The organism is Roseiarcus sp. (assembly GCF_049514155.1).
Lineage (GTDB): Bacteria > Pseudomonadota > Alphaproteobacteria > Rhizobiales > Beijerinckiaceae > Roseiarcus.
In genome coordinates this window covers 1-46,916 of sequence record NZ_JBEKVH010000025.1, presented here as the reverse complement: position 1 = coordinate 46,916, position 46,916 = coordinate 1, and the positions used below count along the sequence as shown (strand labels likewise).

General features: G+C 67.1%; 44 protein-coding genes and 2 tRNA genes. 25 read left to right on the top strand and 21 right to left on the bottom strand.

What is annotated here, in order from left to right; genetic code table 11:
* From ABSF49_RS05985 to ABSF49_RS05945, 9 genes are all read right to left on the bottom strand, one after another.
* Positions 1 to 288 (bottom strand): hypothetical protein (locus tag ABSF49_RS05985; RefSeq protein ID WP_424111718.1); only part of this gene is annotated, 288 nt, incomplete at its 3' end.
* 442 nt (positions 289 to 730) lie between these two features.
* Positions 731 to 1,819: a sugar ABC transporter substrate-binding protein gene (locus ABSF49_RS05980; protein WP_424111717.1), complete on the bottom strand. Its 1,089-nt coding sequence runs from the start codon at positions 1,817 to 1,819 to the stop codon at positions 731 to 733.
* 97 nt (positions 1,820 to 1,916) lie between these two features.
* Positions 1,917 to 3,023, bottom strand: a complete 1,107-nt coding sequence (locus tag ABSF49_RS05975) for an ABC transporter permease (protein ID WP_424111716.1) — start codon at positions 3,021 to 3,023, stop codon at positions 1,917 to 1,919.
* Positions 3,020 to 4,504, bottom strand: a complete 1,485-nt coding sequence (locus tag ABSF49_RS05970; RefSeq protein ID WP_424111715.1) for a sugar ABC transporter ATP-binding protein — start codon at positions 4,502 to 4,504, stop codon at positions 3,020 to 3,022. Before ABSF49_RS05970 ends, ABSF49_RS05975 begins: the two co-directional genes overlap by 4 nt.
* 38 nt (positions 4,505 to 4,542) lie before the next feature.
* On the bottom strand, positions 4,543 to 5,652 hold the full coding sequence (locus tag ABSF49_RS05965) for a Gfo/Idh/MocA family protein (protein ID WP_424111714.1): 1,110 nt from the start codon (positions 5,650 to 5,652) through the stop codon (positions 4,543 to 4,545).
* Positions 5,653 to 6,092: 440 nt separating this feature from the next.
* On the bottom strand, positions 6,093 to 7,274 hold the full coding sequence (locus ABSF49_RS05960) for an AraC family transcriptional regulator (protein ID WP_424111713.1): 1,182 nt from the start codon (positions 7,272 to 7,274) through the stop codon (positions 6,093 to 6,095).
* A 626-nt stretch (positions 7,275 to 7,900) separates the two neighbouring features.
* On the bottom strand, positions 7,901 to 8,749 hold the full coding sequence (locus tag ABSF49_RS05955; RefSeq protein WP_424111712.1) for a sugar phosphate isomerase/epimerase family protein: 849 nt from the start codon (positions 8,747 to 8,749) through the stop codon (positions 7,901 to 7,903).
* 256 nt (positions 8,750 to 9,005) lie between these two features.
* Complete coding sequence (locus tag ABSF49_RS05950) at positions 9,006 to 9,194, bottom strand: hypothetical protein (RefSeq protein ID WP_424111711.1); 189 nt, start codon at positions 9,192 to 9,194, stop codon at positions 9,006 to 9,008.
* A 332-nt stretch (positions 9,195 to 9,526) separates the two neighbouring features.
* Positions 9,527 to 9,600 (bottom strand) — tRNA-Gln (locus ABSF49_RS05945).
* Between the two features lie 146 nt (positions 9,601 to 9,746).
* On the opposite strand from ABSF49_RS05945, the gene dusB reads away from it, so the two are divergent.
* From dusB to ABSF49_RS05895, 10 genes are all read left to right on the top strand, one after another.
* Entirely contained in the window at positions 9,747 to 10,763 is a 1,017-nt protein-coding gene (gene dusB / locus ABSF49_RS05940; protein ID WP_424111710.1) for a tRNA dihydrouridine synthase DusB, read from the top strand.
* Complete coding sequence (locus ABSF49_RS05935; RefSeq protein WP_424111709.1) at positions 10,763 to 11,893, top strand: two-component system sensor histidine kinase NtrB; 1,131 nt, start codon at positions 10,763 to 10,765, stop codon at positions 11,891 to 11,893. Before dusB ends, ABSF49_RS05935 begins: the two co-directional genes overlap by 1 nt.
* A 78-nt stretch (positions 11,894 to 11,971) precedes the next feature.
* Positions 11,972 to 13,450: a nitrogen regulation protein NR(I) gene (gene ntrC / locus ABSF49_RS05930; RefSeq protein ID WP_424111708.1), complete on the top strand. Its 1,479-nt coding sequence runs from the start codon at positions 11,972 to 11,974 to the stop codon at positions 13,448 to 13,450.
* Between the two features lie 95 nt (positions 13,451 to 13,545).
* On the top strand, positions 13,546 to 13,890 hold the full coding sequence (locus ABSF49_RS05925; protein WP_424111707.1) for a hypothetical protein: 345 nt from the start codon (positions 13,546 to 13,548) through the stop codon (positions 13,888 to 13,890).
* Positions 13,887 to 15,788: a sensor histidine kinase gene (locus ABSF49_RS05920; RefSeq protein ID WP_424111706.1), complete on the top strand. Its 1,902-nt coding sequence runs from the start codon at positions 13,887 to 13,889 to the stop codon at positions 15,786 to 15,788. The genes ABSF49_RS05925 and ABSF49_RS05920 overlap by 4 nt, the downstream gene beginning before the upstream one ends.
* Entirely contained in the window at positions 15,788 to 17,155 is a 1,368-nt protein-coding gene (ntrX, locus tag ABSF49_RS05915; RefSeq protein WP_424111705.1) for a nitrogen assimilation response regulator NtrX, read from the top strand. The genes ABSF49_RS05920 and ntrX overlap by 1 nt, the downstream gene beginning before the upstream one ends.
* Before the next feature lie 17 nt (positions 17,156 to 17,172).
* Positions 17,173 to 18,030 carry a D-amino-acid transaminase gene (locus tag ABSF49_RS05910; protein WP_424111704.1) on the top strand — a complete coding sequence of 286 codons (858 nt, stop codon included), beginning with the start codon at positions 17,173 to 17,175 and terminating at the stop codon, positions 18,028 to 18,030.
* A 148-nt stretch (positions 18,031 to 18,178) separates the two neighbouring features.
* The gene (hfq, locus tag ABSF49_RS05905; RefSeq protein ID WP_424111703.1) at positions 18,179 to 18,433 is read left to right on the top strand and encodes an RNA chaperone Hfq; all 255 of its coding nucleotides are present in this window, start codon (positions 18,179 to 18,181) and stop codon (positions 18,431 to 18,433) included.
* The gene (hflX, locus tag ABSF49_RS05900) at positions 18,430 to 19,764 is read left to right on the top strand and encodes a GTPase HflX (RefSeq protein ID WP_424111702.1); all 1,335 of its coding nucleotides are present in this window, start codon (positions 18,430 to 18,432) and stop codon (positions 19,762 to 19,764) included. Before hfq ends, hflX begins: the two co-directional genes overlap by 4 nt.
* Positions 19,765 to 19,898: 134 nt before the next feature.
* Positions 19,899 to 20,192, top strand: coding sequence for a hypothetical protein (locus tag ABSF49_RS05895; RefSeq protein ID WP_424111701.1), 294 nt, complete (start codon positions 19,899 to 19,901; stop codon positions 20,190 to 20,192).
* A gap of 119 nt (positions 20,193 to 20,311) precedes the next feature.
* On the opposite strand, the gene mazG is transcribed toward ABSF49_RS05895, so the two are convergent.
* The 6 genes from mazG to ABSF49_RS05865 form a co-directional block, all read right to left on the bottom strand.
* On the bottom strand, positions 20,312 to 21,148 hold the full coding sequence (gene mazG, locus ABSF49_RS05890; RefSeq protein WP_424111700.1) for a nucleoside triphosphate pyrophosphohydrolase: 837 nt from the start codon (positions 21,146 to 21,148) through the stop codon (positions 20,312 to 20,314).
* Between the two features lie 121 nt (positions 21,149 to 21,269).
* A complete protein-coding gene (locus tag ABSF49_RS05885; RefSeq protein ID WP_424111699.1) occupies positions 21,270 to 21,950 on the bottom strand; it encodes a cold-shock protein in 681 nt (226 codons plus the stop codon).
* Between the two features lie 465 nt (positions 21,951 to 22,415).
* Positions 22,416 to 22,676, bottom strand: coding sequence for a hypothetical protein (locus tag ABSF49_RS05880; protein ID WP_424111698.1), 261 nt, complete (start codon positions 22,674 to 22,676; stop codon positions 22,416 to 22,418).
* Positions 22,677 to 22,776: 100 nt separating this feature from the next.
* Positions 22,777 to 24,807: a DNA topoisomerase IV subunit B gene (gene parE / locus ABSF49_RS05875; protein WP_424111697.1), complete on the bottom strand. Its 2,031-nt coding sequence runs from the start codon at positions 24,805 to 24,807 to the stop codon at positions 22,777 to 22,779.
* A gap of 82 nt (positions 24,808 to 24,889) precedes the next feature.
* Positions 24,890 to 26,068: a ribonuclease D gene (rnd, locus tag ABSF49_RS05870; protein WP_424111696.1), complete on the bottom strand. Its 1,179-nt coding sequence runs from the start codon at positions 26,066 to 26,068 to the stop codon at positions 24,890 to 24,892.
* An 11-nt stretch (positions 26,069 to 26,079) separates the two neighbouring features.
* Positions 26,080 to 26,784: an alpha/beta hydrolase gene (locus ABSF49_RS05865; protein ID WP_424111695.1), complete on the bottom strand. Its 705-nt coding sequence runs from the start codon at positions 26,782 to 26,784 to the stop codon at positions 26,080 to 26,082.
* A gap of 278 nt (positions 26,785 to 27,062) precedes the next feature.
* Here ABSF49_RS05865 and ABSF49_RS05860 point away from each other — a divergent pair, with 278 nt between their 5' ends.
* The 8 genes from ABSF49_RS05860 (at position 27,063) to ABSF49_RS05825 (ending at position 33,488) form a co-directional block, all read left to right on the top strand.
* Positions 27,063 to 28,238 carry a cysteine desulfurase family protein gene (locus ABSF49_RS05860; RefSeq protein ID WP_424111694.1) on the top strand — a complete coding sequence of 392 codons (1,176 nt, stop codon included), beginning with the start codon at positions 27,063 to 27,065 and terminating at the stop codon, positions 28,236 to 28,238.
* A 105-nt stretch (positions 28,239 to 28,343) separates the two neighbouring features.
* Positions 28,344 to 28,667: a hypothetical protein gene (locus ABSF49_RS05855; protein WP_424111693.1), complete on the top strand. Its 324-nt coding sequence runs from the start codon at positions 28,344 to 28,346 to the stop codon at positions 28,665 to 28,667.
* A gap of 132 nt (positions 28,668 to 28,799) precedes the next feature.
* Complete coding sequence (locus ABSF49_RS05850) at positions 28,800 to 29,723, top strand: bifunctional helix-turn-helix transcriptional regulator/GNAT family N-acetyltransferase (protein ID WP_424111692.1); 924 nt, start codon at positions 28,800 to 28,802, stop codon at positions 29,721 to 29,723.
* Between the two features lie 122 nt (positions 29,724 to 29,845).
* A complete protein-coding gene (gene rpoZ / locus ABSF49_RS05845; protein ID WP_424111691.1) occupies positions 29,846 to 30,241 on the top strand; it encodes a DNA-directed RNA polymerase subunit omega in 396 nt (131 codons plus the stop codon).
* A 260-nt stretch (positions 30,242 to 30,501) separates the two neighbouring features.
* Positions 30,502 to 31,092 (top strand): cold-shock protein, encoded by a 591-nt coding sequence (locus tag ABSF49_RS05840; protein ID WP_424111690.1) that lies wholly within the window; start codon positions 30,502 to 30,504, stop codon positions 31,090 to 31,092.
* Between the two features lie 31 nt (positions 31,093 to 31,123).
* Complete coding sequence (locus ABSF49_RS05835; protein WP_424111689.1) at positions 31,124 to 31,600, top strand: DUF192 domain-containing protein; 477 nt, start codon at positions 31,124 to 31,126, stop codon at positions 31,598 to 31,600.
* Between the two features lie 113 nt (positions 31,601 to 31,713).
* On the top strand, positions 31,714 to 32,790 hold the full coding sequence (locus tag ABSF49_RS05830) for a Ppx/GppA phosphatase family protein (protein ID WP_424111688.1): 1,077 nt from the start codon (positions 31,714 to 31,716) through the stop codon (positions 32,788 to 32,790).
* Positions 32,790 to 33,488 (top strand): RlmE family RNA methyltransferase, encoded by a 699-nt coding sequence (locus tag ABSF49_RS05825; RefSeq protein WP_424111687.1) that lies wholly within the window; start codon positions 32,790 to 32,792, stop codon positions 33,486 to 33,488. The genes ABSF49_RS05830 and ABSF49_RS05825 overlap by 1 nt, the downstream gene beginning before the upstream one ends.
* A 6-nt stretch (positions 33,489 to 33,494) precedes the next feature.
* Here ABSF49_RS05825 and ABSF49_RS05820 read toward each other — a convergent pair whose 3' ends face one another.
* Together ABSF49_RS05820 and ABSF49_RS05815 are read right to left on the bottom strand one after the other, a co-directional pair.
* Positions 33,495 to 34,907: a DHA2 family efflux MFS transporter permease subunit gene (locus ABSF49_RS05820; RefSeq protein ID WP_424111686.1), complete on the bottom strand. Its 1,413-nt coding sequence runs from the start codon at positions 34,905 to 34,907 to the stop codon at positions 33,495 to 33,497.
* 159 nt (positions 34,908 to 35,066) lie between these two features.
* Complete coding sequence (locus ABSF49_RS05815; protein WP_424111685.1) at positions 35,067 to 36,320, bottom strand: alpha/beta hydrolase; 1,254 nt, start codon at positions 36,318 to 36,320, stop codon at positions 35,067 to 35,069.
* A gap of 442 nt (positions 36,321 to 36,762) precedes the next feature.
* Here ABSF49_RS05815 and guaB point away from each other — a divergent pair, with 442 nt between their 5' ends.
* A complete protein-coding gene (guaB, locus tag ABSF49_RS05810; RefSeq protein WP_424111684.1) occupies positions 36,763 to 38,253 on the top strand; it encodes an IMP dehydrogenase in 1,491 nt (496 codons plus the stop codon).
* A 317-nt stretch (positions 38,254 to 38,570) separates the two neighbouring features.
* On the opposite strand, the gene ABSF49_RS05805 is transcribed toward guaB, so the two are convergent.
* The 4 genes from ABSF49_RS05805 to ABSF49_RS05790 all read right to left on the bottom strand — a co-directional run bounded on the left by ABSF49_RS05805 (position 38,571) and on the right by ABSF49_RS05790 (position 42,274).
* On the bottom strand, positions 38,571 to 38,771 hold the full coding sequence (locus ABSF49_RS05805; protein WP_424111683.1) for a hypothetical protein: 201 nt from the start codon (positions 38,769 to 38,771) through the stop codon (positions 38,571 to 38,573).
* Positions 38,772 to 38,924: 153 nt separating this feature from the next.
* Positions 38,925 to 40,349, bottom strand: coding sequence for a hypothetical protein (locus tag ABSF49_RS05800; protein ID WP_424111682.1), 1,425 nt, complete (start codon positions 40,347 to 40,349; stop codon positions 38,925 to 38,927).
* A gap of 586 nt (positions 40,350 to 40,935) precedes the next feature.
* Positions 40,936 to 41,094, bottom strand: a complete 159-nt coding sequence (locus ABSF49_RS05795) for a hypothetical protein (RefSeq protein WP_424111681.1) — start codon at positions 41,092 to 41,094, stop codon at positions 40,936 to 40,938.
* Positions 41,095 to 41,422: 328 nt separating this feature from the next.
* A complete protein-coding gene (locus ABSF49_RS05790) occupies positions 41,423 to 42,274 on the bottom strand; it encodes a protein-L-isoaspartate O-methyltransferase family protein (protein ID WP_424111680.1) in 852 nt (283 codons plus the stop codon).
* Between the two features lie 114 nt (positions 42,275 to 42,388).
* Here ABSF49_RS05790 and ABSF49_RS05785 point away from each other — a divergent pair, with 114 nt between their 5' ends.
* From ABSF49_RS05785 to ABSF49_RS05760, 6 genes are all read left to right on the top strand, one after another.
* Positions 42,389 to 43,684, top strand: a complete 1,296-nt coding sequence (locus tag ABSF49_RS05785; protein WP_424111679.1) for an RsmB/NOP family class I SAM-dependent RNA methyltransferase — start codon at positions 42,389 to 42,391, stop codon at positions 43,682 to 43,684.
* Between the two features lie 31 nt (positions 43,685 to 43,715).
* On the top strand, positions 43,716 to 43,994 hold the full coding sequence (locus ABSF49_RS05780) for a GlsB/YeaQ/YmgE family stress response membrane protein (RefSeq protein WP_424111678.1): 279 nt from the start codon (positions 43,716 to 43,718) through the stop codon (positions 43,992 to 43,994).
* A 37-nt stretch (positions 43,995 to 44,031) separates the two neighbouring features.
* Positions 44,032 to 45,009 carry a lipoyl synthase gene (gene lipA / locus ABSF49_RS05775; RefSeq protein WP_424111677.1) on the top strand — a complete coding sequence of 326 codons (978 nt, stop codon included), beginning with the start codon at positions 44,032 to 44,034 and terminating at the stop codon, positions 45,007 to 45,009.
* Between the two features lie 80 nt (positions 45,010 to 45,089).
* A tRNA-Lys gene (locus ABSF49_RS05770) sits at positions 45,090 to 45,165 on the top strand.
* A gap of 380 nt (positions 45,166 to 45,545) precedes the next feature.
* Positions 45,546 to 46,547 carry an ABC transporter ATP-binding protein gene (locus ABSF49_RS05765; protein WP_424111676.1) on the top strand — a complete coding sequence of 334 codons (1,002 nt, stop codon included), beginning with the start codon at positions 45,546 to 45,548 and terminating at the stop codon, positions 46,545 to 46,547.
* Between the two features lie 101 nt (positions 46,548 to 46,648).
* A partial coding sequence (locus ABSF49_RS05760; RefSeq protein ID WP_490363317.1) for a mannitol dehydrogenase family protein occupies positions 46,649 to 46,916 on the top strand: 268 nt, incomplete at its 3' end.

Below are 46,916 nucleotides of genomic sequence, written 5' to 3'. Positions count from 1 at the left end.
GCCTGCAATAACGCTAAAGCTCTGAATGACTTTGAGTCCAGTGACGCTCGTCGAGTCGACGGAACCCCCGAGATCGCCAACAGATTGTTTGAGGTCGAAGCCTGACACCGCGGTGGTGGCCTGGATTGTATGCGCCCCGGTAAGCAGGTAGGCGAGTTTCCGGTGACTCCGCCAAGCTTTTCCCCACTGCATGTTGACCCCGACCAGGTCGGCGGTCACTGTGATTTCGGCTTTGTGATCAGCGGCTTGAGAGCATTCTGGACCGGCGGCCAGAACCGTGGCGATCAAGCAGGAAAGAAGTTCAGGAGCGCGCCTCCGCCGGCCTGTGAATGCGACTTGCTTGTGGCTCGCCTTGTTTCGCCCCACAGCCGTTGATCACCGGAATATCCGAGGTTTGACGGGCGCTCGCAACGATATTTGCCGTCTTCCCATCTGTTTTCGATCCATGGGCGTTGATGGCTTGAGCGCTTGCCGACGTGATTGATCGAGCCGCCCGTCCGCACAGGCGCGACCGTTTGCCGGCGGCGTCGCCCTGCATCGGTCGAGCGATGCCAAGGGGGCGCAACGTGATGCGCATCGCCGCGGAAATCGAACGCGCCGCCGCGACGAGGGCGAAGATCCTCGAGGCAGCCGCGAAATGGGCTTGATCGAATGCCGTATCAACGGGGAGTCTCCCCGTTCGTAAAGCAAAGGAGGCTGCCGAAGCAGCCTCCTTCTCCGCCGTCCGGGATCAATAACCGGGGTTCGCGCGGAACGACGGATCGTTGATGTCGTAGATGAAGGCGCCTGCATCCCGCTTCTTCATGTAGTCGTCATGGAAGAAGGGAACCAGCTTGTCGACTTTGATATCGCTCTTCGTGAACGGAATCACGGAGACGAAGACGGCCTTCTTGTACGGCTTGCCCGCGAAGTTCGCCTTGATCTGCTGATAGGCGATGTCGGCTTCGAGCGTCGCCGTCTCGTTCACGTCCATCGTGGTGGTGCCGTCCTGCACCCACTTCCACGACTTCTCTTTGCCGTTGCTCGAGCCGAGCCAGTACTTGCTCGGGTCGAGACCGGCCTCCTGCATCGCCTGCAAGGCGCCGGCCATCATTTCATCGTTTTCAACATAGGCGCCGTCGAAGCCGTCCGGCCCCAGGCTGGTGATCGCGTCCTGCATCACCTTCTTGGCGGGATCCGCGAACCATCCGCCCGAACCCCAGAACACGACCTGAAGGTCCTTGCCGCCCGCGCCCTTGACGCCAACGCTCTGGGCGAGGTTGCCGATGTCCTTGCCGGCGTCCTTGTACGCCTTTAGGAAACCATCGGTCTGGCCCGATGCGGTGCCCTGACCAAGCTTGCCCTCGATCATGATCACCCGCTTCACATTGTGCTGAATCGCGGATTGGCCGGCGAGCACGCCGATGCTGACCCAGTCGTATCCGGCGAAACCGGCGAGACCTGGCTCGTTCGGCGGATTGTGCGTCAGATGGAACTCGGGAATGCCGGCGGCCTTGGCCAGCTTCAGGGTCTGCGAGGTGGTTTCCGGCGAGTTCTGAACGACGAGCAGCGCGTCCACGCCCTGGGTGATGAAGTTCTCAACCGCTGCGAGCTGTTCGGGCGCAGTCCCCTGTCCGACGACGTCTTGGACGGTCCAGCCTTCGCGCTGCGCCAGGGTCTTGAAGACCTCGAAGCCCGCTTTGTAGAAATCATCGGAGTTGTCCATGTAGTAGCCGATGACCTTGGGTCCTCCCTGGGCCGCCAACGCCTGGCCTGCGGTCGCAAGGGCCAAAGAGCCGATTGCGGCCAGAGCCATAAGTTTCAATGTCGATCTCTTCATTTTACCTACTCCCTTTCCTTCTTTCTTTCTTTTTGTGCTCGGTCCCGAGACTTCACACGGAAGAGTCCTGCCTATCTGCCTGCACGCTTCCCTGATGTTATGCGCCCCCCTTTTTCGCCGTCGCCGCCGCACTGCGCGCCTTCGCCTGCTCGCGTCTCAGGCCGCGGAATTCGGAGATCTGTGAGGACACGTCGCCTGCCGACACCGCGATGATGACGACGAGACCCTTGGCAAGAAATTGCACTTCGGACGGCAGCCGCAGCAGGTTCATCGCGTTGGCGATCGACCCGAGAAAGAACACTCCGATCAAGGTTCCGACGATGTTGCCCTTGCCGCCGCTGAGCGCCGTCCCGCCGATGACGACCATCGCGATCGTGTCGATCTCCAGGCCCTGACCGAGCGTTATGATTCCGGTGTTGATGCGCGCCAGCAGCATCGTCGCGCCGATCCCGACGAGCAGACCCTGGATCATGTAGACGGAAAGACGCATGTTGCGGACGTCGATCCCGGCGAGGAACGCGGCGCGAGCGTTGGTGCCGACCGCGTAGATTCGCCGCCCGTACTTCGTGTAGGTCAGCAGCAATCCGCCGATGAGCGCGATCACGAAGAAGGCGACAACGTACGGCGGCACCCGGAGGATGAGACCCGTGACCGGGTCTCTCGCCCCTTCGACGAGGTTCAACGTGAGAAAGTTGAGCTCTCCCTTCATCACGACCTCGCGCGAATTGGAGAGCAGCAACGCGATCCCTTGGAACGAGATCATGCCGCCGAGCGTGATGATGAACGGCTCGATGCGGGTTCTGGAAATGATGAACCCCATCGCCGTCTCGAGGACGACGGCCGACGCAACGCCGAGGAGGACCGACGGACCGACGCCGAGGCGCCACTGGGAAATCCCGAGCGCTACGATGATCGACACCAGCGAGGCGAGCATGCCGACCGAGAGATCGATGCCGCCCGACACCATCACCATGGTCATGCTGACGGCGACGATCCCCGGCACGGCGACCTGCTGAAGGATGTTCACGATGTTGACCGGACTGATGAAAGTCGGGAATCGCGACCCACCCGTCGAGATCAACTGAACGACGACGACGATCACGACGAAACTGGCGAAGATCGACAGCACGGTCAGGTTTTCGTATCGCCTGAACAGCGACTCCTTGACCTGCAATGTCGCGTTGGGCACTTCCGGCTTGCTCACTCTTGCCGATCTCCTATCGAAAGGGTGAGGATGGCTTCTTCGGTAATTTCCTCACCGGTCAGCTCGCCGGCGATCTGCCCTTGCTTGAAGACGATCACGCGATCGCTCATCGAGATCACCTCGGGCATGTCGGAGGAGACCATGAGGATGGCCTTGCCCTCCTTCAGCAGGTCGACCATGACCTTGTAGATTTCCTGTTTGGAGCCGACGTCGATTCCGAGCGACGGCTCGTCGAAGATGTAGATCTCGCCTCCGGTGTTGAACCATTTGCCCAGCACCACCTTCTGCTGGTTGCCGCCCGAGAGATTGACGACTCGGGTGCGCGCGCTCGGGGCCTTGATGTTCAGCAGCTTGACGAACTTCTCGCCTGTGCGGACCTCGTTCGCCGGCCGCACGACGAATTGGCGCGTGTTCACCATGTTCGCCACGGCGACGTTTTCGGCGATCGTCTTCGGCAGAAAGAGCCCGGTGGTCTGACGACTCTCGGTGATGAAGCACATCTTGTTGCGAATCGCGCTCTTCGGGCTCGAGTGCCTGACCGAACTGCCGTTGACGACGATCTCGCCGTAGACGAGCGGAGCGCTGCCGAACAGCACCTCCATGAGTTCCGATCGTCCCGATCCGACCATGCCGGCAAACCCGAGGACTTCGCCGCGATGGAGCTCGAACGAGACGTCCCGCACGCCGTTGCCGGTGACGTTCCTCACTTCCAGGACCGCCTCGCCGCGCTTGACGCGCTCGCGCTTGTAGAAAGTCGACGGGTCTCGTCCGACCATGTCCTTGATCAGCGTCGTCTTGGTGAGTCCAGCAATGGGGTACATGCTGACTTTGCGGCCGTCGCGCAGAACGGTGGCGCGGTCACCGATCTCAAAGACCTCGTCGAGGTGATGCGAGATGTAGATGACCCCGATCCCATCGCTCTTGACCGTCTTCACGATATTCAGAACCGTGTCGATCTCCCTCGATGAGAACGACGCCGTCGGCTCGTCGAGAATGATGACGTTGCTCTTCGACACGAGCGCCTTGGCGATCTCCACGATCTTCTGCTGACCGCTGGTCAAATCGGTCATTCGCATGTCCGGCGTGAGGTCGCTCTTCAGATACCTCAGGACGCTCTCGGTCTGCCGCCGCATCTCCTTGCGCTGCAGCAACCCCCGTCGGGCGATTTCCGAGCCGGCAAATATGTTCTCGGTGATGTTCAGAGCATTGAAGACGATGTGCTCCTGATAGATCGTATGAATTCCCATCCTCAGCGCCGTGTTCGGCGTCAGGGTCACGGCGGCGCCGTCGACGAAAATCTGTCCGTCCTCGTCGGGCTGAATTGCGCCGGAGAGGATCTTGATCAGCGTCGATTTCCCGGCCCCGTTTTCGCCGCACAGGCAATGCACCTCGCCGCGCATCAGGTCGAACGAGATGTCCTGCAGCGCTCTGACGCCGGGAAACGTTTTCGAAATGTGCGACAAGCGCAGAATCTCGTCCATGCTTCTACTCGCTCAGACGGACGACGATTCCGGATTGTTCAGCGCTTCGAGAAGTCGGGCACATTCACGATCTCCCCGCCTTTGAGCGTCGACTGATGGGCGCAGATCCCCACGGAGGTCCAGTTCGCCGACTGTTCCACGTTGGGGAATGGGTCGCGCTCTTCAAGCAGAGCGGACACGAACTCGTTGACGAGATGCGGATGCGAACCGCCGTGACCGCCGCCCTGGATGAACGAAAGATGGTCTTCGTCGGCGACGCCCCGCGTGAACTTGCGGATCGGCTCGGGCAGACGATGCGCGTAGTCCGGAACTTCGACGCGTTCGGCGATCTCCGGCTCCGGCTTCTTGGCGGTGTGGAGCACGGGGTTCTCGCCCGTGATGAGCTGCCACTCGAACGACTTCTTCGAACCGTAGACGTCGACGCTCTCGCGATACTGTCGCGCAGTGTCCCAGAGGAAGCGCCAAATGTGCGCGGCGAGATCCGAGTCTTTGATCTTGATGTGGCACGACTCGACGGCGAACTTCGAACCGGATCGGCGCGCGCACTCGTCGTTGATCGTCCCAGAGCCGAAGCAGCTGACGTACTCCGCCATGCCGTTGACCATCGCCATGAGGGGGCTTACGACATGCGTCGCATAGTGCATCGGCGCCATGTCTTTCCAGTAGTCGGGCCAGCCTTCCATGTCCTGCGGATGGGACGCCGCCAGGTACTGAATCTTGCCGAGTTCGCCGTTGTCGTAGAGCTCCTTGATGAACAGGTACTCGCGGCTGTACACGACGGTTTCGGCCATCATGTATTTCAATCCGGAGTCGCGGACCAATCCGACGATCTCTCTGGCCTCGTCCAAGGTCGTCGCCATCGGCACGGTGCACATGACGTGCTTGCCGGCCTTCAGCGCCGCGATCGTCTGCGGAGCGTGATCGGGGATCGGGCTGTTGATGTGGACGAAGTCCACGTTCGGATCGGTCAACACGTCGCGGAAATCGGTGTAGCGCGCGGCGATTTCAAACCGATCGCCGACTTCATCCAATCGGCTCTTCGTTCGCTGACAGATCGCCGCGACGTCCGCTTTCGGATGCGCCTGATAGATCGGGATGAACTCCGAACCGAAACCAAGTCCGATGAGTCCGACTCGCGCCTTCTCCATGATGTTTCCTCAATTTGGCTCTGAAGCCACTATTGAGGCGTTCACGGAATTTGAACATGAGCATTCACGCGAGATTATTGAGATTTTTTCCCGCGATCGGCGGCGCCGAGATCATCGCCAGACGCGGCGATTTTGCTTCACGCGCGCATGCGAGCGCTTGGCAAATCGACGCGCCGCCGTCGTGACGCTTCCAGCGTCGGCGAGCGGTCGAAGCGGCTGAACAAACTCGGCGATCGGTTGCATGAATCTGCGGCGGCGGCGAGCTTCGCGGCGTCGCGGACCGAATTGGAACAGACCCTCGCCGGTTCGAACCGCCGGCGCCGCGGACCGCCGTCGTTCAACGCGGCGGCGACGGTCGAAACCCCGGCGATCCTACGGGCGGACAATCTGTCCGACGACAACGGAGTTCGCGATCGACGAACCGTGCGGTCGACGCGTCGTCAGTCCGGGATCTGCAGAAAGGAGCGACCCCGCACCCGGTCTCGATACTCCCTCGGCGTCAGCCCGGTCTCCTTCTTGAAGAACACGCTCAGGTACTCGGGGTGCTCGATGCCGAGCGCTTCGCTGATCTCCGAGAGAGACATTTCCGTCTCCAGAAGGAGTTCCCGCACGGCGTTGGTTCGCACGCGCAGGATCTCCTGGTGCGGCGTGCGATTCAGCGCCCGCCGGAACCGCGCCTCGAGAACGCGCCGGGAGAGGGGAACCATGTTCAGGACGTCTTCGACGCCGATGTTTTCATGCGCCTTCTGCCGTATGAAGGCGACCGCTTTGGCGACGTGCGGATCGCTGACGGTCAGGACGTCGGTTGAAATGCGTTTGCGCACGCCGAGGGGTTCGATGGCGAATTTGCGCCCCGCAAGCTTTTCCCCGCCCATCATGCGGCCCAGAATCTCGGCCGCGTAGGCGCCGGTTCTGAAGGTGTTGGGAATGACGCTCGACATGCTGGGCGTCGCGAGTTCGCACAGAAGCTCGTCGTTGTCGACGCCGATGACGGCGATGTCCTCGGGAACCTTGAAGTCGAAGTACCGACAGATTTCCAGCAGTTGCTGACCGCATGCGTCGTAGCAGGCGAAGATGCCGACGGGCTTCGGCAGGCTCTCCAACCAGTCGCGGATCGCTTCGCGCTGCGTCCACCACCGGACCCGCGGTTCCTTCCGAACCGGAAGGTTGAAGATCCTCGATTGGATGATGTCGGGACGCCCCAGTACGCGCTCAAAGCATTGCTGGCGCCAAACCGACCAGTTGTAGAACGGGTCGCCGAAGTAGGCGAAGTTCTGCAGGCCGCAGTCGCGAAGGTGTTCGAGGGCGAGGCGCGTGATCGCTTCGTCGTCGGTCTCGACCCAGGGGATGCCGTCGATCAGGCGGGCGGCGCTGACGTCGACCGTCGGCACGCCCATGTCCGTGATGATCCGCGCCATGCGATCGGTTTCGATTCGCGCGATGGCCCCGTCGAACTTCCAGTCGCAGGCGAACGACTGGTCGAATTCGTGTCGACCGTGCTCGGTGAGGTAGAGGGTCCAGCCGTGGCGAGTCCGGGCATATTCGTGAATCCCGCGCAGAACGCCGCGGGCGTAGCTATTGGACGTCTCGACGATGACCGCGACGTTTCTCTCGTCTAACATTGGCCTGGCTCTGCTCGTCGGAGCCGGCGGCGGAAGAGGATCGTCGAGGCCTGCCGCCCGAATTCGTCGATGAAGCAGAGCATGCCGAACGTCCTCCCGTCATGGGTCCGGTCCTCGACGAAGTCATGAGGCCGGACATCGTTCGGCGGCGCGGCGCGCAGGCGAACGCGCGATCCGTCGGCTACGGCCCACGACATGCGTTCAGCCGTGGCTCAAGTCGCGGTTGAGATTGGCGCATCGCCGCCCGCGGAGCAATGGGCGATCGGCGGCGTTGGTCGGACCGTTCAATGACGCCGATCACGCGCACGGCTTCTCGTCACGGCGTCGCCGCGGCGGTTAGCGCTGCGTCGAGCGACGCCGGCCCAGCAGGCTGCGCGGACCCGCCGTCCAGAGGGCTTCGGCGCCAACCCGATCTCGCCGGCGCCGCGGCGAGCCGAGCCTTGCAGGTTTCCGCTTGCCGCCTCGGTCAGAAGCGGCTTGCCCGGCGGCGAGTCCGAAGCCGCTTCGCGCGACGGCGCGTTCTCGCTCTCGAACTCGCGCGACCGACGAACCTCGTCGGTCCTCACCCCCCATACGCCGCCAGCCGGAAGAAGGATGTCGTCTCGCTCACGACCTAGCCCCGAGCGTCAGCCGAGCAACGCGCGCAGGAAGCGCGCGCCCTGCCTCGCCAACTCGTCCTGCGACGGCGCAAGCGGTCGCCAGATCGAGGCCGCTTTGGCGATTTCGACCGCGCCGGGGGTGAAGGACTCGATGACCGCCGCGCCGTCGTACTCGACCGCACGCAGCGCGTCGCGAATTCCGTGCCAGTCCTGGTGACCGGTGCCGGGAATGCCGCGATCGTTCTCGCAGGCGTGGAAATGGCCGAGCATGCCCTTTCCGAGCTTGCGGATCGCGTTCGGGATGCTCTTCTCTTCGATGTTGCCGTGGAACGTGTCGATGTGAATCTTGTAGGCGGGACTGTCGACGTCGCGCACGAGTGCGACCGCCTGCTCCACCAGGTTGATCATGTCGCTCTCGAAGCGGTTCAGGGGCTCGACGCCGACCGTGACGCCGGCGTCGGTCGCCGCTTTGCCGAGCGCGCGCAGGTTGTCGACGCACCACGCCCATTCTTGCTTCTTCTGTTGATCGGGAATCAGCCGCGTCTTGCCGACCGCGGAATAGATCGGCCCCGAGAAGAGATGGCTGCCCACCGCCTCCGCGAATCGAATGCTGTCCCGTATGTATTCGACGCCGATCTTGCGGATCGCCGGATCCTCGTTGGAGATGTCGCGCGTCGGCCCGAAGGCGCCGCACACCGTCACCGAGAGGCCGTTGTCCTCCGTCATCTTCCGCAGCAGTTTGGCGTCGATGAGCGACGCATCGTCGAGGGCGACCTCCAGAACGTCGAACCCCATCTGCTTCACCTTGGGGATGAGAGGAAAGTCTTTCGTAGTGAACGGCGACGTCCATACCCACGTGTTGACGCCGATCTTCATCGCTCCCTCCCAGAATCGCGGAACTCCGGCGGCCGCGCGTCGGATTCGACGCCGCGTTCCGGACGCGCCAGTCTCAATCTGCCGGATCGCGCCGTAAATGAGCATTCGCGCTAGAAATATGAGATTTCTGACCACCGACTTCGCGCCGGGCGGGGCCGGCGTCGTCCCGGCGCAACCTGAAGATCGCCCGGTTGAAGATTCCTTCGAGACATTGCTGACGGCCGGCGATGTTGGCAATCGCGGGCTTGTCGATGACTTACGGCTCGAGGCTGCTGAAGTCCTCGTCGCCATCGCTGATCGATTTGGCGACGCCGCTCTCGCAGGAAGCGCGGCGCTCCCTGTCGATCGACTCTATCTCGCCATCGTCGATCAGCCGTCGGACATCTTTCAGACCGCGTGCGAACGAATCCATTCCGCCTTCGTGCGCCTGCGCGAGGTCGTTCACGGTGAATGCGCCGCGGCGGCGGGCGCCGCGAAGTGGGACCATCCACAGGCGGATCCGATAGGGCGAGACATCGTGGCGCTTCGAAAGCTCATGGAGCGTCTCGTCGGCGAGAAAATCCTGAGCGACCTGGCGCTTGAATTCGATGCTAGGGGAACGACGCCTGGCCAAGGGCTTCCATCTTTCGAAAGCCCGGCGCGACGGTCAAATCTTCAACTCCGACCCGTCCGGCCCGAGGATCCCACGCCAACGAAGGGGGAACGAAAACTCCCAGCCCACTTTCCGACCGACCACTTTTATTCTGCGTGGTATCGGAGAAAGCGCAATAGAATCAATGGCTGGGGGACCTGGATTCGAACCAAGATTGACGGAGTCAGAGTCCGCAGTTCTACCGTTGAACTATCCCCCAACGACAAAGCCGGCGTCATCGGGCGACGGGTAAATAGCGGAGGCGCGCGGCGGCGGCAAGGGGCGCGCGAAGAGGCGCGGGCGCGGCGCGCCGACGCGCTCGGTCCGCCTTGCGTTCGCCGACCAATTGACTACGATGCAGGCACAATGTTCACCGCCCAAGAATTAGGCGCCTCCGCCGTTGCGCCGCGTGTGGGTCCGCTGACGCTCGTCGACGCCGCAATGCTGGCGCCGATGTCGGGAATCAGCGACCTCGGCATGCGCCGGGCCGCGCGGCGGTTCGGCGCGACGCTGGCATTTTCGGAGATGGTGGCGAGCGCCGAACTCGTCGCTGAGAACGATGAGGCGCGGCTGCGCGCCGAAGGCGAAGGGGCGGAGCCGCATGCGGCGCAGCTCGTCGGTTCGGAACCCGCGGCGATGGCCGAGGCGGCGCGGCGGCTCGAAGCGTCGGGCGCGCGGCTGATCGACATCAATATGGGTTGCCCGTCGCGCCGCGTCGCCGGCCGCGCCGCCGGCTGCGCGCTGATGCGCGATCTCGACCAGGCGGGGCGGCTGATCGAAACGGTGGCGCGCGCGGTCGCCGCGCCGGTCAGCGTCAAGATGCGGCTCGGCTGGGACGACGACGAACGCAACGCGCCGACGCTGGCGCGCCGCGCCGAGGCGGCGGGCGCCACGATGATCACCGTCCACGGCCGCACCCGTCGCCAGCTCTACGACGGCAAAGCCGATTGGCGGGCGGTCGGCGAGGTCGTCGCCGCGGTCGGCGTTCCGGTCGTCGCCAATGGCGATTGCCGCAGCGTCGACGACGCGCGGGCGATGCTGGCGCAGTCGGGCGCGCGCGCGGTGATGATCGGCCGCGCCGCCGTCGGCGCGCCGTGGCTGGTCGGCGCGATCGGCCGCGCGCTCGTCGCCGGCGGGCCAGCCGTAGATCCGCCCGCCGCCGAGCGGCGCGCGGCGGCGCTCGCCCATGTCGAATGGCTGCTTTCGGCGCTGGGCCGGCGCGCCGGCCTGCGCCACGCCCGCAAGCACCTCGCCGCCTACGCCGAAAAGGCGGGCGCGCCGGAAGCGTTGCGCTGCGCGCTGGTGACGAGCGAAGACGCCGACGAAGCGCTGCGTCTGTTGGCGCTCGCCTTCGCGTCGCGGCCGCAGACGGAGGCGGCGTGATGGCGCCCGAACGGGCCAGGGCCTCCAGCGCGTCGCTCGACGCGTTGCAGCTTCTCAACGCTTTGCCGCAGCCGTTGCTGGCGATCGACGCCTCCGGCGTCGTCCGTGAGGTCAACACTGCGGCCGAGCATTTCTTCGATTCCGGCCGCTCGGCGCTCCTGCGGGCCAAGCTTGTCGACATTCTGCCGTTCGGCTCGCCGGTGATCGGCCTTGTCGCTGATGCGATCGCCACCCAGGCGACGGTCAATGGCTACAGACTCGACGTCTCGACGCCGCGCACCGGCCTCGGCCGGGTGGTCGACGCCTATGTTTCGCCGCTGCCGCGCGCCGAGGACGGGGTGCTGCTTCTGCTGCAAGAACGGTCAATTGCTGAAAAAATGGACAGACAGCTCACCCACCGCAGCGCGGCGCGGTCGGTGACGGCGCTCGGCGCGATGCTCGCCCATGAGATCAAGAACCCGCTCTCCGGCATCCGCGGCGCGGCGCAACTGCTCGAAGCCTCGGCCTCCGACGAAGATCGGGCGCTGACGCGGCTGATCTGCGAGGAAACCGACCGCATCGTCAAACTGGTCGACCGGATGGAGTCGTTTTCCGAAGAGCGGCCGGGCGGGCGCGAGAGCCTCAACATCCACCAGGTGCTCGACCATGTGAAGCGGCTCGCCCAGGCCGGCTTCGCCCAGCACATCCGCTTCTCCGAGGTCTACGACCCGTCGCTGCCGCATGTGCTGGGCTCGCGCGACGCGTTGATCCAGGTCTTCCTCAATCTCATCAAAAACGCCGCGGAAGCCATTGGCGAAGAAAGCATCGACGGCGAGATCACCCTGACCACCGCCTACCGCCAGGGCGTGCGGCTGAAGGTCGGCGCGGGGGCCGAGCCGGTCAGCCTGCCGCTCGAGATCTGCGTGCGCGACAATGGCCCGGGCGTGCCGGCCGACATCGGCGCCAATCTGTTCGAGCCGTTCGTCAGCTCCAAGTCTTCGGGCTCTGGCCTGGGACTTGCACTTGTCGCCAAAGTCATCGGCGACCACGGCGGAATCATCGAATTCGAGTCGCACCCGCGCCGTACGATGTTTCGAGTCCTGCTGCCGCTTGCAGCGCCGCGAGCCGCGAGCGGAGGCGGAGTCGACTAGCGCGGCGCGGCGAGCCGGATCAAGAAGCGGGCGCAGCCGGCGTTCCACCGCCGCCGGCGGCCCGCAAGGAGCTATTGGATGCCGTCAGGGCATATTCTCGTCGCCGACGACGACGCAGCGATCAGAACGGTACTCAATCAGGCGCTGTCGCGCGCCGGCTACGAAGTGCGCTCGACCGGCACCGTCGCCGGCCTGTGGCGCTGGGTCGCCGCCGGCGAGGGCGACCTCGTCATCACCGACGTGGTGATGCCCGACGACAACGCGTTCGAGCTGCTGCCGCGCATCAAGCGCATGCGGCCCGATCTGCCGATCATCGTCATGAGCGCGCAGAACACCTTCATGACCGCGATCAAGGCCTCCGAGCGCGGGGCCTACGAATACCTGCCCAAGCCGTTCGATTTGAAGGAGCTGGTGTCGATCGTCGGCCGCGCCCTCGCGCAGCCGAAACGCGCGCGCGAAGTCGGCGTGGAAACGGCGCCGGCCGAGTCGATGCCGCTGGTCGGCCGCTCGCCGGCGATGCAGGACATTTTCCGCTCGCTGGCGCGGCTGATGCAGACCGACCTGACGGTGATGATTTCCGGCGAGTCGGGCACCGGCAAGGAACTGGTCGCGCGCGCGCTGCACGATTACGGCAAGCGCAAGAGCGGGCCGTTCGTCGCCATCAACATGGCGGCGATCCCGCGCGACCTGATCGAGAGCGAGCTGTTCGGCCATGAGAAGGGCGCCTTCACCGGCGCCAACGCGCGCTCGGCGGGCCGCTTCGAGCAGGCCGAAGGCGGCACGCTGTTCCTCGACGAAATCGGCGACATGCCGATGGAGGCGCAGACGCGCCTGCTCAGGGTGCTGCAGCAGGGCGAATACACGACCGTCGGCGGCCGCACGCCGATCAAGACCAATGTCCGCATCGTCGCCGCCACCAACAAGGACCTGCGCTACGCCATCCAGCAGGGCGCGTTCCGCGAAGACCTGTTCTTCCGCCTCAACGTCGTGCCGCTGCGCCTGCCGCCCTTGCGCGAGCGCAGCGAGGACATTCCCGACCTGGTGCGCCACTTCTTCCAGCGCGGCGTCACCGAAGGGTTGGCGCCCAAGAGCATCGAACCGGCGGCGATGGAGCGGCTGCGCCGCTATTCCTGGCCGGGCAACGTGCGCGAGCTGGAGAACCTGACCCGGCGCATCGCCGCCCTCTATCCCCAGGACGTCATCGGCGAGGCGCTGATCGAAGCCGAACTCGGGGCCAGCGCGCCGTTGCTCGGACTTTCGGGGCCGGGCGGCGGCGACCACGCGCCGACCCGCGAAGCGGCCGCCGCGCAGGAGCAATTCGTCTCCGGCATCGAGCGGCATATCGCCGACCTGTTCCGCTCCTTCGGCGATTCGCCGCCGCCGGTCGGCCTCTATCACCGCGTCCTGCGCGATCTCGAGGTGCCGTTGATCGCCGCGACTCTGTCGGTGACCCGCGGCAATCAGATCAAGGCGGCCGAGATTCTCGGCCTCAACCGCAACACGCTGCGCAAGAAAATCCGCGACCTCGATTTACGGGGCGTCCGCGGATTTAAGTGAGTTTCGCCGCCATTTTGTCGTAATCTTGCAACAGAGTTGCAATTGCGCAACTCTGGGCTTGGCCGCAAGGCGTAACGACGGCGAACTTTCGCGACGTGACCATTCATCAAACGCAGCAGCAGCCCGGCGCGAACGTTGCGCAGGCGGAGGGCCCGCGGTTCGACGAGCGCCGGATTTCCGGGGTGTTCGGTCCGATCGCGGTCGGCGGCGCGCTGATCCTGGCGCTCGCGACCTTCGTCGTCTTCGCTGGTTTCACCCCGATCATCCCCACCAACGAGATCGTTCTGGGGCTGCTGGGCGGCGACGGGATCATCGTCGTCTGGCTCCTGGTGCTGATCGGGATCGAGCTGCTTCGCCTACGCGCCGCGCGCCGCGCCGCGCGCGCCGGCGCGCGACTGCATAAACCGCGCTGGTCGCGGCCGTCGCGGTCGAGCGGGTGATCAACCCTGCCTTCATGAAGGACGTCGCCGCCTACATCAAGGAATCGGGCGAGCTGTCGCAGGTCTACAGCGAGACCCAGTGCCAAGCGCTGCTGCGCGAGGCGGACTTGACCGCCAACGATCTGTCGCAGGCGGCGCGGCTCGTCCGCTCCGACCCCAATCTTTTCCAGGGCTTCCTCAATGCGCGGGCGCGCGCGCTCGGCTTCTCCGCCGCCGCCGTCATCAAGTCCGACGGCACGGCGATTGCCCAGGCGGCGGGCTCCGACCCCAAGCAGATCGCCAAGCCCGATCCGGGCGATTTCGCCGCCGCCACGGCCAAGCAACCCTATTGCGGCCTGCTCGGCGCCGGCCAGGTCTTCGTCGCGCTGCGGCCGATCGCGGGGCTCGACGACAGTTATTTCTACGCCGCGCGGGCCATCGACCCGATGTCGGGCAAGGTCGCGCGCGACGCCTCGGAGGTCTCGGCGGTCTTCACCAACTTCGAATCGCATCGCCACAACATCGAGCTCGGTTTCGCCGCGGTGTTCGTCATGCTGTCGCTGACGATGCTGATCTCGGCGGTGTGGATGGGGCTCACCTTCGCCAACCAGCTCGTCGGACCGATCCGACGGTTGATCCGCGCCACCGACGAGGTCGCTTCCGGCAATCTCTACGTCCAGGTTCCGACCCGGCGCTCCGAGGGCGACCTCGGCCATCTCGGCGAGACCTTCAACAAGATGACGATGGAGCTGCGCCATCAGCGCAATCGCCTGACCGCGGCCAATGCGCTCAACGACGAACGGCGCGCCTTCATCGAGGCGGTTCTGTCGGGCGTGCCGGCCTCCGTCATCGGCGTCGACGCGCAGGACCTCATCACGGTTAGCAACGCCGCCGCCGACAAGCTGCTGTGCGGCGACGATCCGCGCGGACTGGTCGGTCGGAACATCGGCGAGATCTTCCCTCAGGTGGCGCAGATCCTTGACCAGGCGCGGTCGATGAACCTGCGTTCGCACCAGGCGCAGGCGACCTGGACGCGCCGCGGCCGAGAGCGGCTGCTCAACGTGCGCGTCACCGGCGATCCGCAGCGCGGCGACCACGGCGCGGTGGTCACGCTCGACGACATCAGCGAACTCGTAACCGCCCAACGCAGCGCCGCGTGGGCCGACGTCGCCCGCCGCATCGCTCACGAAATCAAGAACCCGCTGACGCCGATCCAGCTCTCCGCCGAGCGCCTCAAGCGTCGCTACGGCAAGCACATCGTCGAAGGCAAGGACGTGTTCGATCAGTGCACCGACACGATCATTCGCCAGGTCGACGACATCAAGCGCATGGTCGACGAGTTTTCGTCGTTCGCCCGCATGCCGAAGGCGCGCCCCGCCGAGGACGATCTTTCCGATTGCGTCCGTCAGTCGCTGTTCCTGATGCGGGTCGGCCGGCCGGAGATCGCGATCGAGGACGACTTGCCGAGCGAACCGGTGATCGCCGATTTCGACCGTCGGCTGATCTCGCAGGCGCTGACCAACGTGCTCAAGAACGCCGGCGAGGGCATCGACGCGCTTGGCCAGCGCGAGGAGAAGGGCCGGATCGTCGCCTCGCTGGCGGTCGAAGACGGCGTCGTTCGCATCGCCGTCAGCGACAACGGCAAGGGCTTCCCGAGCGAGGATCGCCGCAAGCTGATCGAGCCCTACGTCACCACCCGCGCCGAGGGCACCGGCCTCGGCCTGCCGATCGTCATCAAGATCTTCGAGGATCACCATGGCGAGGTTGAGCTGCTCGATGGCCTCGCCCGCGCCGACGGCGGGCGCGGCGCGCAGGTGCTGATGAAACTGCCGCTGCGCTTCGACGTCTCCGCCGCGGCCGCTCCGCCGGTCGCGGCGAGCACGCCCCTGGTTGTTTCGCACACGGACAGGCCGTCCTGATGCCCGCCGATATCCTGGTCGTCGACGACGAAGAAGACATTCGCGAAATCGTTTCCGGCATTCTCTCCGACGAGGGCCATTCGACCCGCCTCGCGCGCAATTCCGACGAGGCGCTGGCGGCGATCGAGGCGCGCCGGCCGCATCTGGTGCTGCTCGATATCTGGCTGCAGGGCTCGCGGCTCGACGGGCTGCAACTCCTGGAAATCGTCAAGCAGCAGCACGGCGCCGTTCCGGTGGTGATGATCTCCGGCCACGGCAACATCGAAACCGCGGTGACCGCGATCAAGCTCGGCGCCTACGACTTCATCGAGAAACCGTTCAAGGCCGACCGATTGATCCTCGTCGCCGAGCGCGCGCTGGAGACTTCGCGGCTGAAACGCGAAGTCACGGAGCTGCGCGCGCGCTCCGGCGTCGTCAATCGCATGATCGGCAATTCGGCGGCGATCGCCAACCTCAAGCGCATCATCGAGCGGCTCGGGCCGACCAATTCGCGCGTGCTCATCTCCGGCCCGCCGGGCGCGGGCAAGGAGCTGGCGGCGCGGCTGATCCACGCCCAGTCGGTGCGCGCCGACGGCCCGTTCGTCATCCTCAACGCGCCGATGATCACGCCCGAAAACATGGAAAGCGAGCTGTTCGGCGTCGAAGCGAGCGCCGAGCGTCCGCATCGGGTCGGGGCGCTGGAGGAGGCGCACGGCGGCACGCTCTATCTTGACGAAGTCGCCGACATGCCGCTTGAGACCCAGGCCAAGATCCTGCGCGTGCTGGTCGACCAGAACTTCCAGCGCGTCGGCGGGTCGGCGCGGGTTCATGTCGACGTCAGGATCATCTCCTCGACCAGCCGCGACCTCGCCCAGGCGATCACCGACCAACAGTTCCGCGAGGATCTGTTTCATCGTCTGTCGGTGGTGCCGATCCGGGTTCCCTCGCTCGCCGAGCGGCGCGACGACGTTCCCGAACTGGTGCAGTATTTCCTCGAGCAGGTGGCGCAGACGATGGGCGTGCCGCCGCGCCGGGTCGCCGCCGACGCGATGGCGGTGCTGCAGTCGCACGACTGGCCGGGCAACATCCGCCAGCTGCGCAACAACGTCGAGCGGCTGATGATTCTCGCCGTGGGGGATCCCGAGGCGGACATCACCGCGGCGATGCTGCCGGCCGAGATCGGCGCGCTGGTGCCCGCCATTCCCAGCGGCGTCGGTGGCGAGAAACTGATGAGCATCCCGTTGCGCGAAGCGCGCGAGGTGTTCGAGCGCGAGTATCTGATCGCCCAGATCAACCGTTTCGGCGGCAACATTTCGCGCACCGCCGAATTCATCGGCATGGAACGATCGGCCTTGCACCGCAAGCTGAAGTCGCTCGGCGTCGCATAAACGAACGGAACGCCGAGATGAGCCGCGTCGCTTACGTCAATGGCCGCTATCTGCCGCTCGCCCAGGCGAGCGTGTCGATCCTGGATCGCGCCTTCGTCTTCGGCGACGGCGTCTATGAAGTCTGCCTGGTGCGCGGCGGGGCGCTGATCGACGAACTGCGCCATTTCGCGCGGTTGAAGACGTCGCTGGCGGCGCTGCGCATCGCCGCGCCGGTCGGCGAGGCGGCGCTGAAGCGAATTTTGCGCGAGGTCGTCGCCCGCAATCGGGTCAGCGACGGCCTCGTCTATCTGCAGATCTCGCGCGGCGCGGCGCGGCGCGACCACGGCTTCCCGCCGCCCGGCGTCGCGCCGGGGCTGGTCGTCACCGCCAAATCGCTCGATCCTCGCCTCGGCGAGGCCAACGCCGAGCGTGGCGTGGCGGTGATCACCTTGCCGGACGAGCGCTGGGCCCATCCGCACATCAAGTCGCTGCAGCTGCTGCCCAACGTCCTCGCCAAGCAGGCGGCGCGCGAGGCGGGCGCCTTCGAGGCGTGGTTTTTCGACAGCGACGGCTTCGTCACCGAGGGCTCTTCGACCAACGCCTGGATCGTCGCCGCCGACGGCGTGCTGGCGACGCGCCAGGCGGACCAATCGATCCTACGCGGCGTCACCCGCGCGACCCTGATCGACGTCGCCGCCGTCGAAGGCCTTCGCTTCGAGGAGCGCCCATTCACCCTCGAGGAGGCCTACGCGGCGCGTGAGGCCTTCCTTTCCAGCGCCACCACCATCGCCACGCCGGTCGTCGCGATCGACGGGCGGCCGATCGGCGACGGCCGTCCAGGCCCTACGACCCTGGCGTTGCGGCGAAAATTCGCCGCCGTGGCGGCGCGAAGCTGAAGCGGGGCATTCCCATCACAAAACCGCACGATGGCGGATCGCCGCTGAAATGATATAGGTTCGCTGAACTTGACGCGGGACGAGGCGTCGAGTCGAAACAACAACACGGCTGCGGCAAGCGGTCCATTTCCGATGTGGGGTCCCAACAATGGCCAATGAAAAGGCGCAGAACCTACAGGACACGTTCCTTAATCACGTTCGCAAGAGCAAGACTTCGGTGACCATTTTCCTTGTCAACGGCGTGAAACTTCAAGGTTTCGTGACCTGGTTCGACAATTTCTGCGTACTGCTGCGCCGCGACGGCCATTCGCAGCTCGTCTACAAGCACGCCATTTCCACCATCATGCCGGCGACCCCGATCACCATGTTCGAGTCGGTTGAAGAGGGCCTCGATCAGCATTGAGCGACTTGGAAGGCGCCGGCCGGCGCGAGGAAGCGGTCGCGTCGCGGACGCGAACGCTGGTCGTCTGCCCTTATTCGACCGCGCGCGCGTCGGGCGACCGCGGTCCGGCGCGCAGCCCCGAAGCGCGCCGCGAAGAGGCGGAGGGGCTGGCGCGCGCCATCGATCTCGACGTCGTCGACTCCGTCCTCGTCGGCCTCGCCGAGATCCGCCCCGCGACCTATCTCGGCAAGGGCAAGCTCGCCGAGCTCGCCGAGCGCGCGCAAGCGGACAAGATCGCCCTCGTCGTCGTCGACGCCGCGCTGTCGCCCGTGCAGCAGCGCAACCTCGAGAAAGCGTTCAAGGCCAAGGTGATCGACCGCACCGGTCTGATCCTGGAGATCTTCGGCCGCCGCGCCCGTACGGCCGAGGGCGCGTTGCAGGTCGAGCTCGCGCATCTGACCTATCAGAAGTCGCGCCTGGTGCGTTCGTGGACCCACTTGGAGCGCCAGCGCGGCGGCTTCGGCTTCCTCGGCGGCCCCGGCGAAACCCAGATCGAGACCGACCGCCGCCTGATCGAGGAGCGCATGATCCGCATCGAGCGCGATCTCGACAAGGTCAAGAAGACGCGCGCGCTGCACCGCGCCAGCCGCGCCGAAGTGCCGTATCCGATCGTCGCGCTGGTCGGCTACACCAACGCCGGCAAGTCGACTTTGTTCAACCGCCTGACCCGCGCCGAGGTCGTCGCCGCCGACATGCTGTTTGCGACCCTTGATCCGACGATGCGGCTGGTGAAGCTGCCGCACGGCGGCGCGGCGATCCTGTCCGACACCGTCGGCTTCATCTCGGATCTGCCGACCATGCTGATCTCGGCCTTTCGCGCCACGCTCGAAGAGGTGCGCGCCGCCGACGTCATCGTTCACGTGCGCGACATCGCCCATGCCGACAGCGATGCGCAGGCCAAGGACGTCGAGGCGATTCTCGCCGAAGTCGGCGTCGCCGGCGCGGCGGACAAATTGATCGAAGTGTGGAACAAGCTCGACAAGCTCGACGCGGGCCATCGCGCCGCGCTGGCGGCAGGGCAGGGCGAGGGCGCGCCCATACCCGTCTCCGCACTGACTGGCGAGGGCGTCGGCGCGCTGCTCCAGGCGATCGAGACGCGGCTCGCGCGCGGGCGCTCGCTCATCGACCTCGAGCTCGAATCCGCCGACGGCCAGGGCCTGCACTGGCTCTACGAGCACACGGAAGTCATGGCGCGCCGCGACGACGAGGATGGCGGCGTCCGCGTGACCGTGCGCGTCCCCGCCGACGCGGTCGAGCGCGTCAAGCGCCGCTTCGGCGCCGCGGCGCGCTGAACCTTTCCATCGAATCGCCCGACGACGGCCGCGAGACCGGCCCATTTGCTTGGCATGACTTTCTTCGATCGCCGCCGTCGGCGCCGAGCGTCGCGCCGGAGCGCGGCGGCGCGAACCCAATCTCGGAGCATGCGATGAAACTATCCGCCCTGCACACCGCCCAAGCGGCGAGACAGCTCGATTCCTGGGTGGTGCCGGAGACGCATCCAGCCAATCCGTCGTTGTGCGAGACCTTCGGCGATCACACGTTCTTCCTCGACAGCGAGGGCCTCGTCATCGCCGAGCCGAGCGAGTCGGAGGATGCGGATGCGGCGGAACTCGCGCGCATCGTCAAGCTCGCGGCCTGGGCCGATGACGCGCGCACCGAATTGGCCGCGCATCCGCGCGAGGACACCGGGTTGCTGATCGTGCTCAGCGAAGCGGCCTGACGCGCGCGGCGTCGCGCAAGGTTGAGAATCTGTAATGGCGAGAAGAATTCTCGCCGAGATTGCATTTTCCCAATCCGGGCTGACGTCGACGCCGCGCAGCAGCGTGATGAAGGTCGTCGCTACGGCGCTTTTCTTTCGCGCTGCTTGGCCTCGCGCCACAGCGCCTCCATCTCGTCGAGCGTCGCCTCCGTCGGCGCGCGCCCGGCTTCGCCGAGCCGCGATTCGATATGGGCGAAGCGGCGTTCGAACTTGGCGTTGGCGCCGCGCAGCGCCGCTTCGGGATCGACGTGGAGGTGGCGGGCGAGATTGGCGACCGCGAACAACAGATCGCCGACCTCGCCGGCGACGCGTTGCGCGTCATTGGCCTCGAGTTCGGCCTCGACCTCGTCGATCTCTTCGCGCAGCTTGGCGAGCACGGCGCGCGGATCGTTCCAGTCGAACCCGACCTTGCCGGCCTTCTCTTGCAGCTTGAGCGCGCGGGTCAGCGCCGGCAGGGCGAGCGGCACGCCGGCGAGCGCCCCGGTCGCCGCCTCGGCGGCGGGCAAGCCGGCGGCGCGGCGCGCTTCGGCGCGCTCGCGCTTTTCGTCAGCCTTGACGCGGCCCCACAGCGCCTTGACCTCGTCGCTGGAAAGGTCGCGCGCGTCGCCGAACACGTGGGGATGGCGACGGATGAGCTTGCGGGTGATCGCGTCGACCACGTCGCCGAAATCGAAGCGGCCTTGCTCTTCGGCCATTCGGGCGTGAAAGACGACCTGCAGTAGCAGGTCGCCGAGTTCTTCGCGTAGGTTTGCGACGTCGCCGCGCTCGATTGCGTCGGCGACCTCGTAGGCCTCCTCGAGCGTGTAGGGGGCGATGGTGGCGAAGGTCTGCTCAAGATCCCACGGGCAGCCGGTCTCCGGCGTCCTCAGCGCCGCCATGATCTCATTGAGGCGGCTGATATCGCGCGATGGCTGCATGGCCGAGAGGCTCCGGCGCGGGCGGGCGGGTTTCGGCGCGTGCGCCCGCGGCCGCGCCAACACGGCGCGGCCCGCGCGCCCACGAGGGGCGGCGGGCCGGAAGGCGGACGGACGCCAGCCGTCAGACGGTGATCGAAATGGCCTCGCGGCCCTTCGGCGTGTCGACGACGCGCATGTTCACGTGTTGACCTTCGGTCAGACGGGAGATGCCCGACGGGCCGAGGATCGAGATGTGAACGAACACGTCCTTGCCGCCGTCATCGCTGGCGACGAAGCCGAAGCCCTTGGTGTCGTCGAACCACTTGACCGTGCCGCCGAGCGCCACCGCCGTCGACGGGTCTGGCGCGACGCGGCGCGGCCGCGGCTCGCCGCGACCGGGACTGTCGCTGAACGAGCGCGGGGGACGCTCGACCACGCCGGCCGTGTCGACTTCCATCACCCGCGTCACCTGCGCGCCTTTCGCGCCGGCGCCGACGAGCACCTTGAGCTTCGCGCCCGCGGGCACCGAATCATGGCCCGAGGCGTGCAGCGCGTTGGCGTGCAGGAAGGCGTCGCCCTGGCCGTTGGCCAGTTCGACGAAGCCGTAACCCTTATCGGCTTTGAACCACTTGACGACCGCATCGATCGTCGGGCCGGCGGCCGGCGCAGAGGCCGCCATGCCCATCGCCGGGGCGCCGCCGAAACCACCGTCGGAAGCCCCGCCAAAGGCGCGCGGCGTCCGCGTTTTCGGCTCGTAGGGCATCGGCCCGTCGTCGTCGAAACCGCGCTTGCGGGGCGCCCGGAAATCTTTACCCTTGCTCATGTTAGACTACTTCTCCGCCCGATAAATTCTTCATCCCGATTCCGGAATCGTCCTGAAGCGTCCGCGCCGCCGGCTCATCCGGCGGCAAGAGAGCGCTATTATGCGGGATGATCGAAAGTGTAAGGAAGCATGCTCCGTGCTTCAGTCGACGACCGCGGCGTCGCGCCGCTCACGCGTCGTTTCCCGCCTGATCCCCCGACCGGCGCCTCTGCGCCGCAGGTCCGACCCCTTCGAGGGCTGACCGCCTGGGAGCGGACCCAATCCGATTCAACGCGTCCGCCTCGTCCAAGCTCGTCCCGCCGCAACGCATCGCGGCAACAGACTTCTGGATTTATCGTAACCTATCCGTCGCCGATCCGCCAGACCGTCTATTGAGCAATCGCGAACGAATGTAACGCAAGTTCGGCCCGCTTCGGTCCTGCCGCAGGCGAGCGCGATGGGGTCGTTGGCGGAGCGAAAAGCGGTCTAGTCGTCCAGCTTGCACGGCGAAGCGGCGACAGCGCGACCCTTCACCGACCCGATTGCGGAATAATCGATCCCGTCGAAGCGCGCCGCAGACTGCCCGTCGGCCGGGGTCTGGCGCGCCGCCAGGCGGGCGGCGGAGGCGGTGGTGGCGTCGGCGAAGCGCTCGGCGCTCTGACCGACCATCAGGCACAGGCCGGCGATCGCCAACGCCGCAACGGTCGTGAATTCCAGCCGTCTCAGCCAGCCCAGCCAATCGATCATCGTCCGCCTCTTCAGGAAACGCGTGCGGTCCATCGAGCGCGGCCGTCGCGTCGGCTGAGAGATTATGGTCGTTAGGGTAAAGGAAGCCTTGCCGACCCGCCTAAATGTCCACGAGCTCGTGCGCGTCCGGCGCCCGCTCCTGGATGAAGGCGAAGCGCGCCTCCGGCTTGCTCCCCATCAGCCGCTCGACCGCGTCGGCGGTCGCCTCGCTGTCGGCCTCGACCAGCGCGACCCTGAGCAGGGTGCGCTTGGCCGCGTCCATCGTCGTGTCGCGCAGGTCGCGCATCGACATTTCGCCCAGGCCCTTGAAGCGGCTGACTTCGATCGCGCCGCGGCCGGAAAAGCCGGACTTCATCAACGCGTCCTTGTGGGAATCGTCGCGGGCGTAGAGCGACTTGCCGCCCTGGGTCAGCCGGTAGAGCGGCGGCGCGGCGAGGTAGAGGTGGCCTTCCTCGATCAGCTTCGGCGTCTGGCGGTAGAAGAAAGTGATCAGCAACGAGGCGATATGGGCGCCGTCGACGTCGGCGTCGGTCATGATGATGATCTTGTCGTAGCGCAGGTCGCTCGAGCGATACTGGGCGCCTGCGCCGACGCCGAGCGCCTGCATGAGGTCGGCGAGCGCCTGATTCTGGGCCAGCTTTTCGCGCGTCGCCGAGGCGACGTTGAGGATCTTGCCGCGCAGCGGCAGGATCGCTTGGCTGGCGCGGTCGCGCGCCTGCTTGGCCGAGCCGCCCGCCGAGTCGCCCTCGACGATAAATAATTCAGATCCTTGCGCGGAAGAGCTGGTGCAGTCAGCGAGCTTGCCGGGCAGCCGCAGCTTGCGCGTCGCCGCCTTGCGGGCGACGTCCTTCTCCATCCGGCGGCGCGCTCGCTCGTCGGCCCGATCGATGGCGAAGTCGAGCAGTTTGGCCGCCTGACTCGGCGCGGCGGCAAGCCAATGGTCGAAGGCGTCGCGCACCGCTGCGTCGACGAGGCGCGCCGCTTCGGCGGTCTGCAGCCGGCCCTTGTTCTGACCCTGGAACTCCGGCTCGCGGATGAACAGCGACAGCAGCGCGGCGCAGCCGCTCATCACGTCGTCGGCGGTGAGCGCCGCGGCGCGCTTCGACTGGCCGATGCGCTCGGCGTGGTCCTTGAGGCCCCTGAGCAGCGCGGCCCGCAGCCCCGCTTCGTGGGCGCCGCCGTCCGGCGTCGGGATGGTGTTGCAGTAGGAATGGATGAAGCCGTCTTCGACGGCGGTCCAGGCGACCGCCCATTCGACCGAGCCGTGCTTGCCGTCCTTCTCGACCTTACCGGTGAAGGCCTGGTCGACGACCAGTTCCTGCCCCTCGATGTCGGCGGCGAGATAGTCTTTCAGCCCGCCGGGGAAATGGAAGGTCGCCTCGGCGGGGACCTTCCCCTCGGGGTCGACGAGCGCGGGCGCGCAACGCCAGCGAATTTCCACGCCGCCGAAGAGATACGCCTTGGCGCGGGTCATCCTGAACAGCCGCGCCGGGTCGAAGCGCGCCGACTTGCCGAAGATTTGCTCGTCGGGATGGAAGCGCACGCGCGTGCCGCGGCGGTTGGGGGCCTTGCCGACCACCTCGAGCTTGGTCACCGGCGCGCCACGCTCGAAGGCCTGGCGGTAGAGCGTCTGGCCGCGGGCGACCTCGACCTCGACGCGCGACGACAGCGCGTTGACCACCGAGACGCCGACGCCGTGCAGGCCGCCCGAGGTCTCGTAGGCGCCGGAGTCGAATTTGCCGCCGGCGTGCAGCTTGGTCATGATGATTTCGAGCGCCGACTTGCCGGGGAATTTCGGGTGCGGGTCGACCGGCATGCCGCGGCCGTTGTCGGCGACCGACAGCCACTCCCCCTCTTCGAGCGACACTTCGATATAGGTCGCGTGGCCGGCGACCGCTTCGTCCATCGAATTGTCGATCACCTCGGCGAAGAGGTGGTGCATGGCGATGGAATCCGTGCCGCCGATGTACATGCTCGGCCGACGCCGCACCGGCTCCAGGCCCTCGAGCACTTCGATCGAGGCGGCGTTGTATTCGACTTCGCCGGTCGCGCCGGAAGGACCCGGGCGGGCCTTGCTCGGGGGGGACTTGCGGCGCAGCGCTGTTGCGCCGCCAAAAAGGTCGTCGGTCATGTTTGCGTCAGGCGGGTGATTCGAGAATGCGCCAAAGTACCACGTCGGGACTCTTGGCGACAAAGAAACGCGCGGCGCGTCGTCACGGATGGCGCGCCGCCGCGGGATCGCCCTCGCGCCACTCGAGCGCGACGACCCTGCCGTGCTCGACGGTCAGCGCGAGATCGCCGCGCTTGAGCTGCAGTGCGCGCTCGCCGAACAGTTTGCGACGCCAGCCTTGCAGCGCCGGCACGTCGGCCCGGTCGTCGGCGGCGATCGCCTCGAGATCGTCGACGGTGGCGATCATCTTGCTCGCTACGCCGCTTTCGTCGCTGACCTGCCTGAGCAGCACTTTCAACAGCTCGACGGTCGCGGCCGAGCCGCCGCCGTTGCGCCGCTCGCGCTCGAGCCGAGGCAGGGTGCGCGGGTCGCGGGCGAGGCCGCGCTCGACGGCGGCGATAATCTCGTCGCCGGCCTTCGAGCGCTCCATGCCGCGTGGGAAGGCGCGCAGGTTCGCAAGCGTCTCGCGCGTGCGCGGCGCGGCGAGCGCCACTTCGATCAGCACGTCGTCCTTCAGCACGCGCGCGCGCGGCACGTCGCGCGTCTGCGCCTCGTTCTCGCGCCAGGCGGCGAGGTCCATCAGCACGGCGAGGTCGCGCGGCTTGCGCGCGCGGTTCTTGAAGCGCTCCCAGGCGCGCTCGGGGTGCTGCTCGTAGGTCGCGGCCGAGGTCAAGACCTTCATCTCGTCTTCGAGCCAGGCGCGCCGGCCCGACTTGTCGAGCTGGGCGAGCAGCGCGCGGTAGACGTCGCGCAAGTAGGTGACGTCGCCGATCGCGTAATCGATCTGGGCCTGGGCGAGCGGTCGGCGCGCCCAGTCGGTGAAGCGCGACGACTTGTCGATCGTGACTTTGCACACCGACTGCGCCAGCTCGCTGTAGGAGACCTGGTCGCCGTAGCCGCACACCATCGCCGCGACCTGGGTGTCGAACATCGGCGCGGGCACTTGGCCGGTGAGCTTCCAGAAGATTTCGACGTCCTGCCGCGCGGCGTGAAACACCTTGACCACGCCGGGGTCGGCCATCAGCGCGAACAGCGGCGTGAGATCGATGTCGGGGGCGAGCGCGTCGATCGCCAGCGCCTCGTCGTCGGACGCCACCTGGACGACGCATAGGATCGGCCAGAAGGTCGTCTCGCGCAGGAATTCAGTGTCGACCGTCACGAACGGATGGCGGGCGAAGCGCAGACAGGCCTCCGCCAGTTCCGAAGTCGTCGTGATCATCATCGGCGCCGGCCTTATCCCTTGGCCGTGGTCGAGCTCTTGGCGCGGTCCTTTCGCGCCGGGGCGGGCGCGTGGCGGGGCATGCCGAGGCGCTTGTCGAGATAGGCGCCGACCGTCTCCTGCAGGTCTTCCATGCAGTCTTCGAAGAAATGGTTGGCGTTGGCGATGACGGCGTGCTCGATCGAGATGCCTTTCTGGGTCTTCAGCTTCTCGATCAGGGCCTGCACTTCCTTGAGCGGCGCGACCCGGTCCTTGTCGCCGTGAACGAACAGGCCCGACGACGGGCAGGGGGCGAGGAAGCTGAAGTCGAAGCGGTTGGCGGGCGGGGCGATCGAGATGAAGCCCTCGATTTCCGGCCGCCGCATCAAGAGCTGCATGCCGATCCACGAGCCGAACGAGACGCCGGCGATCCAGCAGGCGCGCGCCTCGGGGCTGATCGATTGCGCCCAGTCGAGCGCCGAAGCCGCGTCGGAGAGCTCGCCCTGGCCGTGGTCGAAAACGCCCTGCGACCGGCCGACGCCGCGAAAATTGAAGCGCAGCGCCGAGAACCCGCGTTCGGCGAACGAGTAATAGGTGTTGTAGACGATCTGGTTGTTCATCGTCCCGCCGAACTGGGGATGCGGGTGGAGCACGACCGCGATCGGCGCGCCGCGCTGCTTGGCGGGGTGGAAGCGGCCTTCCAGCCGTCCGGCGGGGCCGTTGAAAAAGACCTCAGGCATTGCGTCTCCAAAGACTGCTCGTCTCCGCGCGGCGCCGCCGCACGGCTTTCCGCCGAACCCCGAAAGGGTCGCCTCGCCTAAGACCGCCTTCGACCCGAAAGGCGCCGGGGACGGCGAAGCTTGCGGCGGACTCGGCGCGCGCCTATCTGTCGATCGCTCGAGACCCGCGCGGAAGCGGCCACATAGCACGCCCCGCCCCGTCAATTGCAAGGATAAAACGCATTCCGGGGCGCCCGTCCGCGGCGGAGGGCGAAGCAGGAGTTCGGACGCGACCCGCCATGGCCTTCGCCGAGATTTCACGCGTCTACCTCGATTACAACGCCACCGCGCCGCTGCGCCCCGAGGCGCGGTCCGCGACGCTCGAAGCGCTCGACGTCCTCGGCAATCCGTCTTCGATTCACGCCGAGGGGCGGCGGGCGCGGGCGATCGTCGAAGAGGCTCGCCGGGCGGTCGCCGCGCTCGCCGGGGTCGAGCCGCGCGGGGTCGTCTTCGTTTCCGGCGGCACCGAGGCCGCCAATCTGGCGCTGACGCCGGCGATCCAAGCGCCGGAGCGGAAGGGGCCGCTGACACGGCTGATCCTGTCGGCCGGCGAACATCCTTGCGTGTTGCGCGGCCATCGTTTCGCGCCCGAGGCGACCGCGATCGCGCCGCTGCAGGCCGACGGCCGGCTCGACCTCGACGCGCTCGTCGAGCTCCTCGCGCGCGGCGAGGGCGGGCCGTTGCTGGCGTTGCAAGGCGCCAACAACGAAACCGGCGTGCTGCAGCCGGTCGCCGAGGCGGCGGCGCTGGTCCATGCGGCGGGCGGAATCGTCGTCTGCGACGCCGTGCAGCTTCCCGGTCGGATCGACCTCGCCGCGGCGACGTCAGGCGCCGATTTTCTCTTCCTCTCGGCCCACAAGTTCGGCGGCCCCAAGGGCGCCGGGGCGCTGATCGCGACGCGTTCCGACCTTTCGATCGCGGCGCCGCTGCTGCGCGGCGGCGGGCAGGAGCGCGGCGCGCGCGCCGGCACCGAGAACGTCGCGGCGATCGCCGGCCTCGGCGCCGCGGCGCGCCTCGCCGCCGCCGAGGCCGCGACCGAGGCGACGCGGCTCGCCGCCCTGCGGGACCGGCTGGCGCAAGCGGTGCGCGAAACGGCGCCCGAGGCGGTGGTCTTCGGCGCCTCGGCGCCGCGCCTGCCCAATACGCTCGCTTTCGCCGCGCCCGGCGTCGCCGCCGCGACGCTGCTGATCGCCCTCGATCTTTCCGGCGTCGCGGTTTCGTCCGGCTCGGCCTGCTCGTCGGGCAAGGTGACGCCGTCGCACGTGCTGGCGGCTATGGGGATCGAGCCGGAACTCGCCGCCGGCGCGATCCGGGTCAGCTTCGGCTGGGCTTCGCGCGACGAGGACGTCGATCGCTTCGTCGTCGCCTTCGGCGAGGCGCTGGCGGGGCTGCGCCGGCGCCGCGGCGTCGCCTGACGCGGCGCGGCGCGACGAGGACGGTTGCGCCGACGCCCTCTCGATGCATAGATGGAAGCTGGAGTCGCAGGCGGGTTCGCCGCTTGGCGGCATGAGGAGGCGTCGATGGTTCGTTCGCTCATGATGGGTTTCGCCGCCGCGCTGGCGCTCGCCGCCGCCATCTCGACCGCCGACGCGCAGACGGTCCGTCACCGGCATATGCATTATGCCGCCGTCCACCCGGGCGACATCGTCGTTCACGCCCGCTCTTATCTCGACCCTGGCGCGGGGGCGTCTTTCGGCGAAATCGGCACCGGCGATCGCTATGTCACCGATTCCGCGCCGTCTTCGCTCGGCGAAATGGGGCCGATGTTCGGCAATGGCGCCTTCGACACTCTGCCGACCCGCTTCAATCCGCCCGGCCGGCCCGAGCCGCTGTTCGAGTTCTGATCGACCGAACTTCCGTTTGTCGACCAGGCGGCGCCGTGAGGCGCCGCTTTGCGTTTCAGCCCCGGCGCGTCGAATTGGTTGACAAAGGCCACTAAAAGGAGGCTTCTGTCCACTTTCTTGACGGAGGCCGCCATGCCCGCGTCGCCCGGCCAAGTTGCGAGGGTCAGAGCCTTCAACCGCTTTCACACGCGCCTGGTCGGCGCTCTCGATCGGCGCATCCTCGATTCGCCCCATTCGCTCACCGAGTCGCGCGTGCTGTTCGAGATCGCGCACGGCCGCGATCTGACCGCCGCCGCGCTCGCCAAGGCGCTGCGGCTCGATCCCGCCTATCTGTCGCGCGTCCTCGCCAGGCTCGCCGCGCTCGGCCTGATCGACAAGCGCCCGAGCGCCAGCGACGGACGCGCTTCGACGCTGCGGCTGACCCGCGCCGGGCGCGCCGCCTTCGCCGGACTCGACCGCGCCGCCGACGCGGAGGCCGCGGCGACCCTCGCGCCGTTGAGCGGGGCCCGGCGCGCCAAGGTCGCCGCGGCGATGGCGACGATCATGGCGGAGCTGTCGACCGAGTCCGCCGCCGAACCGCCGGTCGTCATTCGCGGTCACGCGCCCGGCGACGTCGGCTGGGTCGTCCATCGCCATGGGGCGCTGTACACCGCCGAATACGGCTGGGATGAAACCTTCGAAGGCCTCGTGGCCGAGATCGGCGGTCGCTTCCTCAAAGCCCACGATCCGACCCGCGAGCATTGCTGGGTCGCCGAGCGCGAAGGCGAGGTCCTGGGCGCCGTCTTCGTCGTCGACGCCGGCGACGGCGTCGCCAAGCTGCGGCTCCTTTACGTCGAGCCCAATGCGCGCGGCGGGGGACTCGGCCGCCGCCTGGTCGACGAGGCGCTGCGGTTCGCCGCCCGCGCCGGGTATCGCAAGATGACCTTGTGGACCAACGACATCCTGGTTGCGGCGCGGCGCATCTACGAGGCGACCGGGTTCCGTCTCGTCGCTTCCGAACCGCACCGCAGCTTCGGCAAGGCGCTGGTAGGGGAGACCTGGGAGAAGGACCTCTGAGGGAACGGGGCGCGAACCGGCCCGCCGCGCCTCCCGACGAGACCGAAAAGCTTGCTTCGCCGCGTCTCCCGGTGTAGGAGCGGCCAAACCCCCACAGTCCGGCACCCTGTCCAGGAGCAGCTATGGCTCGCGTCACCGTCGAAGACTGCATCGACAAGGTCGAGAATCGCTTTGACCTTGTCCTGTTGGCCAGCCATCGCGCCCGTGCGGTTTCCTCGGGCGCCCAGATCCATGTGGCGCGCGACAACGACAAGAACCCGGTCGTCGCGTTGCGCGAGATCGCCGACAGCAAGCTGTCGCCCGACGACCTCAAGGAAGACCTCATCCACGCGCTGCAGAAGCACGTCGAAGTCGACGAGCCGGAGGCCGAAGCGGCGCCGCCGATGATTCATACGCCGGCGCCGGCCGAAGCCGATGCCGGCGGCGAGGCGCAGTTCGACCGCATGACCGAAGAGGACCTGCTGCGCGGTCTCGAAGGCATGGCGCCGCCGCCCGAGCCGGAAGAAGAGACGGAATAGTCGCGCGCGGTCGCCCGCGAGGCGACGAAACATTTCCGACGCGCCGTTGCAAAACGACGGCGCCTATCCACAGCGTTCGAGAGCGGCCGCGCGATTTCGCTAGGCCGCTTTCGCCGTTTTGATATCTTCACAATAGAGAATCACTCGCGCGATCTTCGTCGCCGACGAAGCGGAGCCTGGCGGACCGCTCTCTTCGTTGGCGGCGCGAGTCGGTCTCGGGTGCGAAGACCGAGTCGGCGCATGCGTCGGTGGGGGCCAACGTGAGCGAAGAGGCTTTCAAGAGTTTGCCGGCGTTCCCTGTCGAGAGCGCGGCCTCGCCTGAGGAACGGCCCGTCGGCTTGGTCGAAATCGCCGGGCGCGTCAAATGGTTCGACGTTTCGAAAGGCTATGGATTCATCGTCCCGGACAGCGGCGAAGGCGACGTGCTGATCCACGTCACCGTGCTGCGCCGCGACGGTTTCCAGACCATCTACGAAGGCGCGCGCGTGGTGGCCGAGGCGCAGCGCCGCGACAAGGGCATGCAGGTGTTCCGCGTGCTGTCGGTCACCGCGGGCGAGGGCGCGCAAGCGTCGCAATTGCCGCCGACGCGGCTCAGGGCGCAGGCGACCAATGTCGGCGGCTTCGAGATCGTCGTCGTCAAATGGTTCAACCGCGCGCGCGGCTTCGGCTTCCTGACCCGCGGCGAGGGCACCGAGGACATCTTCGTCCATATGGAGACGCTCAGGCGCTACGGCTTCGCCGATCCGCAGCCGGGCGACACGATGCTGGCGCGCTTCGGGCCCGGCCCGAAGGGGCTGCTCGCCGCCGAAGTGCGGCCGCTCGACGGCGGCCGCGGACATTCTTCGCATTGATCTCGACGCCGGCCGGATCGGAGGCGGCGCCGTGAGCCAGCCCTCCCGGCCGAACGGCGTCGCGATTGCGTTCGCCGCCGCGCTCGCCTTCGTCGCCGCCGCGACCGCCGTCGGGCCGGCGCTCGCCGACCCGCTCCAAGCCTTGACCATCGGCACGCAAACCGGCGATCACGCCTTTTCGGTCGAGATCGCCGCGAGCCCGGCGACGCGCGAGCGAGGGCTGATGGATCGCCGCTTCATGCCGATGGATCGCGGCATGCTGTTCGAATTCGATCGCGACGGCCCGGTCGCCTTCTGGATGAAGAACACCTATATCCCGCTCGACATGGTCTTCATCGCCCGCAACGGCCAGGTGACGCGGATCGTCGATCGCGCCGAGCCGCTGTCGGAGACGCCGATCCCGTCGGGCGGCCCTTGCGCGGCGGTGCTCGAACTCAACGGCGGCGTCGCGGCTGAGATCGGCCTGAGGACCGGCGACATGGTGCGCCACCCCTTCTTCAAACCCTGACCTCGCCGCGGCCCCGGACGCTGGGTCGCGTTGCATCCTGGCCCGGTGTTGCTACAGTCGGCGACGAAACCACGTCCCGGGCGCCTTCCGCGCCAGGGCGCAGGGAGTCGTTTTTGGCTCAATCGCAGTTGAGCCCAGATGCAGCGCGCGCCGGGAACGGCGCTTCGCGCTTCGGGCGGTCGGCGGGCGATCGCGGCGCGCCGCGCGGCCCCTACGCCGCGCTGGATCTGGGCACGAATAATTGCCGCCTGCTGGTGGCGCGTCCGACCGCGGATGGTTTTCGCGTCATCGACGCCTTTTCTCGCGTGGTGCGCCTCGGCGAGGGTCTCTCCCAGACCGGTCGGCTCAGCGAAGCGGCGATCGAGCGCACGCTCGACGCGCTGAGGGTCTGTCGCGACAAGATGGCGGCGCGCGGGGTGACGCGGGCGCGGCTGATCGCCACCGAAGCCTGCCGCGCCGCGGAGAACGGCGTCGCGTTCCTCGAGCGGGTGCGCGAGCGGCTCGATCTCAAGCTCGAAATCGTCGACCGCGAGACGGAAGCGACCCTCGCGGTCGCCGGTTGCAGCGAACTCGTCGATCGCGAGGCCGCGTCGATCCTGCTGTTCGACATCGGCGGCGGCTCGTCGGAGATCATCTGGCTCGATCGCAGGGCGCGCGAGGGCGTCGCCATTCGCCGGCTGCAGTCGTGGGAGTCGCTGCGGCTCGGCGTCGTCACCCTGGCGGAGAAATTCGGCGGCGACGAGGTCACGCCGGAAGCCTTCGCGGCGATGACGCGTTTCGTCGCCGAGGCGCTTGCGCCCTTCGCCGCGCAAGTCGCGGACCGCGAGCGTTGCGGCCGCTTTCACCTCCTCGGCACCTCGGGCACGGTGACGACGATCGCCGGCGTCCATCTCAACCTGCCGCGTTACGACCGGCGCGCGGTCGACGGGCTGTGGCTGACCAGCGATGAAGTCGATGCGACCGTCACGCGGCTGAAGGCGATGACCTACGCCGAGCGCGCCGCCAACGCCTGCATCGGCGTCGAACGCGCCGATCTGGTGCTCGCCGGCTGTGCGATTCTCGAGGCGATCCGCGGTCATTTTCCCGCCCAGCGCATCCGCATCGCCGACCGGGGCTTACGTGAAGGCATGCTGATGCAGATGATGCGCGCCGACCGGGTCTGGCCGCGCGCGCGCGGCGGGGCGTTTTGATGACCGGCGGCAGTTCGGGACACGAGGGCGGACGGGCGCTGAAGACGCGCGTGCGCACCGCGCGCAAGCGCTCGCTCGCCTCGACCCTTTGGCTCGAGCGTCAGCTCAACGATCCTTTCGTCGCGCAGGCCAAGCGCGAGGGCTACCGCTCGCGCGCCGCCTACAAGCTGGTCGAGATTGCGGAGAAATACGCCTTGTTCCGCCCCGGACAGCGCATCGTCGATCTCGGCGCCGCGCCGGGCGGTTGGAGCCAGGTGGCGGCGCAGGCGGTCAAGGCGACCGAGGGCAAGGGCCGGGTGATCGCCATCGACATCTTGCCGGTGGACGCGATCGTCGGCGTCGAGTTCGAGCTGATGGACTTTCATGCGCCCGACGCGCCGGAGCGGTTGCAGGCGCGGCTCGGCGGACTCGCTGACGGCGTGATGTCGGACATGGCGGCCAACGCCACCGGCCACCGCAAGACCGATCATCTGCGCATCGTCGGCCTCGCCGAGCTCGCCGCCGACTTCGCCTTGAGCGTGTTGGCGCCGGGCGGCTTCTTTCTCGCCAAGGTGCTGCAAGGCGGATCGGAGGGCGAACTGCTGGCGCGGCTGAAGCGCGACTTCGCCGTCGTGCGCCACCTCAAACCGAAGGCGAGCCGCGCCGACAGCGCCGAGCTCTACGTGCTGGCGACCGGCTTCCGCGGCAAGGCCGCGTAGCGCCGGTCACTCCGCCGGCGCCGCATCCTCGATCGCCTGCCGCTGGCCGGAGACTTCCGCGCCGGCGTCGGCCTTGAGCCGGGCGAAGATCGCCACCGAGCTCAGCCCGACCAGCGACACCACGGCGAAGCTCAGCGTCATGTCGCGCGGCAAGAGCGCCGTGTCGCCCAAGCCCCAGCGGAACGTCTGGACGCTCGCGGCGGCGAGCGCGACGCCGACCGCGCCCGACATTTGTTGGGCGGTGCTGGCGAAGCTGGTGGCGCGGCTCATTCTTCCCTGGTCGATGTCGGCGTAGCCGATCGCATTGAGGGCGGTGAATTCGAGCGAGCGAAAGAAGCCGCCGGCGAGCAGCGCGGTCAGCAGCAACCAGTGCGGCGTCGCCGCGGTGAACAGGCCGCAACTGGCGAGGAACAGGGTCGAGACGATCCCGTTGGCGACCAGCACGCGGCGGAAGCCCCAGCGCTTGAGAATCGTCGCGGCGGTGAACTTCATCGCCATCGCGCCGGCGGCGGCGGCGAAGGTCAACGAACCGGATTGGAACGGCGTCAGGCCGAAACCGATCTGCAGCAGCAGCGGCAGCAGGAAGGGCAGGGCGCCGATGCCGATGCGGAACAGGAAGCCGCCGACCACGCCGGCGAAAAAGGTGCGGATCTTCAACAGACTGAGGTCGACGATCGCCTCGGGGTCGCGGCGCGCATGCCTGACGTAGAGCGCGAGCAGCAGCACGCCGGCGACGATCAGCGCGGCGTTGAGCGCCCGCGGCATGAACGGCACGCCGATCACCGTCAGGCCGAACACCAGACTCAGCAGGCCCGCTCCTGAGAGCACGAAGCCCTTGAAGTCGAAGCGGGCGACGTCGCGCTCGCGGATGTTTTCGATGAACCGCAGCGACAGCAGGACGCCGGCGATGCCGATCGGCACATTGATCCAGAAGATCAAGCGCCAATGAAAATAGGTGGTGATGAAACCGCCGAGCAGCGGCCCGACCACCGGGCCGATCAGCGCCGGCACCGTGAGATAGGCGAGCGCGTTGACCATCTCGTTCTTCGGCGTCGAGCGCAGCAGCACCAGCCGCCCGACCGGCACCATCATCGCGCCGCCGAGGCCCTGGAAGACGCGCGCCGCGATCAACGTCGTCAGGCTCGACGACGCGCCGCAGAGGATCGAGCCGAGGGTGAAGACGACAATCGCCGAACAGAATACGGTGCGCGCGCCAATCTTGTCGGCGACCCAGCCGGAGGCGGGGATGAACACCGCCAGCGTCAGCATGTAGGACGTCAGCGCCAACTTGAGCACGATCGGGTCCTGGCCGAAGTCGCGCGCGATCGCCGGCAGCGACGTCGCCAGCACCGTTCCGTCCATGTTCTCCATGAACAACGCGGTGGCGATGATGAAGGGGGTGAGAATCCAGGGGCGCATGGGGGCGCGGCCTTCTTGGCGCCGCTGCGCCGCCACGGCAAGGCGAGGGCGCCGGGCGCGGACCCGGCGACGCTCACAATAGGGTGAAGCCGGCGGCGTTCCGAGCCGTCCGACCGCGATCGACCGGGGACTCGGTTCAGACGCCAGGGCGGGTCAGGCTCACTGCGCGACCGCCGCGGCCGGCGATCGGATGACGTCCACGGCGCTCGCACCCAACGAACCGGCCTGGTCCGCCAAGGTTTCGCGCGTGTTGGGATCGATGATCGCGGCAGGGGCGGAAATCGCCAGCGTGGCCGCTTTGCCGAGGGTCGCCGCCGCGCCTTGGGCGACGCCGCCGAGGCGCTCGCCGAGCGTCGGCTTGGCGTCGGTCAAGGTCTGGCCGCCGGCGAGCCGTTGGCCGATCGCCCGCACCACCTCGCTCGTCGCGAACTTGCCGTGGTTCAACGCGTCGTCGGACTCGACCTTGCTGAGGTCGATCACGTTGACGCGCGCCTTCTCCAGCACCGAGCGGTACGGCTCGGCGTTCGGATCGATGGCGCCGAGGCGCGGCTCGTTGCCGGCGAGCCGGCTCGACGTCGCGAGCGCGTAGTCGTCCTGCGAGACGAACAGCGTGACCGGCGGGTTCTTGTCGGAGGCCTCGATTTCCGCGATCTCGCGACGAAACACATCGAAGTCGAGATCGGGCGCGGCGAGCATGATGTCCTTGATCTTGGGCGACAGCGAGCGATTGCGGATCGCCATCTGGCGCAGCGCTTCGACGGCGACGAAATTGCCCATCGAATGGGCGAGAATCGAAATCGACTCGACGTTGGGGTCTTTCGCCAGCGCCTGCAGAACCGCTTCGAGCCCGTCGCGCGAATAGGTCGCGCTCTCGCGATCGTAGACGTAATCGAACAGCTTGCCGCGCGACGGCCAGGTAAACAGCACCGGGACGACGCGCGCGCCGGAATCGTGGGTGATCTGCGCGAAGCGGTAGACCGCCTCCTCGAAGCGCGTGTTGTAGCCGTGCACGAACAGCAGCACATGCCGAGTCGGGCCGGTGCGAAGGCGCTGGTCGAACGCCGCCTTGGCCTCTTTCAGATCGAGCCGGTCGGCGCGCAGGGTGACGAAATCGTGCGCGGGATCGCCGGGAATCGTCGACGGCCACTGCACGTCGCCGATCTTTCGCGTTTCGTCTGGGGGAATGGAGACGACGATGTCGGCGAAGGCGAGCCCGCGCGCGCGCTCGCCGTTGAACATGACGCCGGGCGCGACCGGGTTGTCCGACCGCGTCGTCGCCACCATCATGTCGACGGCGCTCGCGCCGGGCGCGCTCGCCGACACGACGACGAGATTGCCGGAGGGACGGCCGGCGCAGCCGGCCACGGCGAAGGCCAGGAGAACGGCGCTCGCAATTGCAAAGGCCTTCGTCACGCCGCCCCCTGAAACCCGAGATTCGAGGCGTGGACCGAGCGTAAGCCGTTCGCGCCGATCCGCGCGGCAAAGCGCAGGTTTACAAGCAATATTGCTGCTTCTCAATGAACGGAACGCGGCTCCGCGCCCGCTTCCGCCGGAGCGACGGCGAGGTTGAGCGCGAGGGGGCGTTCACCGCAGCCCTTCCTTGACGCCTAAGTTCCTGATTTCCCGCGTTTCCGCCGATCGGAGACTCTGGAACGCTTGGCGCATCCGAACGAGACGCTTCGGAAACCATCGCAACAAAATGGATAGACCGCCCCGCCTGAAGCGGAGCGATGCGCTCCGTTCGCCGCTGCTGCGCAGAAAGCCGGCGCCGCCGCGGCTAGGAAGTTCGCGCCGCGCGTGTTAGGCAGCCCCGCCATGACGCGGCGGCGATTCTGACCCCGGCGAAAGGCTCCCCATGGCGATCCTGGAAAACACGACCATTTCCGAAGGTCTGGCCTTCGACGACGTGCTGTTGCGGCCGGGCCACAGCACGGTGATGCCCGGGGCGGTCGAGATCGGCTCGCGCCTGACGCGGGCGATCCGCCTCAACCTGCCGATCGCCTCTTCCGCCATGGATACGGTGACCGAAGCGCGGCTCGCCATCGCCATGGCCCAGGCCGGCGGCATCGGCGTCATCCACCGCAACCTCACCGCCGAGCAGCAGGCGGAGGAGGTGCGCAAGGTCAAGCGCTTCGAGAGCGGCATGGTGATCGACCCGATCACCATCTTCCCCGACGCCACGCTCGCCGACGCGCTGGCGCTGATGCGGCGGGCGGGCATTTCCGGCGTGCCGGTGGTTGAGCGCGGTCCCGACGGCAAATCGGCCCAGCTCGTCGGCATCGTCACCAATCGCGACGTCCGCTTCGCCGACGATCCGCGCCAGCCGATCACCGAACTGATGACGCGCAAGGTGATCACCGTCGCCGAGGGCGTCGGTAAGGAGGAGGCGCGCCGCCTGCTGCACCACCACCGGATCGAGAAACTGGTGGTGGTCGACGACGCCGGCCGCTGCGTCGGCCTGATCACCGTCAAGGACATCGAGAAGGCGACGGCGCACCCGCACGCCGCCAAGGACGGCGACGGCCGCCTGCGCGTCGCGGCGGCGACGACGGTCGGCGCCAAGGGCTTCGAGCGCGCCGAACTGCTGATGGAGGCGGGGGTCGATTGCCTGGTCGTCGACACCGCCCACGGCCATTCCGAGTATGTTCTGGAGCAGGTGAGGCGCATTCAGCGCGCGACCAACAAGGTCGCGATCATCGCCGGCAACGTCGCGACCCGAGAAGGCGCGCAGGCGCTGATCGACGCCGGCGCTGACGCGATCAAGGTCGGCATCGGCCCCGGTTCGATCTGCACCACCCGCATCGTCGCCGGCGTCGGCGTGCCGCAGTTCACCGCGATCCTCGAGGCGGCCGAGGCGGGTCGCAAGGCCGGGATTCCGGTGATCGCCGACGGCGGCATCAAATATTCCGGCGACCTCGCCAAGGCGATCGCCGCCGGCGCCGATTGCGTGATGATCGGCTCGCTGCTCGCCGGCACCGACGAAAGCCCCGGCGAGGTGTTCCTCTACCAGGGCCGCTCCTACAAGAGCTACCGCGGCATGGGCTCGCTCGGCGCGATGGCGCAGGGCTCGGCCGACCGCTACTTCCAGCAGGACATCAAGGACCAGATGAAGCTGGTGCCGGAGGGCGTCGAGGGCCAGGTGCCCTATCGCGGCCCGGCCGGCGCGATCCTGCATCAGCTCGCCGGCGGCTTGCGTGCGGCGATGGGCTATGTCGGCGCGGCGACGATCGCCGAACTGCAGGAAAAGGCGAAGTTCACCCGCATCACCTCGGCGGGCCTGCGCGAGAGCCACGTCCACGACGTCGCCATCACCCGCGAGAGCCCGAACTACCCGACGGCGAACTAGAGTCGTCGAAGCCCAACGCTTGGGACCCGACCGGGAACGTCGAGAAAGGGCGGAACTCTGTCGGTCGCCTACGCGACCGCGGGTGTCAGGAATGCGCCCGTTGCGGTCGGTCTGAGCGAATGCGGCGATTGCCGAAAGCCGCCGCCAGGCCGCGCGGCAAATATTTCTCTGCGTTGACGAGCGATCAGCTTGCTTCAACGCGCCATAGGCGCGTGGCGGCTCGTTGACGGCGGAGTTGTCCCCCGCGGGCCGAGCCGGTCGACATGCTTGATCGCAACCCTGAAAGGGCTTTGTCCATCCAAGTGCGTTAAACGCGATCAACGAAAAGCAGCCGCTTTCGTTTGCAGTCGCCGTCGAACGAGCGTGAGCGCTTCTTCCGCGGCGGCAATCGGCACGTCGAGTTGCTGAAGGACTTGCTCAATTTTCGCCGAAAGGCTCACGAACTCGCTTTCCAGCGACCTTGAAGGAGGTGGCAAGTGGGTCGGAGGCTGTCGCTTCTCGTCAAGGCGATAGCGCATAAATGCGCCTCCATCCAATCGGGTCGCCGTTCCACTCGAAAAGAAATCACAGGGCTGCGAGGCAGTAATGTGGCGCCCCGATTACGAATTCGTATTGTGCGATCCCCACGCTACTCGCCCTGGACCTGACCCTCTGCTTCCGGTCGGCTGCTCTCAGAACGCCGCCCAGGCATAAAGGAATGCCGTGTTGTTGCCCGACGCGTTGTGAGTGCCGCCCGCGCCGGGCGTCCCGATCATTCCGTCGAAGTTGTTCGTTCCGCCGTAAAGATTGAAGTATGTGATGTATTGGGCGCCGATACGCACGTTGGCGTACTTGTACGGCCCCGGGGCGCCGTGGCTGAACGGGAGGTAAGCGGCGTCGAAGATCATCCCGCTGCCATTCGGGCTGCTGACCACGCCAGGGCCGCCGTAGGCCGCCGTGTCCCAAAGCGGATCGCTGGTTCCGGAAACGTTGAAGTAGCCGGCGGTCAGGCTGTAGGTGTGATCCCAGACGAATGTGGCGTTGGCCTTGAAGCTGTTCAGCTTGTCGTTGACGTTCGACGCGCCGCCGGTGGCGAAGCTGGCGTTGAACTTCTGAAATTCCATGACATCGGAAAGCTTCACTGTAACGCTGTATTGCTCGCCGTCGTACTGGTACTGAGAGTCGAAGCCGACGTCGAGATAGCTGTCGGCGCCGATGCCGGCCTGCCCGCCGGGAATCGTCTGGCCATACAGGCCGTAGGTGCCGACCATCAAGTAATGATCGCCCCAGTGCGGCTCGACCGCCAGTCGCCAGTACGGCATGGCCCCGCGCTGAACGTCCGGCGTCGGACCCGGCTCCATGCCGAAGGCCTCGAGCGTGCTCTTGTTGTAGCCGAGGTAGGCGGTCAATTCGGCGTAGACGAGCTCGTTCCAGTAGACATAGGCGCCGCCGCCGGCGACGCTCTGCGCGAGGTCATCGATGTGCGTGCCCGGCGGACTGAACGCCGCCACGCCCGAACTCAATTGCGGGAAACTCCACGCATTGACCGTGTTCCAGGCGTCCTGGATCGTCGGCGTATTGTTGGCGTCGACGCCGTAATAGGCTTTCTTGCCGAACAGCTCGAACGTGTCGGCGTAGCGGACGTCCGAGCCGTCGAACCAGACCTGCCCGGTGATCGGATTGCCCGACACCTGAACGAACGCGCCGAGATTGCCGTAGATTCCGCCGGCGAGTAATCCAGTCACCTGCTGCGTGACGAGATTGTCGTTCGTCTTCAAGCCTGGCGAAGGCGGCGCGTCCTGATTGGACTGCGTATGGGTAAAGCCCGGCATGAGCATCGCCGCGAGCGGAATGGGAGGAGGGTTCTTGGCGCCCTCTTCTACGTAGCCCGTGAGCTTGAAGTGGCGACCGAACGGCGTCAGTTCGGGGAAGGCGGTGTGACAGGTGGCGCAGGCCTGACCGGTCTGACGGCTGAAGCTCGGCACCGCCTGCGCCGGCCCCTCGACCGCCAGAAGCGCGACGAACGTCAGGGCGCAAAGCGTCAGAAGCGCGCAAACGCTGAAACCCGCCGATCCGCGCGCTCCGCTCAGATTGATGAAGGTCTTGTGCGCTTGCATCGTCCGGCCTCGCGCTGACGCCAAATGGCGCCCCCCTCGTGCGCGCTCCGGGCCGCACGGGAGGGGCGAATCGTAGCTAACTCAGAGTGTTCCCGGTCGGCGGCGATTTCAATCGCCGATTCTTGTCGCGGGAGCGTCAGTTGGTAGGGGGGCGCCCGGTTGCAGCGATAAACTGTTGGCAATACTGGGAACGATAAGGAGGCCAGCAAAATGAAGCTACAGAATCTGGCTTGTTGTGACTTTTAAGCAACGGGAAATACCCGATCGCGTTTCGACAGGCTGACAGTTTCGTAAGAATGCGCCGCCGTTTCGAGCGCCGTGACGCAGCGTCAGGCCCGCTAGGGGCGCCAATTGCAGGGGCGGATTGCGGAGCCGCGTCACCGAAGGTCGAGAGCCGCCCCGACCCCAAAGCGCGAACGAAAGTCACTTTCGACCTTCCGGTCGCCCGAACCTGCCCGTCCGCCCTCGGTCAGCGTCGGCCATCGGGTGATGCGCCAGCAAATGTCTCGGATGGTCGAGCGCCAAGCATCAGATTTTGACCGCTGGAACGACGCACGGCCGTTCGCCGGCCGCGCGTTGAAGCGGCCTAGTAAGTGCGGCCGGTCTCAAGCTGGGTCTTGGCGTCGAGCTTATGCTTCGGCGGCGGCGGCGGCGACTGGAGCGGCGCGGGCGGCGGCGGCGCCGCGCAGGCGGCGATCGCTAGGGCGAGGGAAAAGGCGAGTCCGGCGCGAATCATCTTGGACATAAGATTTCCTCAAAGAATGCAAACCGATTCCGCCCGTCGCGAAACCGGCGCGGGCATGCGGCGCAAACGTGTCGCTTTTGCGTCGGCCTCGACGGCGCCCATTTCGCCATCGCGCCGCGCAGGCCAGTTCGTCCGCGCGGCTGGGTCCGAATTACAATCGTTTATATCTATTAGTTAATGTAATTCTGCAGCCTATTGCAGCAACCTGAGTGGCCATATCGGCATTATGCGCGCCGTTTGGCGCCTAACGCCCTGAAATCGTTCGTGCGCCGAACGGATTTGTCGCCCCTATGCGATCGGCGTCGCTGGCCGAGGCGCGCGGCCTCGGCTACAGGCTCGCCTGACCCTGGTGTCCGCCGGTGAAGGGCACGAAGGGCTGGATCTGGCCGTTGTAGATGTCGGAGCGCACGGCGGTCAGCGAGCCGTCGGCGTTGACCTTCTTGATCACCTTCAGCACGTGCTGCGCGCCCGGCGGGCCGACCGGGATCACCATGATCCCGTCGGGCTTCATCTGCTGCAGCAGCGGCGGGGGAACGTGGTCGATGCCGCACGTGACGATGATCTTGTCGAACGGCGCCTGCTCCGCCCAGCCGTAGTAGCCGTCGGCGTTCTTGGTCGTGATCGCCGCATATTCGGAATAGCCGCGCGCGATCAGCGAATCGTAGAGCGCGCGGGTGCGCTGGGCGAGCGGCGGGATGATCTCGATCGAGAAGACGTTCGCCGTGAGGTTCGACAGGACCGCGCTCTGATAGCCCGAGCCCGTGCCGATCTCGAGCACCTTGTCGCTGCGCTTGATCTCCAGCGTGTTGGTCATCCGGCAGACGCTGTGCGGGCCGGTGATGGTGACGCCGAAGCCGATGTTGAGGAAATGCCCCTCGTAGGCGCGCGCCAGGTTGTCGTGGGTGACGAACTCCTCGCGCGGCGTCATCAGGTAGGCGCGGGTCGTCGGCGCCTCCCAAAGGTCCTTGCCGGCGACCAGCTTGAGGTAGCGGTCGTAGCGCTGGCCGAGGAAATTCGCGTCTTCGCCGCGGTTCTTGACCATCCAGGCGACGAACGCTTCCCGGCTCGCGGTCGGCGGCGAAGCGTCCCAATCGTAGGGCGCCGGGACGTTGGCGCGCGCCGCCTGAAGCGGCAGCGCCGCGGCCGCGACGCCCAGGACGAATTGACGCCGACTCAGCATGAAGGAACTCCGGCAGGGCGAAACGGGCGCCAACCTACCGCGCGACCTCGCGTTTCCCAACCCGGATCGCTGCGGCTTTTTTGCTTCGCCGAGCCGCCCGCGCTAAACGGACGCATGACCCCAGCCGCCCGCGTCGCCGCCGCCATCGAAGTGCTCGCCGACGTCGAGGCGCGCCGCCGACCGGCGGTCGACGCGCTCAAGGACTGGGGCCTGGCGCGCCGTTTCGCCGGCTCGGGCGACCGCGCCGCGATTGCCGGCCTCGTCTATGACGCGCTACGCCGCAAGGCTTCGTCCGCCTGGCTGATGGGCGATTCGAGCCCGCGCGCCGTCATGATCGGCGCGCTCAAGCAATTGCGCGACCTCGACGAGGCGGGAATCTCGGCGCTGTTCAGCGGCGAGGGCCACGCGCCGGCGCCGCTCTCCGAGGCCGAGCGCGAACGGCTCAGCTCCGGCGATCTCTCCGGCGCGCCCGATTCCGTTCGCGGCGACTATCCCGAATGGCTCGCCGCCGCCTTCGCCGAAAGCTGCGGCGACGACGCGGTCGCGGAGGGCAGGGCGCTGGCCTGTCGCGCGCCGGTCGACCTGCGGGCTAACACGCTCAAAGGCGGCCGCGATCGCGCGCTCGCCGCGCTCGCCCATCTCGACGCGCAGCCGACGCCGCTGTCGCCGGTCGGCCTACGCATCGCGGTGCGGGTCGACGGCCGCGGTCCGGCGCTGTCGGCCGAGCCCGCCTACGTCAAAGGTCAGGTCGAAGTGCAGGACGAGGGCTCGCAGCTTGCTGCGCTCCTCAGCGGCGCCAAGCCGGACATGCAGGTGCTCGATCTCTGCGCCGGCGCTGGCGGCAAGACGCTGGCGCTGGCGGCGATGATGGAGAACCACGGCCAGATTTACGCCACCGACGACGACGGCCGACGGCTGACGCCGATCTACGACCGGCTGGCGCGCGCCGTCGTTCGCAACGTCCAGGTGCGCGCGCCGCGCGGCGAGCGCGAAATGCTCTCCGATCTCGCCGGGCGCTGCGACGTCGTGCTGATCGACGCGCCCTGCACCGGCTCCGGCGCCTGGCGGCGCAGCCCCGACGCAAAATGGCGCGTGCGCCCCGGCGCTTTGGAGCAGCGGATCAAGGACCAGAACGAAACCCTTGAACGCGCGGCGAGGTATGTAAAGGCCGGCGGCCATCTGGTCTATGTCACCTGCTCGCTGCTGAAGGCCGAGAACGAAGATCGCATCGCCGCCTTTCTCGCCGCTCACGACGAATTCCTGCCGCTCGAGGCGGCGCATTGGGCTTCCGTCTGCGGCCTGCCGGCGCTCGCGGCGCAGGCCTCTTCGCTCGGCGTCGGCTTCCGCTTCAGCCCCTTGCGCAGCGGGACGGACGGGTTTTATGTCGCGCCGCTGACCCGCCCGGCGTGAGGTTTCGCCGCGCCAGACGAAGGAGAAGGGGATGCATGGCTCGCTCGGGATCCTGAGCACCCAATATGGCGGCTTCCTCGCGCTGATCGTCATTGGCGGCCTCGCCGGCTGGATCGCCGGCAAGATCATCGGCATTCGCCACGGCATTTTCACCAACATCATCGTCGGCGTCGCCGGCGCCTGGATCGGCTCCGAGCTCGCCGACCTCGCCCATGTCACGGTGCATGGCACGCTCGAGCATTTCGTCGCCGCCCTGGTCGGTTCGGCGGCGCTTCTCTATATCTGGCAATTGATCAACAAGCGCGGCTGAGCGGCCCACCCGACGGGCCGCCGCCGCAGGAGCTTTCATGACCGTCCTCATCGATCGCGTCGGCGGCGCGGCGCGGCCGCGCCACCCGGAAAAGGCGCATCGGCCCGACCAGCCCTCGGCCAAGAAGCCGGCGTGGATTCGCGTCCGCGCGCCGGGCTCGACGCCGGGCTTCGCCGCCACCAACCGCATCATGCGCGAGCACAAGCTCGCCACCGTCTGCGAGGAGGCGAGTTGCCCCAACATCGGCGAGTGCTGGGAGAAGAAGCACGCGACCTTCCTCATCATGGGCGACACCTGCACCCGCGCCTGCGCCTTCTGTAACGTGCGCACCGGGCTGCCCGACGCGCTCGACGCCGCCGAGCCGGCGCGGGTCGCCGACGCGGTCGCCAAGCTCGGCCTCTCTCATGTCGTGGTGACCTCGGTCGACCGCGACGACCTCGCCGACGGCGGCGCCGAGCATTTCGCCCGCGTCATCGCCGCGATCCGCGACGCTTCGCCGGCGACGACGATCGAAGCGCTGACGCCCGATTTCCTGCGCAAGGACGGCGCGCTCGAAGTGGTCGTCGCCGCCAGGCCCGACGTCTTCAACCATAATCTCGAGACGGTTCCGTCGAAATATCTGACCGTGCGGCCGGGCGCGCGCTACTTCCATTCGCTGCGGCTGCTGCAGCGGGTCAAGGAACTCGACCCGACGATGTTCACCAAGTCGGGGATCATGGTCGGGCTCGGCGAGGAGCGCGCCGAAGTGCTGCAGGCGATGGACGATCTGCGCAGCGCCGACGTCGATTTCCTCACCATCGGCCAGTACCTGCAGCCGACGCCGAAGCACCATCCGGTCGTGCGCTTCGTCGAGCCCGACGAATTTGCCTCCTATGCGACCGTCGGCGCCGCCAAGGGCTTCCTGCTCGTCGCCTCGACGCCGCTGACGCGCTCGTCGCATCACGCTGGCGAGGACTTCGCCCGGTTGCGGGCGGCGCGGCTGGCGCAGGCGGCGGCGCTGAGGGCTCGGGACTGACCGGTTTGGGGAGCCCCCGGCCGGTTCTATTGACCCTGCCGGACCAAGGCTGTAGGCACAACCCGCCCTGAAGGCGAGACGAGCGCGTAGCTCAATCGGTAGAGCATCTGACTTTTAATCAGGGGGTCGTGGGTTCGAGTCCCACCGCGCTCACCATTTCAGTTTGGACGGCTCGCACCTCGGTCGAATACCCGCGTTCGTGTCTTCGTGGCGCGCGTTCGTCGCCAACAGCCGGACACGGGAAAGTCGGGCCGGGCGTGTTTGCACGGCTAGGGTCAGTTCTCCGAATTAGATAACTATTTGAGTTAAGGTGAGAATCCACGAGTTCTGCGCGATCCGACCGCGCGCGTGGCGAAGTGTTCGTAACCAGCCGCCTTCCCGTTCGTCCGCGGGCCGCGTCGATCGCGCGATCCCTCTGTTTTCGACCTCCTCGTTGCGCTACGAAATGGCTCGGCCTGCCCGCCGTGCCGGGTTGCGCGATTGGGGACGGCGCTCAAGAAAAGGGCGGAACAGGCCGACAGGGAGGTCAAGCGACGATGGGCGCCATCCAGTTGCAAGCGGTGGGCAAGGCGTTCGGCGCGGTGAACGTCATCAATAACGTCGATCTCGACATCAAGGACGGCGAGTTCGCCGTCTTCGTCGGGCCTTCGGGCTGCGGCAAGTCGACGTTGTTGCGGCTGATCGCCGGGCTCGAGGATCTGACCGCGGGGCGGGTTCTCATCGACGGCAAGGATGTCAGCGATGTTGGCCCGGCCCAGCGCGGGCTGGCGATGGTGTTCCAGTCCTACGCGCTCTATCCGCACATGAGCGTGCGCGCCAACATCGGCTTCGCGCTGAAGATGGCGGGCGACAAGCCCGACGTGATCGCAGGCAAGGTCGGCAAGGCCGCCGCGACGCTCAACCTCACCGACTATCTCGACCGCAAGCCGCGCCAGCTCTCCGGCGGCCAGCGCCAGCGCGTCGCGATCGGCCGCGCGATCGTGCGCGAGCCGAAGGCGTTCCTGTTCGACGAGCCGCTCTCCAACCTCGACGCGGCGCTCAGGGTGCAGATGCGGGTCGAGATCGGCGAACTTCACGAGGCTCTCAAGACGACGATGATCTATGTCACCCACGACCAGGTCGAGGCGATGACCATGGCCGACAAGATCGTCGTGCTCGATCGCGGCTCGGTCGCCCAGGTCGGCTCGCCGCTCGAACTCTACAACAAGCCGAACGGCCTCTTTGTCGCCGGCTTCATCGGCTCGCCGACCATGAACCTGATCAGGGGCGCGCCCGCAGCGAAGCGGGGGGCCGAGACCATCGGCATCCGCCCCGAGCACGCCGACGTATCGACCACTTCGGGGGAGTGGCCGGCGAAAGTACGCCTAGCCGAGCACCTCGGCTCCGACACGTTCGTTCATGCGGAGGCCGAGGGCATCGGGCCTCTCACCCTGCGGCTCGAGGGCGAGGCAGCGCTGACGCCGGGCCAGAGCATATTCGTCACCCCGCGCGAGGCGCACCTGCATCGGTTCGACAAGGACGGCAGGAGGATCGACTGACGGCGGAGGAGCGGCGGCGCACGGAGGTCGACTCCTCGATGCGAGACGCCGCGACAGCGTAACGTCGGACCCGTGCGGCATTCATCGGTGGATACGAATTCATGAGCGTTAAACTTTCCGCCGCCGCACTAGCCCACATGCCTGCGGGAATCGCGACGCCGAAATATCGACGCTCCGATCTCAGTCCCGGCATTGTTCACTTCGGCGTCGGCAATTTTCACCGCGCGCATCAGGCGGTCTATCTCGACGATCTGTTCAACGCCGGCCGCGACCGCGATTGGGCTATCGTCGGGGCGGGGGTGCGCGACCCGGACGTGACGGGGCGCGAGAAGCTCGAGCAGCAAGACTGGCTGACGACCGTCGTCGAGC

What these genes read in the sequence shown, in the direction of transcription:
- ABSF49_RS05800 (WP_424111682.1), bottom strand. Translation starts at nt 40,349, where the DNA reads ATGCAAGCGCACAAGACCTTCATCAATCTGAGCGGAGCGCGCGGATCG.
- ABSF49_RS05885 (WP_424111699.1), bottom strand. Translation starts at nt 21,950, where the DNA reads ATGAGCAAGGGTAAAGATTTCCGGGCGCCCCGCAAGCGCGGTTTCGAC.
- ABSF49_RS05935 (WP_424111709.1), top strand. Translation starts at nt 10,763, where the DNA reads ATGGCGCCCGAACGGGCCAGGGCCTCCAGCGCGTCGCTCGACGCGTTG.
- ABSF49_RS05785 (WP_424111679.1), top strand. Translation starts at nt 42,389, where the DNA reads ATGACCCCAGCCGCCCGCGTCGCCGCCGCCATCGAAGTGCTCGCCGAC.
- parE (WP_424111697.1), bottom strand. Translation starts at nt 24,807, where the DNA reads ATGACCGACGACCTTTTTGGCGGCGCAACAGCGCTGCGCCGCAAGTCC.
- ABSF49_RS05795 (WP_424111681.1), bottom strand. Translation starts at nt 41,094, where the DNA reads ATGTCCAAGATGATTCGCGCCGGACTCGCCTTTTCCCTCGCCCTAGCG.
- ABSF49_RS05820 (WP_424111686.1), bottom strand. Translation starts at nt 34,907, where the DNA reads ATGCGCCCCTGGATTCTCACCCCCTTCATCATCGCCACCGCGTTGTTC.
- ABSF49_RS05965 (WP_424111714.1), bottom strand. Translation starts at nt 5,652, where the DNA reads ATGGAGAAGGCGCGAGTCGGACTCATCGGACTTGGTTTCGGTTCGGAG.
- lipA (WP_424111677.1), top strand. Translation starts at nt 44,032, where the DNA reads ATGACCGTCCTCATCGATCGCGTCGGCGGCGCGGCGCGGCCGCGCCAC.
- ABSF49_RS05980 (WP_424111717.1), bottom strand. Translation starts at nt 1,819, where the DNA reads ATGAAGAGATCGACATTGAAACTTATGGCTCTGGCCGCAATCGGCTCT.
- ABSF49_RS05765 (WP_424111676.1), top strand. Translation starts at nt 45,546, where the DNA reads ATGGGCGCCATCCAGTTGCAAGCGGTGGGCAAGGCGTTCGGCGCGGTG.
- mazG (WP_424111700.1), bottom strand. Translation starts at nt 21,148, where the DNA reads ATGCAGCCATCGCGCGATATCAGCCGCCTCAATGAGATCATGGCGGCG.
- ABSF49_RS05895 (WP_424111701.1), top strand. Translation starts at nt 19,899, where the DNA reads ATGAAACTATCCGCCCTGCACACCGCCCAAGCGGCGAGACAGCTCGAT.
- dusB (WP_424111710.1), top strand. Translation starts at nt 9,747, where the DNA reads ATGTTCACCGCCCAAGAATTAGGCGCCTCCGCCGTTGCGCCGCGTGTG.
- ABSF49_RS05865 (WP_424111695.1), bottom strand. Translation starts at nt 26,784, where the DNA reads ATGCCTGAGGTCTTTTTCAACGGCCCCGCCGGACGGCTGGAAGGCCGC.
- ntrC (WP_424111708.1), top strand. Translation starts at nt 11,972, where the DNA reads ATGCCGTCAGGGCATATTCTCGTCGCCGACGACGACGCAGCGATCAGA.
- ABSF49_RS05860 (WP_424111694.1), top strand. Translation starts at nt 27,063, where the DNA reads ATGGCCTTCGCCGAGATTTCACGCGTCTACCTCGATTACAACGCCACC.
- ABSF49_RS05855 (WP_424111693.1), top strand. Translation starts at nt 28,344, where the DNA reads ATGGTTCGTTCGCTCATGATGGGTTTCGCCGCCGCGCTGGCGCTCGCC.
- rpoZ (WP_424111691.1), top strand. Translation starts at nt 29,846, where the DNA reads ATGGCTCGCGTCACCGTCGAAGACTGCATCGACAAGGTCGAGAATCGC.
- ABSF49_RS05960 (WP_424111713.1), bottom strand. Translation starts at nt 7,274, where the DNA reads ATGTTAGACGAGAGAAACGTCGCGGTCATCGTCGAGACGTCCAATAGC.
- ABSF49_RS05970 (WP_424111715.1), bottom strand. Translation starts at nt 4,504, where the DNA reads ATGGACGAGATTCTGCGCTTGTCGCACATTTCGAAAACGTTTCCCGGC.
- ABSF49_RS05790 (WP_424111680.1), bottom strand. Translation starts at nt 42,274, where the DNA reads ATGCTGAGTCGGCGTCAATTCGTCCTGGGCGTCGCGGCCGCGGCGCTG.
- ABSF49_RS05805 (WP_424111683.1), bottom strand. Translation starts at nt 38,771, where the DNA reads ATGCGCTATCGCCTTGACGAGAAGCGACAGCCTCCGACCCACTTGCCA.
- guaB (WP_424111684.1), top strand. Translation starts at nt 36,763, where the DNA reads ATGGCGATCCTGGAAAACACGACCATTTCCGAAGGTCTGGCCTTCGAC.
- ABSF49_RS05910 (WP_424111704.1), top strand. Translation starts at nt 17,173, where the DNA reads ATGAGCCGCGTCGCTTACGTCAATGGCCGCTATCTGCCGCTCGCCCAG.
- ABSF49_RS05825 (WP_424111687.1), top strand. Translation starts at nt 32,790, where the DNA reads ATGACCGGCGGCAGTTCGGGACACGAGGGCGGACGGGCGCTGAAGACG.
- ABSF49_RS05850 (WP_424111692.1), top strand. Translation starts at nt 28,800, where the DNA reads ATGCCCGCGTCGCCCGGCCAAGTTGCGAGGGTCAGAGCCTTCAACCGC.
- ntrX (WP_424111705.1), top strand. Translation starts at nt 15,788, where the DNA reads ATGCCCGCCGATATCCTGGTCGTCGACGACGAAGAAGACATTCGCGAA.
- hfq (WP_424111703.1), top strand. Translation starts at nt 18,179, where the DNA reads ATGGCCAATGAAAAGGCGCAGAACCTACAGGACACGTTCCTTAATCAC.
- ABSF49_RS05955 (WP_424111712.1), bottom strand. Translation starts at nt 8,749, where the DNA reads ATGAAGATCGGCGTCAACACGTGGGTATGGACGTCGCCGTTCACTACG.
- ABSF49_RS05880 (WP_424111698.1), bottom strand. Translation starts at nt 22,676, where the DNA reads ATGATCGATTGGCTGGGCTGGCTGAGACGGCTGGAATTCACGACCGTT.
- rnd (WP_424111696.1), bottom strand. Translation starts at nt 26,068, where the DNA reads ATGATGATCACGACGACTTCGGAACTGGCGGAGGCCTGTCTGCGCTTC.
- ABSF49_RS05780 (WP_424111678.1), top strand. Translation starts at nt 43,716, where the DNA reads ATGCATGGCTCGCTCGGGATCCTGAGCACCCAATATGGCGGCTTCCTC.